At 72.2% G+C, this 55893-nt stretch carries 49 protein-coding genes and 6 pseudogenes (2 of these 55 only partly in view); 23 read left to right on the top strand and 32 right to left on the bottom strand.

The window, feature by feature from the left end; translation table 11 throughout:
• A pseudogene (locus tag NEH16_RS14210) lies at positions 1–1208 on the bottom strand (MFS transporter); it reaches 351 nt to the left of the window's first position.
• Between NEH16_RS14210 and NEH16_RS14205 the strand changes: the two are divergent.
• Positions 1207–1533 carry an ArsR/SmtB family transcription factor gene (locus NEH16_RS14205; protein WP_073964721.1) on the top strand — a complete coding sequence of 109 codons (327 nt, stop codon included), beginning with the start codon at positions 1207–1209 and terminating at the stop codon, positions 1531–1533. The pseudogene NEH16_RS14210 and the gene NEH16_RS14205 overlap by 2 nt on opposite strands.
• A 254-nt stretch (positions 1534–1787) precedes the next feature.
• Positions 1788–2153 (top strand): peptidoglycan-binding domain-containing protein, encoded by a 366-nt coding sequence (locus NEH16_RS14200; RefSeq protein WP_265542586.1) that lies wholly within the window; start codon positions 1788–1790, stop codon positions 2151–2153.
• Between the two features lie 115 nt (positions 2154–2268).
• On the opposite strand, the gene NEH16_RS14195 is transcribed toward NEH16_RS14200, so the two are convergent.
• The 5 genes from NEH16_RS14195 to NEH16_RS14175 all read right to left on the bottom strand — a co-directional run bounded on the left by NEH16_RS14195 (position 2269) and on the right by NEH16_RS14175 (position 6443).
• Positions 2269–3063: a hypothetical protein gene (locus NEH16_RS14195; protein WP_265542584.1), complete on the bottom strand. Its 795-nt coding sequence runs from the start codon at positions 3061–3063 to the stop codon at positions 2269–2271.
• Positions 3064–3378: 315 nt separating this feature from the next.
• Complete coding sequence (locus tag NEH16_RS14190) at positions 3379–4302, bottom strand: phosphotransferase family protein (protein ID WP_265542582.1); 924 nt, start codon at positions 4300–4302, stop codon at positions 3379–3381.
• A 43-nt stretch (positions 4303–4345) separates the two neighbouring features.
• Positions 4346–5260, bottom strand: coding sequence for an erythromycin esterase family protein (locus tag NEH16_RS14185; protein ID WP_265542580.1), 915 nt, complete (start codon positions 5258–5260; stop codon positions 4346–4348).
• A gap of 93 nt (positions 5261–5353) precedes the next feature.
• Positions 5354–5620: a DUF397 domain-containing protein gene (locus NEH16_RS14180; RefSeq protein WP_265542578.1), complete on the bottom strand. Its 267-nt coding sequence runs from the start codon at positions 5618–5620 to the stop codon at positions 5354–5356.
• On the bottom strand, positions 5601–6443 hold the full coding sequence (locus NEH16_RS14175) for a helix-turn-helix domain-containing protein (protein WP_265542576.1): 843 nt from the start codon (positions 6441–6443) through the stop codon (positions 5601–5603). The genes NEH16_RS14180 and NEH16_RS14175 overlap by 20 nt, the downstream gene beginning before the upstream one ends.
• 113 nt (positions 6444–6556) lie before the next feature.
• Between NEH16_RS14175 and NEH16_RS14170 the strand changes: the two genes are divergently transcribed.
• The 5 genes and pseudogenes from NEH16_RS14170 (at position 6557) to NEH16_RS14150 (ending at position 8959) form a co-directional block, all read left to right on the top strand.
• Entirely contained in the window at positions 6557–6793 is a 237-nt protein-coding gene (locus tag NEH16_RS14170; RefSeq protein ID WP_161212111.1) for a hypothetical protein, read from the top strand.
• Positions 6790–7028: pseudogene (locus tag NEH16_RS14165) on the top strand (hypothetical protein). The gene NEH16_RS14170 and the pseudogene NEH16_RS14165 overlap by 4 nt, the downstream one beginning before the upstream one ends.
• Before the next feature lie 17 nt (positions 7029–7045).
• Complete coding sequence (locus NEH16_RS14160) at positions 7046–7411, top strand: HEAT repeat domain-containing protein (protein WP_265542574.1); 366 nt, start codon at positions 7046–7048, stop codon at positions 7409–7411.
• A 9-nt stretch (positions 7412–7420) separates the two neighbouring features.
• Complete coding sequence (locus tag NEH16_RS14155) at positions 7421–8242, top strand: inositol monophosphatase family protein (protein ID WP_265542572.1); 822 nt, start codon at positions 7421–7423, stop codon at positions 8240–8242.
• Between the two features lie 111 nt (positions 8243–8353).
• Entirely contained in the window at positions 8354–8959 is a 606-nt protein-coding gene (locus NEH16_RS14150; RefSeq protein ID WP_265542571.1) for a Uma2 family endonuclease, read from the top strand.
• 62 nt (positions 8960–9021) lie between these two features.
• Here NEH16_RS14150 and NEH16_RS14145 read toward each other — a convergent pair whose 3' ends face one another.
• The 3 genes from NEH16_RS14145 to NEH16_RS14135 all read right to left on the bottom strand — a co-directional run bounded on the left by NEH16_RS14145 (position 9022) and on the right by NEH16_RS14135 (position 12551).
• Positions 9022–10551, bottom strand: a complete 1530-nt coding sequence (locus NEH16_RS14145) for a PTS transporter subunit EIIC (protein WP_265542568.1) — start codon at positions 10549–10551, stop codon at positions 9022–9024.
• The gene (murQ, locus tag NEH16_RS14140; protein WP_265542565.1) at positions 10458–11552 is read right to left on the bottom strand and encodes an N-acetylmuramic acid 6-phosphate etherase; all 1095 of its coding nucleotides are present in this window, start codon (positions 11550–11552) and stop codon (positions 10458–10460) included. Before murQ ends, NEH16_RS14145 begins: the two co-directional genes overlap by 94 nt.
• 81 nt (positions 11553–11633) lie before the next feature.
• On the bottom strand, positions 11634–12551 hold the full coding sequence (locus NEH16_RS14135; protein WP_073964707.1) for a MurR/RpiR family transcriptional regulator: 918 nt from the start codon (positions 12549–12551) through the stop codon (positions 11634–11636).
• A 114-nt stretch (positions 12552–12665) separates the two neighbouring features.
• On the opposite strand from NEH16_RS14135, the gene NEH16_RS14130 reads away from it, so the two are divergent.
• Entirely contained in the window at positions 12666–13058 is a 393-nt protein-coding gene (locus tag NEH16_RS14130) for a hypothetical protein (protein ID WP_018101549.1), read from the top strand.
• A 4-nt stretch (positions 13059–13062) separates the two neighbouring features.
• Complete coding sequence (locus NEH16_RS14125; RefSeq protein WP_073964706.1) at positions 13063–13332, top strand: DUF4031 domain-containing protein; 270 nt, start codon at positions 13063–13065, stop codon at positions 13330–13332.
• A gap of 12 nt (positions 13333–13344) precedes the next feature.
• On the opposite strand, the pseudogene NEH16_RS14120 reads toward NEH16_RS14125, so the two are convergent.
• The 4 genes and pseudogenes from NEH16_RS14120 to NEH16_RS14105 form a co-directional block, all read right to left on the bottom strand.
• Positions 13345–14570: pseudogene (locus NEH16_RS14120) on the bottom strand (Cmx/CmrA family chloramphenicol efflux MFS transporter).
• 83 nt (positions 14571–14653) lie between these two features.
• Positions 14654–15313, bottom strand: coding sequence for an HD domain-containing protein (locus NEH16_RS14115; RefSeq protein WP_265542561.1), 660 nt, complete (start codon positions 15311–15313; stop codon positions 14654–14656).
• Positions 15310–15858 (bottom strand): hypothetical protein, encoded by a 549-nt coding sequence (locus tag NEH16_RS14110; RefSeq protein ID WP_265542558.1) that lies wholly within the window; start codon positions 15856–15858, stop codon positions 15310–15312. The genes NEH16_RS14115 and NEH16_RS14110 overlap by 4 nt, the downstream gene beginning before the upstream one ends.
• A complete protein-coding gene (locus tag NEH16_RS14105) occupies positions 15855–16406 on the bottom strand; it encodes a hypothetical protein (protein ID WP_265542556.1) in 552 nt (183 codons plus the stop codon). Before NEH16_RS14105 ends, NEH16_RS14110 begins: the two co-directional genes overlap by 4 nt.
• 136 nt (positions 16407–16542) lie before the next feature.
• Between NEH16_RS14105 and NEH16_RS14100 the strand changes: the two genes are divergently transcribed.
• Positions 16543–17160 (top strand): GNAT family N-acetyltransferase, encoded by a 618-nt coding sequence (locus tag NEH16_RS14100; protein ID WP_265542554.1) that lies wholly within the window; start codon positions 16543–16545, stop codon positions 17158–17160.
• Between the two features lie 56 nt (positions 17161–17216).
• Here NEH16_RS14100 and NEH16_RS14095 read toward each other — a convergent pair whose 3' ends face one another.
• Positions 17217–19553, bottom strand: a complete 2337-nt coding sequence (locus tag NEH16_RS14095) for a heavy metal translocating P-type ATPase (RefSeq protein ID WP_265542553.1) — start codon at positions 19551–19553, stop codon at positions 17217–17219.
• Positions 19554–19804: 251 nt separating this feature from the next.
• Here NEH16_RS14095 and NEH16_RS14090 point away from each other — a divergent pair.
• Positions 19805–20493, top strand: a pseudogene (locus NEH16_RS14090) (copper homeostasis protein CutC).
• Between the two features lie 626 nt (positions 20494–21119).
• Positions 21120–23711, top strand: a complete 2592-nt coding sequence (locus NEH16_RS14085) for a glycoside hydrolase family 9 protein (RefSeq protein WP_265542551.1) — start codon at positions 21120–21122, stop codon at positions 23709–23711.
• Between the two features lie 51 nt (positions 23712–23762).
• On the opposite strand, the pseudogene NEH16_RS14080 reads toward NEH16_RS14085, so the two are convergent.
• Positions 23763–25825 (bottom strand): annotated as a pseudogene (locus tag NEH16_RS14080) (HelD family protein).
• Positions 25826–26173: 348 nt separating this feature from the next.
• Between NEH16_RS14080 and NEH16_RS14075 the strand changes: the two are divergent.
• Positions 26174–26344 carry a hypothetical protein gene (locus NEH16_RS14075; protein ID WP_265542549.1) on the top strand — a complete coding sequence of 57 codons (171 nt, stop codon included), beginning with the start codon at positions 26174–26176 and terminating at the stop codon, positions 26342–26344.
• A 22-nt stretch (positions 26345–26366) separates the two neighbouring features.
• Here the strand turns inward: NEH16_RS14075 and NEH16_RS14070 are convergent, their stop codons facing one another.
• Together NEH16_RS14070 and NEH16_RS14065 are read right to left on the bottom strand one after the other, a co-directional pair.
• A complete protein-coding gene (locus tag NEH16_RS14070; protein WP_073964686.1) occupies positions 26367–28010 on the bottom strand; it encodes a DNA repair helicase XPB in 1644 nt (547 codons plus the stop codon).
• Between the two features lie 447 nt (positions 28011–28457).
• Positions 28458–30902, bottom strand: coding sequence for a helicase C-terminal domain-containing protein (locus NEH16_RS14065; protein WP_265542547.1), 2445 nt, complete (start codon positions 30900–30902; stop codon positions 28458–28460).
• A gap of 512 nt (positions 30903–31414) precedes the next feature.
• Between NEH16_RS14065 and NEH16_RS33900 the strand changes: the two genes are divergently transcribed.
• The 3 genes from NEH16_RS33900 to NEH16_RS14055 all read left to right on the top strand — a co-directional run bounded on the left by NEH16_RS33900 (position 31415) and on the right by NEH16_RS14055 (position 32748).
• Positions 31415–31765 carry a hypothetical protein gene (locus tag NEH16_RS33900; RefSeq protein ID WP_430523752.1) on the top strand — a complete coding sequence of 117 codons (351 nt, stop codon included), beginning with the start codon at positions 31415–31417 and terminating at the stop codon, positions 31763–31765.
• Positions 31762–32040 carry a hypothetical protein gene (locus tag NEH16_RS33895; RefSeq protein ID WP_430523751.1) on the top strand — a complete coding sequence of 93 codons (279 nt, stop codon included), beginning with the start codon at positions 31762–31764 and terminating at the stop codon, positions 32038–32040. Before NEH16_RS33900 ends, NEH16_RS33895 begins: the two co-directional genes overlap by 4 nt.
• A gap of 81 nt (positions 32041–32121) precedes the next feature.
• On the top strand, positions 32122–32748 hold the full coding sequence (locus NEH16_RS14055; protein ID WP_265542545.1) for an HAD family hydrolase: 627 nt from the start codon (positions 32122–32124) through the stop codon (positions 32746–32748).
• On the opposite strand, the gene NEH16_RS14050 is transcribed toward NEH16_RS14055, so the two are convergent.
• The 7 genes and pseudogenes from NEH16_RS14050 to NEH16_RS14020 form a co-directional block, all read right to left on the bottom strand.
• Positions 32696–33484 (bottom strand): glycosyltransferase, encoded by a 789-nt coding sequence (locus NEH16_RS14050; protein WP_265542543.1) that lies wholly within the window; start codon positions 33482–33484, stop codon positions 32696–32698. The two genes, NEH16_RS14055 and NEH16_RS14050, sit on opposite strands and share 53 nt — an antisense overlap.
• A 63-nt stretch (positions 33485–33547) precedes the next feature.
• Positions 33548–34978, bottom strand: a complete 1431-nt coding sequence (locus NEH16_RS14045) for a DUF6177 family protein (protein ID WP_265542541.1) — start codon at positions 34976–34978, stop codon at positions 33548–33550.
• A gap of 35 nt (positions 34979–35013) precedes the next feature.
• Positions 35014–35841 carry a hypothetical protein gene (locus tag NEH16_RS14040; RefSeq protein ID WP_265542539.1) on the bottom strand — a complete coding sequence of 276 codons (828 nt, stop codon included), beginning with the start codon at positions 35839–35841 and terminating at the stop codon, positions 35014–35016.
• A gap of 185 nt (positions 35842–36026) precedes the next feature.
• Positions 36027–36467: a hypothetical protein gene (locus tag NEH16_RS14035; RefSeq protein WP_265542538.1), complete on the bottom strand. Its 441-nt coding sequence runs from the start codon at positions 36465–36467 to the stop codon at positions 36027–36029.
• Positions 36440–38218, bottom strand: a complete 1779-nt coding sequence (locus NEH16_RS14030; protein ID WP_265542536.1) for a hypothetical protein — start codon at positions 38216–38218, stop codon at positions 36440–36442. Before NEH16_RS14030 ends, NEH16_RS14035 begins: the two co-directional genes overlap by 28 nt.
• Before the next feature lie 5 nt (positions 38219–38223).
• Positions 38224–38622, bottom strand: coding sequence for a DUF6507 family protein (locus tag NEH16_RS14025; RefSeq protein WP_265542534.1), 399 nt, complete (start codon positions 38620–38622; stop codon positions 38224–38226).
• 95 nt (positions 38623–38717) lie between these two features.
• Positions 38718–38941, bottom strand: a pseudogene (locus NEH16_RS14020) (hypothetical protein).
• Between the two features lie 201 nt (positions 38942–39142).
• Here NEH16_RS14020 and NEH16_RS33570 point away from each other — a divergent pair.
• The gene (locus NEH16_RS33570) at positions 39143–39526 is read left to right on the top strand and encodes a cold-shock protein (protein ID WP_073964676.1); all 384 of its coding nucleotides are present in this window, start codon (positions 39143–39145) and stop codon (positions 39524–39526) included.
• Between the two features lie 11 nt (positions 39527–39537).
• Here NEH16_RS33570 and NEH16_RS14010 read toward each other — a convergent pair whose 3' ends face one another.
• Genes NEH16_RS14010 through NEH16_RS13995 form a run of 4 tightly spaced genes read right to left on the bottom strand, consistent with a single transcriptional unit; the run spans position 39538 to position 43013 of the window.
• Positions 39538–40401 carry a 1,4-dihydroxy-6-naphthoate synthase gene (locus NEH16_RS14010; protein ID WP_265542532.1) on the bottom strand — a complete coding sequence of 288 codons (864 nt, stop codon included), beginning with the start codon at positions 40399–40401 and terminating at the stop codon, positions 39538–39540.
• Positions 40376–41080, bottom strand: coding sequence for a futalosine hydrolase (locus tag NEH16_RS14005; protein WP_265542530.1), 705 nt, complete (start codon positions 41078–41080; stop codon positions 40376–40378). Before NEH16_RS14005 ends, NEH16_RS14010 begins: the two co-directional genes overlap by 26 nt.
• A gap of 1 nt (position 41081) precedes the next feature.
• Complete coding sequence (locus tag NEH16_RS14000) at positions 41082–41564, bottom strand: DUF2771 domain-containing protein (protein ID WP_265542528.1); 483 nt, start codon at positions 41562–41564, stop codon at positions 41082–41084.
• Positions 41565–41591: 27 nt separating this feature from the next.
• Positions 41592–43013: an MFS transporter gene (locus NEH16_RS13995; protein ID WP_265542526.1), complete on the bottom strand. Its 1422-nt coding sequence runs from the start codon at positions 43011–43013 to the stop codon at positions 41592–41594.
• A 410-nt stretch (positions 43014–43423) separates the two neighbouring features.
• Here NEH16_RS13995 and NEH16_RS13990 point away from each other — a divergent pair, with 410 nt between their 5' ends.
• From NEH16_RS13990 to NEH16_RS13980, 3 genes are all read left to right on the top strand, one after another.
• The gene (locus tag NEH16_RS13990) at positions 43424–44326 is read left to right on the top strand and encodes a DUF3027 domain-containing protein (protein ID WP_265542524.1); all 903 of its coding nucleotides are present in this window, start codon (positions 43424–43426) and stop codon (positions 44324–44326) included.
• A gap of 475 nt (positions 44327–44801) precedes the next feature.
• Positions 44802–47975: a sacsin N-terminal ATP-binding-like domain-containing protein gene (locus NEH16_RS13985; protein WP_265542521.1), complete on the top strand. Its 3174-nt coding sequence runs from the start codon at positions 44802–44804 to the stop codon at positions 47973–47975.
• A 160-nt stretch (positions 47976–48135) separates the two neighbouring features.
• A complete protein-coding gene (locus NEH16_RS13980) occupies positions 48136–49071 on the top strand; it encodes a hypothetical protein (RefSeq protein ID WP_265542519.1) in 936 nt (311 codons plus the stop codon).
• Positions 49072–49090: 19 nt separating this feature from the next.
• On the opposite strand, the gene NEH16_RS13975 is transcribed toward NEH16_RS13980, so the two are convergent.
• Both NEH16_RS13975 and NEH16_RS13970 read right to left on the bottom strand, forming a co-directional pair.
• On the bottom strand, positions 49091–51484 hold the full coding sequence (locus NEH16_RS13975; RefSeq protein ID WP_265542517.1) for an HAD-IC family P-type ATPase: 2394 nt from the start codon (positions 51482–51484) through the stop codon (positions 49091–49093).
• Between the two features lie 24 nt (positions 51485–51508).
• Positions 51509–51781, bottom strand: a complete 273-nt coding sequence (locus NEH16_RS13970) for a DUF2530 domain-containing protein (RefSeq protein WP_073964668.1) — start codon at positions 51779–51781, stop codon at positions 51509–51511.
• Positions 51782–51970: 189 nt separating this feature from the next.
• On the opposite strand from NEH16_RS13970, the gene NEH16_RS13965 reads away from it, so the two are divergent.
• Positions 51971–53425 (top strand): NCS2 family permease, encoded by a 1455-nt coding sequence (locus NEH16_RS13965; protein ID WP_073964667.1) that lies wholly within the window; start codon positions 51971–51973, stop codon positions 53423–53425.
• A gap of 27 nt (positions 53426–53452) precedes the next feature.
• On the opposite strand, the gene NEH16_RS13960 is transcribed toward NEH16_RS13965, so the two are convergent.
• Positions 53453–53677: a hypothetical protein gene (locus NEH16_RS13960; protein WP_265542514.1), complete on the bottom strand. Its 225-nt coding sequence runs from the start codon at positions 53675–53677 to the stop codon at positions 53453–53455.
• A gap of 165 nt (positions 53678–53842) precedes the next feature.
• Between NEH16_RS13960 and NEH16_RS13955 the strand changes: the two genes are divergently transcribed.
• Together NEH16_RS13955 and NEH16_RS13950 are read left to right on the top strand one after the other, a co-directional pair.
• On the top strand, positions 53843–54283 hold the full coding sequence (locus tag NEH16_RS13955; RefSeq protein WP_018101514.1) for a MarR family winged helix-turn-helix transcriptional regulator: 441 nt from the start codon (positions 53843–53845) through the stop codon (positions 54281–54283).
• A 53-nt stretch (positions 54284–54336) separates the two neighbouring features.
• Positions 54337–55671, top strand: coding sequence for an MFS transporter (locus tag NEH16_RS13950; protein ID WP_073964665.1), 1335 nt, complete (start codon positions 54337–54339; stop codon positions 55669–55671).
• Between the two features lie 200 nt (positions 55672–55871).
• Here the strand turns inward: NEH16_RS13950 and NEH16_RS13945 are convergent, their stop codons facing one another.
• On the bottom strand, positions 55872–55893 hold the 3' end of the coding sequence (locus NEH16_RS13945; protein WP_073964664.1) for an aldo/keto reductase. The gene runs 974 nt beyond the window's last position; only the last 22 of its 996 coding nucleotides appear in the window; the start codon falls outside the window, past its right edge; it ends in the stop codon at positions 55872–55874.

Genomic DNA, 55893 nt, shown 5'->3' with positions numbered 1-55893 from the left:
GAGGAGCAGCAGGGCGAGGTCGCCGATCACGAGGAAGCCCAGTGACGCCAGGACCACGGCGGTCGCGGGAGTGCCGCGTTGCACGAGTTGCGCGCCGGCGAGGGGCAGGGCGAGCACCGGCAGCGTCAGCAGCAGCATCGTCGCCCCCGCCGAGGAGGGGCTGTCTCCCGCGACGGTCGTCAGATACGTCGGCAGGTACGTGAGCTGCGTGACGAAGCCGAACGAGGCCGCGACGGGCACCAGGCAGTACGCGAGGAACGCCTTGTTCCGCACGGCGGACAGGTCGAGCAGCGGGGCCTCGGCCCGCCGTGAGTGCGCGGTGAACAGCGCCAGCAGGACGAGGGCGACGGCGAGCAGGCCGAGCGTGCCGGCCGCGGTCCAGCCCCACTGCGAGCCCTGCACGATGGCGTACGTGAGCGCGAGCATCGCGAGGACGAAGACGGCGGCGCCGCGCAGGTCGAGCCGGGGCGCGTCGGTGTCGCGCGGCTCTTCGACCGTACGCGCCACGGCGGGCAGGCAGAGGAGCACGAGCGCCAAGGCCAAGGCGTGCAGCCCGAAGATCCAGCGCCAGCCGAGTCCGTCCACGGCCGGTCCCGAGACGGTGGGGCCGAGCGCGACGCCGATTCCGGCGACCGTGCCGAACAGCGCGAATGCCTTGGCGCGGGCGGCGCCGTCGAAGGCCGTGGAGATGAGCGCGCTCCCGCAGGCGAAGATCGCCGCCCCCCGATTCCGGCGACCGCGCGGGCCGCGTCGAGCACGTACACGTTGGGCGTGACGGCGCAGGCGACGGACGCGGCGGTGAAGATCGCGGCGCCCGTGGTGAAGGCGCGTACGCGGCCGATGAGGTCGGCGAGCGAGCCCCAGACGAGGGTGCAGCAGGCGAAGGCCAGGTTGAAGGCGTTCACCACCCATTGAAGGGATGCCGAGCCCGCGTGGAGGTCGGCGCCGATGGCGGGCAGCGCGACGGCGGTGCCGGATATCGAGGTGGGCACCACGAAGACGGCGAGCAGGACGACCGCGAGCGTCAGCCCCTGCCGGGCGGGGGCGGTCTGTTGCACGAGAGGGCTCCGGGGGTGAGGGGGCAGACGAGGACGGCCAGGTACGAGGGATTTCGTACCTGGCGCGGGATAGACTGGCACGGCGTCAGGTACGACGCAAGTAGTACCTTGGTGGCGGGGCCCGTCACCGAAGCGGAGGAGGTGCGTCATGCCGGACGCCGAAGGGCATCCGACCCCGGAGGAGATGGAGCTCCAGGCCGTCATGAAGGCCCTGTCCGACCCCCTGCGCTACCTGGTCGTGGCGACCCTGGCCGCCCAGCCGGACGGCACGGAACGCTCCTGTACGTCGTTCGGCCTGCCCGTCTCCAAGTCGACCCGGACGCACCACTTCCGGATCCTCCGAGAGGCGGGCCTGGTCCGCCAGGTGGACCGCGGCAACAGCCGCATGGCCCAACTCCGCCGCGCGGACATCGAGTCCCGCTTCCCGGGCCTGCTGAAGCTCATCGCGGACAGTCCGGCCGATCCCGCCGAGTAGGCGTCGCGGGGCGGTCCGGCCGCGCCCGTCGGGCCGTAGGCGCGTCCCGCCCCGGGAAACGCCACCGGGACACGGGTGGGACGCGGGTGGGACGGAGTGGACGTGCCGCTCGGGCGTGTCCGGTTGGCCCGGGATGTCTCAGGGACGGGAAGTCCTGGTGGGACGGGTGGCGCGGTCCTGAGAGTGATCCCTGTCCGAGTCGCGGACTGCCCTGCCGGGCGGCCCGTGACCGCTTCTGAGATGGGGAACCTTCCATGATCAAGACCGCCCTCCGGCGCGGAGCCGTCGCCTTCGGCACGGCCGCCATCGTCGTCACCTCGCTCGCCGGCGTCGCCCAGGCCGACGTGGGCGTCCCGTACGTCAAGCCCGACCAGCGCGGCACGCCGGTGCTCTGCGTGCAGCGGGCGCTGGAGCTGGCCGGGTACAACCTGGTGCGCGACGGCGTGTACGGCCAGGCCACCTACGCGGCCCTGACCGACTTCCAGCGCCGCCACGGCCTCTCGGCGGACGGCATCGTCGGCCCGAGGACCGGCGACGTCCTCTACTACGACTACCTCAAGTACTCCGGCGGCCTGATCGAGGGCGAAGTCTGCCCCACCCTCATTCCCACCACCCACTGACACCCCGCCGCCGCCCCCGCGCCGTCACCCGGCGCGGGGGTCCCGTCATTCGGGCACGAGCAGAGGAAGACGAGCCTGCCCCGGCCGGACATGGCCGCGGGGGAGCGGTAGCGCGTCAGCGTTTGGGGCGGTTCGACTTGGGGATCAGGCCCGCGCGTACGGCGCGGGCCTGGGCGTGGACCTGCTGGGCGGGGAGGGCCGGGGTCGCACGGGTCGGTCTGCCCGCACAGGGGCGGCACTTGCCGCCCGGGAGCGCTTCGGGGGCGCCCGGGGCGCGGCACTCGCTGCATTCCAGGGTGCGCAGGACCGGGTGGGATTCGCGGGCCGGGGGAAGTTTCGTCTGGAGGCGTTTGGCGACGAAGGCCGCCGGGTGGTGGATTACGTCCGGCAGTCCGGTGGTAAGGGCTCGGAGCACTTCAGGCTCCGTGGCCCCCCTGCGCAGCCACTCCGACGCCTGCGGCTCCAGCGCGACGCACTCCCGGTGCGACAGCGACAGCACGGGGGCCTGGCGGCCCAGGGCCGCGAGCAGGATGAACGCCCGTGAACGCGTTTCCCGCTGGGCCTCCTTGGGTACGTCGCCCCGACTGAAGCTCGCCCACCAGGTGTCGTCCCGCGCGGTGCGGGAAAAGAACGTCCGCGTCACCCACAGCAGGTTCACCCCGCTCGCCACGCACTCGCTGCCCCGGCGCAGGTGCCCCGCCTCCTGGAGGCGGTTCAGCGACGTTCGGACGGCGCACTGCCCGTACGGAAGCGCTTTGGCCAGCGCCTTTACGGAGATGTCGGCGCCGTCGCAGAGCCCGTCGATGTACGCGGCGATGGCCGCGTCACGGGGATGGAGGTGCGTGAAGTCCTGACCCGTACGGGGGCGTTGATCCGGCGCGGAACGTTTGCCGTAACCGGGGTTCGCCATCGGGTGGTGGGGGAAGGGCGCGCTACTAGACTGGTCGTCAGCCATCTGATCGTCTCCGTCAGCCTTCGATCGAGGTGGTCAGGCCCCTGGCGGTGTTGCCACACCGGCGGGGGCCGTCTTAGGTCTATGTCCTCGCTGAAGCTAAAGCGTGCCTACCGTCCGTCGCAACTCGGTCGCGAAAAGTGAACCCTTGCGGGTAACGGGGGCGGGTGGGCGGGTACAGGCCCTCCCAACCATTCCACTCAAAGAGCGCTCGGAACTCGGGGCTTGAGCCCCGGGCCGTGCAGGGCGCACCAGCCGGCGGGGGCCCGCCTCTCACACCGTGCCGAACCACGCGTCTGCGAGTGCGGACAGCGATCTTTCGGCAGGTGAGGGCAGTTCTCTCATGTACCAGGGAAGGTGGCTGTATGCGTGTAGCAGCGTGTAGGCCATGAGTTCATGCGGCTCGAAGCTGTGGCCGTATGCCTCGGTGAGACGACGCAACAGGGCCGGATCGCCACAGGTGACGAACAGGCCGACACCAACGAAGTCGTACGCGCGGTCACCGATCATCGCTGGTTCGAAGTCGAACAGACCGGTCAGCCGCCATCCGTCGGGGTCGACCAGGAAATGCTGCCGCATGACCTCGGTGTGCAGCAGAGAGGGCTGTGGCGCTCGTGGCAACGGAACCGAAGCGAGGAAACCCGGGATTTGCTCCAGCCAGGCCGCCGACAGTCCATGGGCGCGCTGCTGTTCCACCGCGCCGGCTCTCTGACGGTCGAGAAAGCTGCCCCAGTCATCGGGGCCGAGGACGTCCCGCACCTGATCAGGGCTGAGGGAGTGCAACGACGCGAGGGCCTCACCGATCTCGGAGACGAGCCGGGCACGATGATTCCGGGGTACGTGCCCCCAGGAGTGCGCGAGGTTCTCGCCGCGCAGCCTGGACATCAGTACGTACTGCCAGCCGTTCTCGTATGAGCCGGAGGCCCGCACCACGGGTGTCGGCACGGGCAGCCGCCCCTGAACATGGGCGAGGACACGGCTCTCGACCACTCCGCGCCGAGCGGCAGCTCCGGGGAAGAGCTTGAGTACCTGGTCGTCCCCCACCGCGTAGACCGGCTGGGACCCGTCAGAGAAGCGAACCAGCGAGGCGCCGGAGAGCCCGAGACGTGCGCAGAGGTCTTCCACCCCCGGACGCATCACGCTCTCGTCGGGGACGACAGCGTCCCACTCGTCATCCGTCTCCACCGCAGGCAACATGGCCGGGACCGTAGGCCACTCCTGATCAGGCGGCAACGGAGTATCAGGGCAGGGGGCGGTACGGCGTCACCTCCCGGGTGTGGATGATGGCGTCGAACCATGTCGTGAGGGCGGCGCCCGACATGTGGTGGGACTCGTCGTGTCGGGGGTCGTACGTCGGGCCGATCAGGCGGGTGCGGGTCGGGGTGTCCAGGACGTGGCGCACCGGCTCGGGGCGGGGGAGGGTCAGGTCCAGGAAGTAGGCCGGCCCGGTTCCAGCGGCCTCGGTCAGGACGGTGTCCACGAAGGCCGGGTTCGGGGTGGGCATGGGCATCGTGAGGCCGATGGAGCGGAAGGCCGTACCCATGCGCTCGCGCAGGTAACCGCCCATGTTCTGGTGCGTTTGCGGGGGCTCCGTGGGGGATACGGACACGGTGCGCGGGGAGCCGATGGCGGTGTGGGCCATGCCGCCCCAGTAGACGACCTTGTCTCCCGTGTGGCGCTGCCACCAGGCAGCCCCGTCGGCGAGTGCGCGTTCCGCTTCTGCCAGGGTGCTCGCCTGTGCGGCCGGTGGCTCCGCGAAACGTACCGGGGCGTCCGGGTGGCGCTCGTTGTACGCCCGCATCCACCGTACGAGTCCGAGGATTTCCCCGGTCCGCCAGAACGCCCGCGCCTCCGCCAGCATGGCCCCCGGGTCTCCCGCGCCGGTGGCCACGTACGCCGCCAGGCCGAGCCTGCCGGGATCGTCGCCCTCCAGGACGACGCTCCGGAACCCCTCCTCCTCCACCAGCAGGCGCACGATCCGGTGCGCCGTCTCCGACAGTTCGCGTGTCTGCCGACTGGCGGCTCCCAGCGCCACGATCTTCGCGTCGCGCACCAGCGGGGCGAGCGGCCGCAGGTCGTCCAACGGCTCGTCGGGCTTCCTCGCGGTGAGCGCGTGGGAGTTCTGCCTGATCCATTCCGTAGCTGCTGTCTGCATGGATGAGATCGTGTTGCCTCAAGCGTGGTTGAGGTCAAGGTTGGCCGGTACCACTGTGTCCGTCAGTGGTACCGGCTTCCGGGTCTCGTCGCGTCAGACGTGCTTGAGGTCGGTGACGAACTGCTGCCAGGCGGTCGTCGCGAACACGACCGCCGGGCCGTCGGTGACCTTCGAGTCGCGGACGGGGACGACGTCCGGGATGCCGTCGAGGACTTCGAGGCAGTCGCCGCCGCTCGGACCGCTGTACGTGGACTTGCGCCAGGTGGCGACCTCTACGCAGTCCCCGCCGCTCGCGCCGCTGTAGCTGGACTTGTGCCAGGTGGCCGTGGACAGGTCGTAGCTAGAACTGTTGTGCTTCATGTTCGTAATCCTCCGCCACCGACTCGATCATCGCCAGGGACGCTGCCGGTGAGAGCGCGCTGGCCACGACCAGATCGTAGGTCAGTTCGTACTGCCGGACCGTCGCTGGATCGTCTTGCAACTGCCCTGTTCCCAAAGCCTGTAGATAGGCGAGTGGCGGCGCATCGGTGAAGGCCATCAGCTTGAGCGGTCCCTCCAGGGCCATGTGAGCGCCTGCGTCGAACGGCAGTACCTGCACGATGATCCGATGCTGCCGCATCAGCCCCGCGATGTGGCGGAGCGCTGCTGCCATGACGTCCGGGCTGCCTACTCGTCGACGTAATACCGCTTCGTCCAGCACGGCCCACAACAACGGCGTTGTTGGATCGGCGAGGATCTGAGTTCGTTCGAGACGGGCGGCTACCAGTTCCTCGATCGTGCTTTCGGCGGCTGTGGGAAGCCCGCTCCTGAACACCGCCTGCGCGTACGCCTCCGTCTGCAACAAGCCGGGGATGAGCTGCGGCGCGTACTCCTTGATCTCCGTCGCTCGGGCCTCCGCCTCCGCTGCCTCCGCGAAGTGATCCGGGTACTTCGACTTCTCCAAAGCCGCACAGTTGCGCTTGAAGAAGCCGTCCGCGTTCAGGATGTCGTCAAGCCTGAGCGCCTGGTCCATCTGCATGCGGCGGCTGCCGTCCTCCAGTTGGCCGATGAAGGAGCCGCTGACGAACAGCAGGGTGCCCAGATCGACCTGTGAGAGGTCCGCGTGTTCTCTTCGGTGGCGGAGTTCGGAGCCCAGGAGGGCGCGAGGAGAGGAGGCGGGGTCGAGTTTCTTGGGACCTGGCATGACAACTCCCTGTTACACACCTGCGTTTGTTGGGACTGCGGCCCTTCCAGGCTAGCGAGAGAATCACCACTCTGGGTATGCATCGTCATTACTCAGCGTGGAAGGAATGGATCATGACGACAACGGAACGGCGCAGGGCGGCAGTGGCGAAGATTCGGGAGGCGGAGGAGGTGGTGGCGTTGCTGAGGGAGGGCTTCGCGCGGGCTGGGGTGAAGCTGCCCTCGCTGCGGATCGACGCGGCTTCGTGTGCGGGTGAGGACCCGGCGGTCCTGGTGGACCTGGGGCGCTGCAATCTCGCGGCGGCGCAGCAGCTCAGCCGGGTGCTGGAGGAGAAGGCGGCGGCGTCGTGACGGGCGGGGAGGGCCTGGAGGCGTGTACGCCCGAGCCGGGGTCGTTCGCGGTGGACGTGCGGGACGGGCGGATCGGGCGGGTGCTGGGGCGCGTCGGGCCGTACGTGCGGCTGCGGCCGCCGGGGGCGGGGTGGTGTGGGACTGCCCGGCCGACTCCGTACGGCAGGCCCCGCCGGGGGCGGTGCTGCGGGCGCGGGTGACGGAGATCAACCGGGAAGGGCAGTTGCCGAGGTGAGCGCGTGGGAGGCGGGCTTGGCCGCGGCGTCGTCTCCCTCGTGGGAGGGGCGGGCGCGTGCGGGGCGGGACCTCGCGGCCTTCGCGGAGGTGCCGGAGGTCGCGGAGGCGCTGGTGCGGCTGCTGCTGGACGCCGAGGACACGGCGGTGACCCGGCGGACGGCGGAGGCCCTGGCCCGGGCGGGGTCGGTGGCGGCGGTGCGGGCGCTGGCCCGCGCGGTGGCCGGGGCGGACGACGGGCAGGCGGACTGGCTGGAGACCGGGGTGCTCGACGCGGAGGCGCCGGACCTCGCGGCGGCCTGCGCGGCGCTTGCCCGGGACCGGGAGGAGGCGGTCCGGCGGGGGGCCGCGGAGGTCATGGTGTGGGTGGGGGACCGGAGTTAGCCTGCGGGGATGGTGACCATGGAGAGCGATGCGCAGGTGGCCCTTCGGGCCGCGTCGGCGGGGGCGGCGGTCGTACGCGAGATGTACGGGGCGTCGCTGACGCGGTACGAGAAGGGCGGCGGTGACTTCGCCACGGCCGCCGACATCGCGGCGGAGGAGGCCGTCCTCGACGTACTGCGCGCGGCGCGGCCCGATGACGCGGTGACGGGCGAGGAGAGCGGGGCCGGCGGGGCGGCCGGGGCGGCGCGCCGGTGGCTGGTCGACCCGTTGTGCGGGACGCTCAACTACGCCGTGGGCAACATGCTGGTCGCGGTGAACGTGGCGCTCCGGGACGCCTCCTCCACCTCCCCCGGCATCGTGGCGGCGGCCTCCGCCGATCCGTTCAGCGGCGAGGTCTTCTGGACGGACGGGGCGGGGGCGTGGGTCCGGGGGGCGGACGGGCGGGGCGACCGCCTCATACCCTCGGCGGGGTCCCGGCTGGTGGACCTGAACCTGGACCCGCCGTTTCCGCACGCGCCGGGGTTCCGCGCGGTGGAGCTCATGGCGGCCCCGGAGTTCGTCGCCGGGTTCCGCCCGCGCGTCGTCTCCAGCACGGTGGCCGTGGCGTGGGTGGCGGCGGGGCGCCGTGCCGCGTACCTCACCGACGGTGGGCCCGGCCTCCGCCTGGACAGCGTCCACTTCGCGGCAGGCATCGCGCTCTGCGAGGCGGCGGGCTGCGTGGTGACGGGCATCGACGGGCTGCCGGTGGACGAGGGCGCGGGCGGGCTCATCGTGGCTGCGGACCGGGAGACGCATGGGGTGCTGCTGGGGTTGGTCCAGCGGCAACGGTGAGCGGCGCTCGGTGCGCCGGTCACTCGGACGTGGGACGCTGAGGAATGCGGCCCTGTGCCGTGAATCCGCCGATCTACGCTCCTCGGACAGGCTTCGGAGAAGGGACCCGCGATGACCGCCGCGATGGTCGAACCCCAGCAGGACCCTGAAGGCCGCCAGTGGGACTACCTCCTGCGCACTTGGCAGGAACTGGACGTCCCCGAGGGATGGCGCGCCGAGATCGACGAAGGGCAGATCGTCTTGGTACCGCCGCCGCATGCACATCACAACGGGATCGCAGCCAAGGTGCAGCGCTGTCTTTACGGGAATCTGCCGGACGAACTGGAGATCTACCAGACGCTGGGCGTGCACGTCGCCCCGCTCGACAAGCTCTACGACCCCGATCTCGTGGTCATGCCGTCCGAGCTGATCGACGCCGCCGACCCCGACGTCAGCGCCCCCATGGACGCCTCCGAAGCGCTCCTCGTCGTGGAGATCACCTCGAAGGGCAATGCCCGCGAGGACCGTACGAAGAAGTACCGCGCCTACGCCCGGGCCGGGGTGCCGATGTACCTGCTGATCGACCGGTTCGACACCCGGGGTGCCATGGCCGCCCTGTTCACCGAGCCGAGCGAGCACGGCACGTACAAGCACTCCGACGCGGTGCCGTTCGGCAAGCCGCTCGTGCTTCCCGCGCCGTTCGACGTCACGCTGCCCACGGACGGCTTTCCGGTCTGAGACGTACGACAAAGCGGCGGCCCTCCTCGGTTGAGGGGCCGCCGCTTTGGTACGCGTACGCGTCAGACCGACGCAGGGGCCTTCTGCGTGGTCGTTGCCGGGGCCGGGTCCTGGGTCGCCGCCGCCGTCGGGGCGGCCTCCTCCTGGCTCACGTTGAACTCCGCCAGGAGTTCCTTGCTGAAGCCGAAGAAGTACGTGGCCAGGAAGCCCGCGAGGTAGCCGACGACGAGGCCGCCCGCGTAGATCGCGATCGTCGCGCCCAGGCCGTGGTTGCCGTCGAGCAGGGGGAACAGGGCCCAGCCCGAGGGGCCGATCGCCGTCGAGCCGACCGCGTCGCCCAGCTGGTTGAAGAAGCCGACGAACGCGCCGCCGAACGCGCCGCCCACGCAGGCCGTGATGAACGGGCGGCCCAGCGGCAGAGAGACGCCGTAGATCAGGGGTTCGCCGACGCCCAGGAAGCCGGCGGGCAGGGCGGACTTGATGGTCTTGCGGATCGACTCGTTGCGCGGGAGGCGGAAGTACGTGGCGATGGCCGCGCCGACCTGGCCGGCACCGGCCATGGCGAGGATCGGGAGCAGGACCGTGTAGCCCTGCTGCTCGATCAGCGTGGTGTGGATGGGGATCAGGGCCTGGTGCAGGCCCAGCATGACCAGCGGGAGGAAGAAGCCGCCCAGGATCAGGCCCGCGCCCGCGCCGCCGTTGGAGAGCAGCCAGTCCGCGAAGTCGCCGATCGCGGTGGAGACCTCACCGGCGACGTACATCAGGCCGAAGATCGTGACCAGGCCGGAGATGAGGACCGTCAGCGTCGGGGTGACCAGCACGTCCAGCGCCTCCGGCACCCAGCGGCGGCACCACTTCTCCACGTACACCGCGAGGACCGCCGCGCCGAGGGCGCCGAGGACGCCGCCCTGGCCGGGGGAGAGCTTCTGGCCGAACGCCTCGATGTTCGCGACGCCCGGGAAGACGATGATCGCCGCGACCGCACCGCCGAGGATCGGCGTGCCGCCGAACTCCTTCGCGGTGTTGTAGCCGACGAAGACCGCGATCAGGGCCATGAAACCGGAGGCCATCGCGGCGAGCGCCGGGGTGACCGACGGCAGCCATTCGAGGTTGACCAGCAGGCCGTTGAGCCCGGCGATGATGCCGCAGCCGATCAGGGCCGGGATCAGCGGCACGAAGATGTTGGCGATCTTGCGCAGGAACAGCTTGAACGGCGTCGCGTTCTTCGCCTTGCGGGCCGCCCGCATCTCGGCGCCCTGCGCGGCCAGCTCCTCCGCCGTGAGCGGGGCGGCGTCGGCCGGGGCCGGGGCGGGAGCCGGGGCCTCCGCCTTGCCCTCCTCGACCAGCTTCTCGAACTCCGGCGTGACGCGGGCGACCGTACCGGGACCGAGGACGATCTGGTACGTGTCGTCCTCGACCACGCCCATGACCGCGGGGACGGCCTTCAGCGCGTCGTCCTGGACGAGCGAACGGTCGTGCAGCCCGAGCCGGAGCCGGGTCATGCAGTGGGCGATGGAGCTGACGTTCGCGGCGCCACCGACGAGCGGAAGGATCGCGGCGGCAGTGGCGCGGTTCTTGTCTTCTGTAGCCATGGTGCGTGGTGCCTTGCTGTGCGGGAGAGGTGGTGCGGCAGGTCAGGTGGTGCGGGGGTGGCGGCGGCGAGCGCGGCGCGGAGGTGGCCCTTCGACTCGGTCAGGAGCGTGGCGGCGGTGGGGCCGTCGACCTGGCCGAGGATCGTCAGGATGGCGTTCTTCACCTCGCCGTCCGTGGCGGCGAGCGCCGCCTCGATCTCCTCGTCGGACGCGCCCGTGGCCAGCGCGACGATGCGCCGGGAGCGGGCCCGCAGCTTCTCGTTGGAGGCACGCACGTCGACCATGAGGTTCCCGTACGTCTTGCCGAGGCGGATCATCGTGATGGTCGAGATCATGTTGAGCACGAGCTTCTGCGCCGTGCCCGCCTTGAGCCGGGTGGAGCCGGTCAGCAGCTCCGGGCCGACGACGACCTCGATCGGGTGCTCGGCGGCGGCGCCCAGCGCGGAGTCCGCGTTGCACGACAGGCCGAGGGTCAGGGCGCCCTTCGCGCGGGCGTGCTCCACAGCCCCGATCGCGTACGGCGTACGGCCGGAGGCGGAGATGCCGACCACCGTGTCGTCGGCGGTGAGCTCCAGCGCCTCCAGGTCGGCGGCGGCCAGCTCCTTGCTGTCCTCCGCGCCCTCGACGGCGGTGACCATGGCGGACGGGCCGCCCGCGATCAGGCCGACGACATCGGCCGGGTCCGTGTTGAAGGTGGGCGGGCACTCGCTGGCGTCCAGCACGCCCAGCCGGCCCGCGGTGCCCGCGCCCGCGTAGATCAGCCGGCCGCCGCGGGCCATGCGCTCGGCGGTGGCGTCGATCGCGGCGGCGATCTCGGGCAGCCGCTCGGCGACGGCGGACGGGACCGTCTGGTCCTCGCCGTTCATGATCCGGGCGATGTCCGCGGTGGCCAGCCGGTCGATCTCGGCCAGCTCCGGGCGGAACGCCTCGGTGGTGAGGGTCGCGAGTTCGGCGCGCAGCTCGCCGTAGCCGTCGGGGGTGGCGTCGGTCAGGGAGGTCATGGAGGGCGGCTCAGCTTTCTCGTACGGCGTGCGGATGCGGGGGCGGGTGCGGGGCGCTGCCGGAGGGGGTCCGGGTGACGGTCAGCGGGTGCGCGGGGTGTGGCGGTGGGCCAGCGCCTCGTAGGAGGCGGCGAGGGCCGGGGCGGCCGTCTCGTACGTACGCTGGGCGACCCCTATGAACAGGCAGTCGACCACCAGGAGCTGGCTGGTACGGCTCGACATCGCGGCCGGGCGCAGCTCGCTCTCGCGGGCCGTGGACGTGGTCAGGACGTGGTCCGCGTACTGCGTGACGGGGCCGTCGGGGCGGCCGGTGATCGCGACCGTCGTCGCGCCCCGGTCGAAGGCGACGCGCAGCGGCTCTATGACGTCGCCCGTCGAGCCGGAGTGCGTGATCGCGATGGCCATGTCGCCGGAGCGGAGCTGCACGGCGTTGGTCACCGCGAGGTGCGGGTCGGTGTGGGAGTGGGCGATGAGGCCGATCCGGGACAGCTTCTGGGCCAGGTCCTGGCCGACGAGGGAGGACGCGCCCACGCCGTAGATGTCGATCCGGCGGGCCGTGGCGGCGGCGGCGACCGCGGCGCCCAGCTGCACCGTGTCGAGCCCGGCGGCGGTGTCGGCGAGGGTCTGCTGCTCGTCGTAGGCCAGCTTCGCGACCACGTCCGCGATCGGGTCGTCCACCGCTATGTCCGCGGTGACGGCGGGGGCGCGGCCGGATTCCTGGTGCGCGGCGAGACCGGCGAGCGCGAGGCGCAGATCGCGGTAGCCCGGGTAGCCCAGGAGGCGGGCGGTGCGGACCACCGTCGCCTCGCTGGTGCCCGTCAGCTCCGCGAGACCGGTGACCGTCAGGGCGGCGCAGCCCGCCGGGTCGCCGGCGACGGCCTCGGCGACGCGCTGCATCGAGCGGGTCATGGACGGCGACAGCGTCCGCACCTTGGCGGCGAGGGCCGCCGGGGCCGGTGGCGAATCCACACTGAAACTTTCCTTCAGGTCATTGGTCACCTTTGAAAGATATTTTCAAGTCCGGGGTGCGTCAACCCTCTTTGGTGTGACCTTTGGCAGAAGCTGATGACGCCGCATCGGGGGCTCTTCGCCGTACGGGTGGACAATGGCTGCATGGAGCAGAATCCGCCGGAGTCCGACCGGCCCGACCGCCTGGAGCAGGCGCTGCACACCGCCCGCGCCCTCGTTATGGCCGACCTCGCCGCCGGGGACGTCGCGGAGGCGCAGATCGTGTCCATGGTCGAGGACGCCGTGACGCACCGCCGCTGGTGGGTGGAGCAGTGGCCGGAGGGCGCGGAGTTCGTCGTCGGTCTCGTCGCCCAGGACGTGCAGGACGCGCTCCTGGAGGCGTACGGCCGCTGGCCGCTCTGCCCGGTCTGCGACGCGGGCGACCCGCACGCGCTGGACGTCGAGCCGGAGCTAGGGCCGCACCCGCACTGGGTCTGCACCAAGGCCGCGGTGGCGGTCGCCCCGGTCGGCGCGCTCAGCGGGATACTCCGGCGGTGAGGCGATGACGCTCTACATCGACCCGCCGACCTGGCCCGGTCACGGGCGCCTCTGGTCGCACCTGGTCAGCGATGTGTCCTTCGAGGAGCTGCACGCCTTCGCGGCGTCCATCGGCGCCCCGGCGCGGGCGTTCGAGCGCGACCACTACGACATCCCGGCCGCGAGCTACGAGGACGCGGTACGGGCCGGGGCACGGGAGATCGGCTCGAAGGAGCTGGTCCGGCGGCTCACGGAAGCGGGGCTGCGGCGGCCGAAGGGGCGCCCGGCCCCCTGACCGCTCTCGGGGTCAGCCCGTCGCGCACTCCGTCGACTCCACCGGCGCCGCCTGCGGCGAACCCTGCGCCACCAGCCGGGATGCCGCCGCGCCGCGCGCCCGCTGGAGCCGCAGCGAGAACACCACGGCCACCAGCGCCGCCACGGTCATCGCCGCCCCGGCCCAGGCCGTCGCCTCGAAGCCGAAGTCCGCGTCGATCACCGTGCCGCCGAGCCACGGGCCGCCCGTGTTGCCCAGGTTGAACGCGGCGGTCGTCGTCGCCCCCGCCAGCGTCGGGGCGGCGCCCGCCACGTTGAACATCCGGGCGTTGAGCGCGGGGCGGTGTAGAACGCGGACAGGCCCAGCAGGAACGACAGCGTGATCACGGCCGCCTGGTTCGACGCGAACAGCGCCAGCGCCCCCAGGAACACCGTCGACGCCGCGATGCCGCTGAGCAGCACCCCGAAGAGGTGCGCGTCCGCGACCCGGCCGCCGATCGTCGTACCGACCAGGGCGCCCACGCCGAACAGCGCGAGCACGGTCGGCACCCAGCCCGAGTCCAGGCCGGCGACATCCGTCAGCAACGGCGCGAGATAGCTGAACGCGCAGAACACACCGCCCGCCGCGAGCGCGGTGATCACGATCGACAGCCACACCTGACGGTCGCGGTAGATGCCCATCTCCCGCTTGAGCTGCGGCTTCTCGTCGGGCAGCGGGATGCGCGGGATCAGTGTCACGACGCCGACCAGGGCCACCGCCGAGGCCGCGCCGACCGCCCAGAACGCGGACCGCCAGCCCAGGTTCTCCCCGAGGAACGCGCCCAGCGGGACGCCCAGCACGTTCGCGATCGACAGCCCGCCGATCATCACGGCCATCGCACGGGCCCGCGCGTTCACCGGCACCATTGCGATGGCGACGGCCGCCCCGACCGCCCAGAAACCGGCGCACGCGAACGCGCTCACCACGCGGGACGCGAACAGCACCTCGTACGTCGGCGCGAGCGCACCCGCGACCTGGCCGAGGCCGAAGACCGAGATCAGCGCGATGAGCGTCGTGCGGCGCGGCAGCCGCAGCGTCGCCACGGCGAGCAGCGGGGCGCCGACCACCATGCCGATCGCGAACGCGGATATGAGGAGTCCGGCGCGCGGAATCGACACGTCCATGTCGTCCGCGATCGGGGGCAGCAGCCCGGAGAGCATGAACTCGCTCGTGCCCAGGGCGAAGACCGAAAGGCCGAGGATGTATACGGCCAAGGGCATACGGGAACGGGTGCGCACAGCGGAGTCAGGCATGACAGGTGGCAACAGCGGAAACGTTCCTGACATTCCCCGGCCGGCACGGCTCAGCGCGTGAGCAGCTCCAGCTCCGTCAGCAGGTTCTGCCGCGCCTTCGGCTCCCACTCCCTCGTCCCGTACGGCGTACGGAACAACCGCGGCAGTCCCAGGAGCTGCCGCAGCACCGCCGCCCGGCCCTCCCGGAACGCCTCCTCCGGCACGAACCCGTACTCCTCGCGGACCTGCGCCGCGTACTCCCCGTACTCCTTCGGCGGCGCCGCGAGGATCGCCAGATCCGCGTCGCACACCACCTCGCCGTTGCTGTCGCCGGGGGCGGGGTCGTGCGTCACGGTGAGCCGGACGAGCCGGGCGACTTCCCGAGTGACCGCCTCGGACACCCCGGCCTCCGGGAGCGCCCGCTCGGCGAGCACCGCGCTGCGTTCCTCGTTCTCCGACCGGTCGGGCCGGTACACCGCGTCATGGAACCAGGCCGCCAGGCGTACGGCGTCCGCGTCGGCCGCGTGCCCGGCGAGCGTGTCGATCCGGTCCAGGACCGCCGCGAGGTGGGCGGTCGTGTGGTACTTGCGCTGCGGCTCGGCCCAGCGGGCGAGCAGATTCTCGGCATACGGATGCGGATCTGGTCCGTCCGCCCCGCCCCGGGCCGAGACGAGAGTCTCCTGCCAGCGGGTGCGGAGCGCTTCCTCGTACTGCGCGCGGTCGTCCGTCATGCGGACGAGGGTAGGCCGAAGTGGTCCACGATGATCCGCAGGGTCACGGCGCCGTCCTCGTTGAAGCCGGGCTCGGTCTCGTAGCGCGGGGTCTCGCGGCCGACGATGCCGGCGGCCAGCAGCTCGCGTACGAGGAGGTCCCCGGAGCGGCGGGACTCGCGGCGGGCGCCGATGTTGAAGCATGTGGTCGAGAAGCCGCGCCTGCTGTGGATGAAGTGGAACGGGTGTTCCGCGCAGTGCGGGATCATGGTGTGCTGCCCGTGGGGGCACTCGCAGCCCGGGGTGGAGGCCAGGAACACCGTCTCGACCGGGTTCGGCTTCCCGAACCGGCCCTCGTAGCGGAAACCGGTGACGAAACCCGCCTGCTGGGCGAGGTCGCCGCCGGTGTGGGTGGCCGCGTCGTGCGTCAGCCAGGCCCAGCCGTCGGACGCGCCCTCCGTACGGGCGGGGAGGCCCAGGTCGGTGTAGATCCCGCTCAAAGTGGGAAGGTCGAGGCCCTTGGCGTACGTGACGAACGTGTCCGGGGCGATGAAGGGCGCACTCACAGCGCAGCCACCTCCCGCGCGAGCGGCGGCGAGGGCAGGCCGAAGCAGGCGGCTATCGCGCGCATGATCCGCTCTTCCTTGTCCGAGTCGTGGTCGTAGCAGTCGTGGCCCGGGTCCGTCTCCCATACGCGGCACTCCGCGTCCGGGCCTATGAGGTTCGCCGCGAGCAGTTCGGCGGACATGTAGTCGGGGTTGTCGCCGACGCGCTGTTCCACGTCCTCGAAGCTGAAGTGGACGGTGTGCTTCCCGTCGCGCAGGTACGTGAAGTCCGGCCCGTGCGCCTTGGCGCTGCACGGCTCGGTCACGATGACCACGATCTCGCCCCCGGAGGCGCACAGGCGCGTGTAGTCGATGTTGTCGTAGTCCTCGGTCTCCCAGTTGGCCATGTCATGCACCGCCCATGCCCAACCGCCCGCCTCCCCCTCGGCCAGTGCCTCACGATCCTGCTCCCGCAGCCCCGTCACGAGCGCGTCCCGGGACAGCCCACGGGCGAACACGAGGTTGACCTCGTGGTCCGGGAACTCGTACGCATGGTCGATGAAAGTCATGCCGCGAGCGTAAACGGGGGCTCTGACAACGGGGTTTGGGCGGCGGGCTTATTCGGGCGACACGGGGGTGGGCTTCTGGGAATGTACGCACGGGCTCGGGCCCGCTTCCTTGCTGGTGACCGTGGAGGGGTGAGTGATGACTTTCGTGCTGGTGGGGCCGGTTCTGGAAGGTTCTCGGGTGCGGCTCGAACCGCTGGAACACCGGCACGCGGAGGGGTTGTCGCTCGCGGGGCAGGAGAACCGGAGTTCGTACGGATACACCTGGGTGCCCGGGCCCGGGGAGGTCGAGGGGTATATCGACGCCCAGTTGGGGCGGGCCGCCGCGGGGAAGCTGGCGCCCTACGCGCAGGTGGACCGGGGGTCCGGACGGGTCGTCGGGGCCACGGCCTTCTGGGAGCCGCGCTGCTGGCTGGACGACGACAGCCTCACCGCCGTCGAGGTCGGCTTCACCTGGCTCGCCGCGTCCGCGCAGGGGACCGGGGTGAACACCGAGTCCAAGTACCTGCTCTTCCGGCACGCGTTCGAGGAGTGGGGCGTTTCGAGGGTGGACCTGAAGACCGACGCCCGCAACCAGCGGTCGTGGGCCGCGATCCAGTCCGTGGGGGCCACGTTCGAGGGCGTCCTGCGGAACTGGTCGCCCTCGTGGGTGCCCGGTGAGGAGGGGCGGTTGCGGGATTCGGCGATCTTCTCCATTACGGGGGAGGAGTGGCCGGGTGTGCGGGGGCGCCTGGAGGCGCGGATGGGGGCTGCGTAGGCGGTTTTCCGGGGCGGCCCCGTGGGTTCGGGGCCACCCCCTGAACGGTTCCGTCCTCAAACGCCGGACGGGCTGGGTGTGGCGGACGGGCTGGGTGTGCTGGACGGGCTGGGTGTGGCGGACGGGGTGGGTTTGAATCCGCGTAGGCGTAGCGAGTTGCCGACCACGAAGACCGAGGAGAACGCCATCGCCGCGCCCGCGATCATCGGGTTCAGCAGGCCCGCCGCGGCCAGAGGGAGCGCCGCCACGTTGTACGCGAAGGCCCAGAACAGGTTCGTCCGGATCGTGCTCAGGGTCCGGCGCGCGAGGCGGATCGCGTCCGGGGCCGCGCGGAGGTCGCCGCGGACCAGGGTCAGGTCGCCCGCCTCGATCGCCGCGTCCGTGCCGGTGCCCATCGCGAGGCCCAGGTCGGCCTGGGCCAGCGCGGCGGCGTCGTTCACGCCGTCACCGACCATCGCGACCGAACGGCCCTCCGCCTGGAGGCGTTTGACGACGTCCACCTTGTCCTGCGGCATGACCTCCGCGTAGACCTCGTCGATCCCGACCTCGGCCGCGACCGACTCCGCCACCGCCCGGTTGTCGCCGGTCAGCAGGATGGGCGTCAGGCCCAGGCGGCGCAGGCGGGTGATCGCCTCCGCGCTGGTGTCCTTCACCGCGTCGGCCACCTCGAACACCGCGCGCGCCTCGCCGTCCCAGGCGACCGTGATCGCCGTGCGGCCGGCGGCCTCCGCCTCGGCCTTGCGGGCGGCCAGGTCCGCCGGGAGCCGTATCTCCCACTCCGCGAGGAGCTGTTCGCGGCCGACGAGGACCGCGTGGCCGTCGACCACGCCCTGCACACCCAGGCCGGGGACGTTTGCGAAGTCCTCCGGGGTGGGAAGAGCGGCGCCCGTACGTTCCGCGGCTCCGGTCGCCACCGCCTGGGCGATGGGGTGTTCGGAGGCGTGTTCCAGGGAACCGGCGAGGCGGAGGGCGTCGGACTCGGTGGTTCCGGGGGCGGTGTGGACGGCCTGGAGGGTCATCCGGCCCGTCGTCACCGTGCCCGTCTTGTCCAGGACGATCGTGTCGACCCGGCGGGTGGACTCCAGGACCTCGGGGCCCTTGATGAGGATGCCGAGCTGGGCGCCGCGCCCGGTGCCGACCATCAGCGCGGTGGGCGTGGCGAGGCCGAGGGCGCAGGGGCAGGCGATGATCAGGACGGCCACCGCCGCCGTGAACGCGGCCGTGATCCCCGCGCCGTCCGCCAGCCAGAAGCCCAGCGTGCCGAGCGCGAGCGCGATGACCACGGGGACGAAGACCGCCGAGATCCGGTCCGCGAGGCGCTGCGCCGCCGCCTTGCCGTTCTGCGCGTCCTCGACCAGCTTCGCCATCCGGGCCAGCTGCGTGTCCGCGCCGACGCGGGTCGCCTCGACCACGAGGCGGCCGCCCGCGTTGAGCGTCGCGCCGGTCACCGTGTCGCCGGCGGCGACCTCGACCGGGACGGACTCGCCGGTGAGCATGGACGCGTCCACCGCCGAGGAGCCCTCGACCACCGTGCCGTCCGTGGCGATCTTCTCGCCGGGGCGCACGAGGAAGCGGTCACCGACGTGGAGGTCCGCCGTGTCCACGGTCACCTCGCGGCCGTCGCGCAGGACGGTGACCTCCTTGGCGCCCAGTTCGAGGAGCGCCTTCAGCGCGGCGCCCGCCTTCCGCTTCGACCGGGCCTCGAAGTAGCGCCCGGCGAGGATGAACGCGGTGACGCCGGCCGCCGCCTCCAGATAGATGTTCCCCGCGCCGTCGCTGCGGCCGATGGTCAGCTCGAAGGGGTGCGTCATGCCGGTCATCCCGGCGGTGCCGAAGAACAGCGCCCACAGCGACCAGAGGAACGCGGCGGACGTGCCGAGCGAGATGAGCGTGTCCATCGTCGCCGCGCCGTGCCGCGCGTTCGTCCATGCGGCGCGGTGGAACGGCCAGCCCGCGTACGTGACGACGGGCGCGGTGAGGGTGAGGGCCAGCCACTGCCAGTTGTCGAACTGGAGCGCCGGAATCATCGACATCGCGATCACCGGCACGGCGAGGAGTACGGCCGTGATCAGTCGCTGCCGCAGGGTGTCGGCCTCCTGCGGGGCGGGTACGGCCGCGTCTTCCGTCGTACGCGCCGGGGGTGCGGGTTCGTGTGCGGTGTAGCCGGTCCTCTCGACCGTGGCGACGAGGTCCTGTACGGAGGCGGCGGCGCCGTCGTAGGTGACGTGCGCCTTCTCCGTGGCGTAGTTCACGGTGGCCGTGACGCCGTCCATCCGGTTGAGCTTCTTCTCGATACGGGCCGCGCAGGAGGCGCAGGTCATGCCGCCGATGGTCAGTTCGACCTCGGCCTCGGCCTCTGCGGATTGCGCGGTGTGCGCTGTGGGTGCTGACACGGGGCCCTCCTCGTCGTGGTCCCTGGGTACCCCCTGGGGGTATCTCTCTTCTTCCATGTATACCCCCACCCCTATGTCCGGGCAAGGGTGATCCTTTGCGGGTGTACGGGTCGCGCGCGGTCGGTCGTCCGTCGGCCGTTCGGCCTCGCGTATCTTCACGTTCACGGTCAGGGCTGCGCCGTCGGCCTACCGCCCCGTAGGCTGGGCCATTGGACTAGACCTGTAGCTGCTTCCTGGAGGATTGGGATCCCATGAGCAACCGTGCAGTCCTGGAGGTGATCGCTCTCGACGCGGAGGACGCGGTCGCCGCCCAGGCGGGTGGTGCGGACCGGCTTGAGCTGGTCACCGACATGGCGGCGGACGGCCTCACCCCGTCCTGTGCGACCTTCGCGGCGATCCGCGCCGCGGTGGACATTCCGCTTCGGGTGATGCTCAGGGTCGCGGACGGCTTCGCGGCCGGTGACGTCGAGATACTCGTACGCAAGGCGCGTGAGCTGCGGGCGGAGGGGGCGGACGAGTTCGTCCTCGGCTTCCTGGACTCCGACGGGAACCCGGACCTGGTCGCGGTCGAACGGCTCGTCGCCGTGCTGGACGGCTGCCGGTGGACGTTCCACCGGGCGATCGACCGGGCGGCGGACCGGGACGCGCTGCGGAAGGCCCTCGCGGATCTGCCGGGGCTCGACACGTATCTGACGGCCGGGGCGGCGGCGGGCGTGGACGCCGGGATACCGACGTTGGTGGCTGAGGCGGGGCGGCGGGGCGAGCCCGGGTACGAGCCGCGGATTCTTGTGGGGGGCGGGTTGCGGCTGGAGCACCTGCCGGCGCTCCTGGATGCGGGTATTGACGCCGTGCACATCGGGGGTGCGGCTCGGCCGGGGGTTGGGCGGGGCCGGTTTCCGCGGGTGCGGTACGGGAGTGGCGGGCGGTGCTCGACCGCTAGGCGCGGGACCGCGGGGCCGCCCGCTGCGCGCCGCCCTTCCGGGGGCGCTGCCCCCGTACCCCCGCTCCTCAAGCGCCGGAGGGGCTGAGATTGTTGGCGGCGCTGAGTTTCCCCCGCGCGCGGCCGGTGGTTTCGGGGGCGCTGCCCCGTGCCCCTGCTCCTCAATCGCCGGAGGGGCTGAGATTGTTGGCGGCGCCGAGTTCGCCCCGCGCGCGGCCGGTGGTTTCGGGGGCGCTGCCCCCGTACCCCCGCTCCTCAATCGCCGGAGGGGCTGAGATGGCCGGCGGCCCCGGGAAACCCAGCTAGTCCGGCGCCTGCCGAAATGGCCGGCAACCCCGGTAAACCCAGCCCGTCCGGCGTTTGAGGACGGAACCCTCGGTCCGGACCGGGGCGGCCACGCGGGACAAGGGACCCCGCGACGGAACGTCGCCCTGTCATGACCCTGGCGCAACGCGCACCCCGCGCCCCACAATGGCCTCGCGGTGATGGGAACGCTCCCATGGCGCGCCTCCCCGGCATGCCCGTCTGCTGTGGGAGCGCTCCCATCACGCCTCTTCCGTCCCCACGACGAAAGGTCCCTGGTGAACGCCTCCCCACCCCCCGCATTCCTCCGGCGCAGACGCCGTGTGCTCGGTGTGCTGGCCGCTGCCGCGCTCTGTGGCGGCATTCTCAGCGCGCCCGGTGCCGTCGCCGCCGACGGCGACCCCGCTCCGGAGCAGATCACCAATGGTGACTTCTCCGCGGGGGTCGCGCCCTGGTGGTCGACGGCCAACGCGCCGGTCGCCGTGGTGGACGGGCGGCTGTGTGCCGACGTGCCGGCGGGGACCGCCAACCCGTGGGACGCGATCATCGGGCAGAACGACCTCCCGCTCGTCGCGGGGGAGGCGTACACCCTGACGTACACGGCGAGTTCGACCGTACCGCTGTCCATTCACACGAACGTGCAGATGGCGACCGACCCGTACACCGCCGACCTGTCCGCGACCGATCAGATCGGGGTCGAGGCGGCCGTCCACACGCACGTCTTCACCGCGTCCGCCGACCAGGACGCCGCGCAGGTGGCCTTCCAGGTCGGCGGGGGCGCGAACGCGGCCACCTTCTGCGTGGACGACGTGTCGCTGCGCGGGGGCGCCGAGCCGCCCGTCTACGAGCCGGACACCGGGTCGCCCGTGCGCGTCAACCAGGTCGGCTATCTCCCCAAGGGGCCGAAGACCGGCACCCTGGTCACCGACGCCTCCGACCCGCTCCCGTGGGCGCTGAAGGCGGCCGACGGGACGACCGTCGCGAGCGGGGCGACCACGCCCGGCGGCGAGGACCCGACCTCGCGGCAGAACGTGCACACCTTCGACTTCAGCTCCGCCACCGCCACCGGCGACGGTTTCACGATCGAGGCGGACGGGCAGGTCAGCGAGCCCTTCTCGATCCGGGCGGACCTCTACGACAGCCTCCGGTCCGACTCGCTCGCGTACTTCTACCAGAACCGCAGCGGCATCGCGATCGACGCGGACCTGGTCGGCGAGGAGTACGCGCGCCCGGCCGGGCACCTCGGGGTGGCCCCGAACAAGGGCGACACGGACGTGCCCTGCCAGGCGGGCGTCTGCGACTACCGGCTCGACGTGCGCGGCGGCTGGTACGACGCCGGGGACCACGGCAAGTACGTGGTGAACGGCGGCATCGCGGTCGCCGAGCTGATGGACACCTACGAGCGCACGCTGACCGCCGACGGCGCCGAGTCCGCCGAGCTGGGCGACGGCGCGCTGCGGGTGCCCGAGCACGGCAACGACGTGCCGGACATCCTGGACGAGGCGCGCTGGGAGCTGGAGTTCCTGATGCGCATGCAGGTCCCGGCGGGCGAGCCGCTGGCCGGCATGGTCCACCACAAGGTGCACGACGCCAACTGGACCGGCATCCCGATGCGCCCCGAACTCGACCCCGAGCAGCGCGAACTGCACCCGCCGACGACCGCCGCGACCCTGAACCTCGCCGCGACGGCCGCCCAGTGCGCCCGGCTGTACGCCCCGTTCGACGCGGAGTTCGCCGCCCGGTGCCGTACCGCCGCCGAGACGGCGTGGGCCGCCGCGAAGGCGCACCCGGACGTGCTCGCCAGCCCGGCGGACGGCGTCGGGGGCGGGACGTACGAGGACAACGATGTGAGCGACGAGTTCTACTGGGCCGCAGCCGAGCTGTTCACCACGACCGGTAAGGACGCCTACCGCCAGGCGCTGCTCGGATCGCCGGTCCACGGTGACGTGGACGTCGCCTTCCCCGCCGACGGCGGGATGTGGTGGGGCGGCACCGCCGGGCTCGGCGTGCTGACCCTGGCCACGGTCCCGAACGACCTGACGGCCGCCCAGCTCGCGGACGTACGGAACGTCGTGACGACCGCCGCCGACCGGTACGAGGCGCAGACCGAGGACCAGCTGTACGGCGTGCCGTACGCGCCCAAGGACCTGAACTACGCCTGGGGTTCGAACAGCCAGGTCCTGAACAACATGATCGTGCTGGCGACCGCCGCCGACCTCACCGGTAGGACCGGTTACCGGGACGCGGTCCTGCGCGGCGCGGACTACCTCTTCGGGCGCAACCCGCTCAACCAGTCGTACGTCACCGGCTACGGCGAGCGGTACTCGCAGAACCAGCACCACCGGTTCTGGGCGCACGAGTCCGACCCGTCCCTGCCGCACCCGCCGGCCGGGTCCCTCGCGGGCGGGCCCAACCTCACCGCCCCGGCCTCGGGCGACCCGGAGGCCGCGTCGAAGCTCAAGGGGTGCGCCGCCGCGATGTGCTACCTGGACGACAACGGCTCGTACGCCACCAACGAGGTCGCGATCAACTGGAACGCCCCGCTGGCCTACATCGCCTCCTACCTGGACGACGCGGGCGACGCCACGGGCCCGGAGCGGGCCTGCGCGGTGACGTACTCCTCGCACCCGTGGAACACCGGCTCGACCACCACGGTCACGGTGAAGAACACGGGTAGCAAGGCCGTCACCCCGTGGTCGCTGACCTGGCTGCTGCCCGGTGACCAGAAGCTCAGCCACACCTGGAGCGCCGAAATCGACCAGTACGGAAGGACGGTGACGGCCGCGCCGCTGTCCTGGAACCGGACGCTCGCCCCCGGGGCCTCGATCGACTTCGGGTTCAACAGCAGCCGCACGGGCCCGGCAGCCGACCCGGGCACCGTGAAGCTGAACGGGCGGGCCTGCACGGCCGGTTGATGACCGGGCGGGGGCGGGGGTGGACGAGGGCCCCCGCCCCCGTTCACTTCGTCACGCCAACTCCTCCGGCAGCGGCGTTGCGTGAAGCACCGTCAGGCCGGAGACCGCACGGGTCAGCGCCACGTACAGGCGGCGCAGGCCCGTGCGTTCGTCCGGTTCGCCGTCGACCACGGCGGCCGGTTCGTCCAGCACCACGTAGTCGTACTCCAGGCCCTTCGCCAGCGACGCCGGGACCAGGGTCAGCCGGGACTCGGCGGTCGTCTCCTGGCCGGGGAGAGGTACGTGTGACCGGCCGCCGTCAGCGCCTCGGCCAGGGCCGGAATGCGGGCATCGGCGGCGATCAGGCCGATCGAGCCCTCGTGCGTCAGGGACTCCTCGCAGGCCGCGACGACCGCCGCGTCCAGCTCCGTGACTTCGCGTACGGACAGCGAACCGGGCGACTCACGCACCGACTCCACCGGCGTCAGCCCCGGCGAGATCACCGGGAGCAGCCGGGAGGCGTACGCGATCACATCGCGCGGCACGCGGAAACCGGCCGTCAACTCCTCCACCAGCGCGTCCGCCTTGCCCAGGTGGTGCAGCGCCTGCTCCCAACTCTGCGTCGACCAGGGCGTCGTGCCCTGCGCCAGGTCGCCGAGGACGGTCGCCGAACCGGTCGAGCAGCGGCGGCCGACCGCGCGGTACTGCATGGGGGAGAGGTCCTGCGCCTCATCGATCACGACATGGCCGAGCGAGTGCGTACGGGACACCAGGTCCGCCGCCTCGTCGATCAACACCGCGTCCGCCGCCGACCACTTGGCGGTCTTCACGCTGCGCGCCGGCCTGGTCCAGAGGATCGCCTTCTGCTCGTCCTCGGTCAGCAGCCCCTCCGCGTGCTCCGCCAGGAACTCCGCGTCGGACAGCAGCCGCAGGACCAGCTTCGCCGGGTCCACGGCCGGCCAGATCGCCTTGACGGCCGCCTTCACCGCCGGATTGCGGGCCACCGAATTCTGCACCCGGTCGTCGGGCGCCTCGCCGGACTGCTCCATCCGCACCAGGACCGCGTGCGCGATGCGCTGGGGCAGCGCCTCGTGCGCGGCGCCGTAGCGCATGTCCCGGGCCAGCAGCTCCTGGACCATCTCCTCGATCTCGTACGCCGGTACGCGCCAGCGCCGCGAGCCGCGCACCACCATGACCGGCTCGGTCGGCGGCGTGACGTGCGAGCGCAGCGCGCGCCGCAGCACCTCCGCCATGCGGGCGTCGCCCTTCACGACGGCGGCCGGGGCCTCGTCCGCGCCCCGGACCTCGATCTGCGCGGTGACCAGGTCCTCGACGGTCGCCTGCTTGACCTCCAGCTCGCCGAGGGCCGGGAGCACCTGCTCGATGTAGTGCAGGAAGGACCGGTTCGGGCCGACGACCAGGGTGCCGGTGCGGGCCAGGCGCTCGCGGTGCGCGTACAGCAGATACGCGACCCGGTGCAGGCCGACGGCGGTCTTCCCGGTGCCGGGGCCGCCCTGCACGCAGACCGTGCCGCCCAGCTCGCTGCGGACGATCTCGTCCTGCTCGGGCTGGATCGTCGCGACGATGTCCCGCATGGGGCCGACGCGCGGGCGCTCGATCTCCGCCTGGAGCAGCTTGCTGGTCTGCTCGGCCTCCGCCGGGTCGGTCAGGTGCTCGTCCTCGTACGCGGTGAGGTCGCCGCCGGTGTAGCCGAAGCGGCGCCTGCGGCCGACGTCCAGCGGGGCCTTGCGGGATGCCCGGTAGAACGGCTGGGAGACCGGGGCGCGCCAGTCGATGACCATCGGGTCGCCCTGCGCGTCGTGCACATGGCGGCGCCCGATGTAGAACTGCTCGCCCTCCGCGCCTTCCGCCTCCTCCGCCCCGACGACGTGCAGATAGTCCAGGCGCCCGAAGAACAGCGGGGTGTGGGCCAGGTCCGCGAGCGACTTGATCCGCTCGTCGATCTGCGCCTGGAGCACGGCAGCGTTCACCCAGTTCGCGGTGACGTCGCGGATGTCCAGGGCCTGGGCGTCCTCCCGCATGGCGCGCAACGCGGCGCGGGACGCCGCGAGATGGGCGCGCTCATGGGCGAGGGGGTCGGTGGTGGTGTCGCTCTCGAATTCGTGCGCGGGCACGGTGTTGCCTCCGGCATTCAACGCAGGACGACGGACCGCGTCCCACCCTTGGGGGGTGTGCGGTCCGCTCGGGGATCGATCGTGCGTACGGTTGTCGGCCGGTTTCCGTCCGGTCGGCGGCGCTCCCCCGGCTGCCGGCACGGCCCCTCGGGGGCCGCCGGTACCACGGTGCGGGAGGCGGGCAGACCGGGGAGTGTACCGGGGGCGGGGGGTGGGCGCGAATGGTTTACGGGGGTGGGTCATCCCTCCCGTAGGGGATGCCGTGCGACCGGAGGCGTACGCGCGGGGCGGTGCGCTTCCGTCTGCGGGGCGACGCCACGGCGTACCCGTCCGGAGCACCATGGATACATGAGCACCGTCACCCTTGACCCGCGAAGGACCGGGGCCACCGCGGCCCCCGGTCAGCCCCACAACCGCGCCTCCGGCGCCCTGCGTGCCGTGAAGGTCTTCGCGCAGGCGGCCTTCGGCGTCGTCGTCCTCGGCGAGTACGCGGAGGAGGCGGGGGTGCGGCGGCGCTGACCGCCGCACCCGTGCCCCTTCCTCAGCTCTCCGACAGCAGTTCGTCCGCGTCGACGATGCGGTACGCGTAGCCCTGCTCGGCCAGGAAGCGCTGGCGGTGCGCCGCGAAGTCCTGGTCGATCGTGTCGCGCGCGACGACCGAGTAGAACCGCGCCTCGTGCCCGTCGGCCTTCGGGCGGAGCACCCGGCCCAGGCGCTGCGCCTCCTCCTGGCGCGAACCGAAGGTCCCCGACACCTGGATGGCGACCGTCGCCTCGGGCAGGTCGATGGAGAAGTTGGCCACCTTCGACACCACGAGCACGTTGATCTCGCCCTGCCGGAACGCGTCGAACAGCTTCTCGCGCTGCGCGTTGCTCGTCTCGCCCTTGATGACCGGGGCGTCCAGATGCTCGCCCAGCTCGTCCAGCTGGTCGATGTACTGCCCGATGACCAGGGTCTGCTCGCCCTTGTGCCGGCGCACCAGCGCCTCGGTGACCTTCCGCTTCGTCGCGGTGGTCGCGCAGAACCGGTACTTCTCCTCGGCCTCGGCGGTCGCGTACGCCAGGCGCTCGGAGTCCGTGAGGTTGACCCGGACCTCGACGCAGTCCGCCGGGGCGATGTAGCCCTGCGCCTCGATCTCCTTCCACGGCGCGTCGAACCGCTTGGGGCCGATGAGCGAGAACACGTCCGACTCGCGGCCGTCCTCGCGGACCAGGGTCGCGGTCAGGCCGAGGCGGCGGCGGGCCTGGAGGTCGGCGGTGAACTTGAAGACGGGCGCGGGGAGCAGGTGCACCTCGTCGTAGATCACGAGGCCCCAGTCGCGGGAGTCGAACAGCTCCAGGTGCGGGTAGACGCCCTTCCGGCGGGTCGTGAGCACCTGGTAGGTGGCGATCGTGACCGGCCGGATCTCCTTGCGGGTCCCGCTGTACTCGCCGATCTCGTCCTCGGTCAGCGAGGTCCGCTTCACCAGCTCGTGCTTCCACTGGCGGGCGGAGACGGTGTTCGTGACGAGGATCAGCGTCGTCGCCTTGGCCTGCGCCATCGCGCCCGCGCCGACGAGCGTCTTGCCGGCGCCGCAGGGGAGCACGACGACGCCGGACCCGCCGTGCCAGAAGCCGTCCACGGCCTGCTGCTGGTACGGGCGCAGCGCCCAGCCGCTCTCGTCCAGCTCGATGGCGTGCGCCTCGCCGTCCACGTAACCGGCGAGGTCCTCGGCGGGCCAGCCGAGCTTGAGCAGCGTCTGCTTGACCTGGCCGCGCTCGGAGGGGTGCACGGCGACGGTGTCCGGGTCGATCCTCGCCCCGACCAGGGGCTGGACCTTCTTCGACCGCAGGATTTCCTCCAGGACCGGCCGGTCCGTCGTCGTCAGGACGAGCCCGTGCACGGGGTGCTTGGAGAGGGTGAGGCGGCCGTAGCGGTCCATCGTCTCGGCGATGTCGACGAGCAGCGCGTGCGGTACGGGGTACCGGGAGTACGTCACGAGCGCGTCCACGACCTGCTCGGCGTCGTGCCCGGCCGCGCGGGCGTTCCACAGCCCGAGCGGGGTCAGCCGGTACGTGTGGATGTGCTCGGGCGCCCGCTCCAGCTCGGCGAACGGCGCGATGGCCCGACGGCAGGCGTCGGCCTGCTCGTGGTCGACTTCGAGGAGGAGCGTTTTGTCGCTCTGGACGATGAGGGGTCCGCTCACGCGCGTTGGCCCTTCCGGCTCGGGGGAAACGTCCAGTGTGCCGCATGTGGGGGCGGTGTGTCGTGGGCCCGTCGCGCGCAGTCCCCCGGACCGGGGCCGAGGGTTCCGTCCTCAAGCGCCGGACGGGCTTGATTTTGTGCGGGCGGCCCGTGGGGCGCGGGGCATGGCCGGGGAAACCCAGCCCGTCCGGCGTTTGAGGACGGAAGCCCTGGCCCCGGACCGGGCGCACCGGTTCCGTCCTCAAGCGCCGGACAGGCTTGAGACTGCGGGGGCGGCCCGTGGGGCGCGGGGCATGGCCGGAGAAACCCAGCCCGTCCGGCGTTTGAGGACGGAAGCCCGCGCCCCGGACCGGGCGCACCGGTTCCGTCCTCAAGCGCCGGACGGGCTTGATTGTGCGCGGGCGGCCCGCAGGGCGCGGGCTTACGGGGTCGGGGGCGGACGGTGGGCCTACTCCGCGAGTTCTGCCACGCCCGTGATGCGGTGCAAGGGGTATGTGCGGATCTCGTCCGCCGTGTGGTCGTACGCCGTGACGTAACCGCCCTCCACGCGGACCGGGGCGATCACGCGTTGGCTCGCGGCGCCCTCCGCGTTCACGTAGCCGATCCACACCGCGGAGCCGGTCATCGCGGCGGCCTGGACGGTGACCAGGGTCTCGGCCGGGGTGGTGCGCGGGAGGGCGCCGGGCGGGGCGGCGGGGCCGGTGTCCGGCTGGGCCTTGACCACCGTCGCCGCGTTGTCCCCGGCCCGGATCGCCCGGACCGCCGCGCCGAGCAGCGTGGTGTCCGGCACGGGCGGACCCTCGGGGACGGGGGCCGGGGCGGACCGGGGCGGGGTGCGGTGGGCGCCCGCCCGGGTGATCAGGACGTCGCCGTCGGCGGACTCCGCGGCGGGCGCGTACCCCATCTCGCGCAGCCCGTCGAGCAGGGACGCCGGGTCGGCCCGCGCCGCCAGCACCGTCGGGGCGATCCGGCGCAGCCGCAGCGCGGCGGACCGCTTGTCGGCCAGGATCTCGCCGAGGACCGCCTCGTCGTCGCAGCGTACGTACGAGGACGCCGCGCCGATCCGGAGGTGCCCGTGGCGGCGGGCCACGTCGTCGATGAGGTAGCTCAGCGGCTGCGGCACCGGCGTACGGCTGTGCGTGGCGAGGAAGGCGTGCAGGTCGGCGGCGGTCTGCCCGGCGTCGAGGGCCCGGCGCACGGACCCGGGCGTGAAGCGGTACACCGTCGCCCCGCCCTTGGACTCGACGTCCGCGAGCGTGCCGAGCATGTCGGCCAGCGGGCGTTCCAGCGGACCGGGCGCGACGGCCGTCAGGTCGGCCTGGAGCAGGACGTGGTCCAGGGGCTCCGGCAGCAGCGGGGCGAGCATCCCGGCGGCCTTCGCGGGCCCCTCGGTGAGCAGGGCGCGGGTCTGGCCGGCGAGCGCGCCGCGCCCGGTGATGCCCAGCAGCTCCGACTCGTTCAGCGTCCACAGGGCGATCCGGGACCGCAGATCCGTGGTCCCCTCGGTGGCGGCGGCCCCGCGCAGCGGCCGCTCCCAGCGGAGCCGGGCGAGCACGGACTCGGGGTCGGGCGCGGTGCCGGCCGGCAACGCGTCGAGCAGGGCGAGGACCCGGTGGCGTACCTCGGGCGCGGCGGACCGGTCCAGGTCGGGGCCGAGCGCGGACAGCGCCCGCCCCTTCGCGTCCTGGCCGCCGACAAGACCGGAGGTCCGGGTGGCGGTGAGCCAGGCCGTCGCGAGGGAGACCCAGCGCTCCTGCGCGGGCAGCTCCAGCCACTCGTCGGACGCCGGCGTCGGCGCGTACCGCTCGTCCGCCTCGCCGTCGGAGGCCAGCAGCCCGGCCGCGTAGGCGAGCTCCACCCAGAACGCGGCGACTGGCTCCTGGACGTCCAGCGCGGTGGCCGTCTTCCGCAGCTCCCGCACGCTCAGCCCGCCCGCGCGCAGGACGGCCGGGCCGCCGCCGTTCCAGTGCTTCAGCAGCTCCTCGACGGTCGACACCGCCAGGAACGCCTGGCCGGCCGCCGCGCTGTCCACAGCCTGTGGATCGCGTTCGGCGACGGCCGTCACGACGGGCGGCCGGGGCTCCGGCGTCCGGTGGGCGCGCCCGGCCCGCAGATGCAGCGCCGCCTCGCGGGGCAGTACGACGGTCCGGGTCGAGACGGGCAGCAGCAGCCCCCGGTCGCGCAGCCACTTCACGGGCGGCGCGGGGTTCGGCGTGACCTCCCCGTACGGCGGCCCCCACACGAGCCGGTCGAGCACGGCCAGGGCCTCCATGGGCGCGGTGTCCAGCAGCTCGCCCATCCGGGCCCGGTCGGTGAACAGCCCGGTCAGGGCCGCCACCGCGGACACCGGGTCGTGCGTGGCGGGCAGCCCGGCGGCGGCCAGGATCTCCTGGAGCCGGCCGGGGGACATGCCCGCGGTGGCCTCGGCGACGGTCGGCCCGAGGCCGGTGGGGGAGGGGTGCTGCGGCGACGGCGACAGCAGCTCCCGTGCCGTGCGTACGAGCCGGAGCCGGTCGTCGTCGCCCCACACGAGCGCCTGCTCGCGCAGGGTCCCGAGCGCGCCGGGCAGCGCCTCGGTGATCGCGGCGCCCTCGTCGTCGCGCTGCTCGCCGTCGTCCTGCCCGTCGCCGGTCAGCAGCCCGAGCAGCGTTTCGTACGGGGCCGGGTCGGGCGCGACCGCGAGCGCCTCGGCGGCCTGGAGGGCGAACCGGTCCAGGCGTTCCAGGGCCCGTACGACGGAGGCGCGGGTGCCCGCGCGCGTGGCGAGCTGCGTGATGTCGCCCGGCACGGGGGAGAGGAGATCGGGCCGCGCCCGCAGCAGCCCGGCCAGTGACTCGTCGTCCCGGGCGCGCAGCGCCTCGGCGAGCGTCCGCGGTGGTGTGGTCGTCCCCATCCGTCCCACGGTAGCCGCTCCGGACAGCCCTGAGGGCGCTACCGTCGGTGCAGGCCGTGGCGGGGAACCGAGGGGGAGCGACGCGTGGGGATCGAGAGCGACCAGCTCGTCTACGACTACCTGAGCCGGGTCGGCGACCTGGCCCAGCAGCAACAGTTGCCGTCGGGCGCCCGAATGCGCCTCGTCGCGGAGCTCCGTACGGAGATCGACCGCCGCCGCGAGGCGCAACGCGCCCACACCCCCGGCCAGGTCCGCCGCATCATCGGCACGCTCGGCACCCCGGACGAACTGGTGGCGGCAGCGGCGCTGACGGGGGCACCGGAGCCCCCGGACCCCCCGGAAATCCCGGAACCGCGCCGCGCGAGTCTTCCTGACGGTGAGCGGCCTTCGGCCCCGCGCCGGGCGGGCAAGGGGCCTTCTCCCGGCGCCGGGCGGACCGGGACGCGGATTCCCCGGAGGCCCCCGTCCCGCCCCAGGCGGACCCGGACGCCTCGGCCCCGCACCGGTTGGGCATGGGCGAGCTCGGCGCGGACGCCGCCGCCGACGACTGGTGGCAGGACGAACCCGGGCCGTTCGCTGAGACGGGACCCGGAGCGTTCGGGGAGTTCGGGCCGGGGACGGAGGTGCCGGGGTTCCGGGGCGGCGTCGAGATTCCGGCGCTGCTGCGGCCGCCGGAGGCGGAGGAGGAGCCGGAGGCGGAGGTCCCCGAGGAGGAGCCGGAGGCACCGGCACCTCCTCCGGAGAAGACGCGCCGCCTCCGCCGCGCCCGCCCGGCCCCGGCGGCCCCCGAGGCGACCCCCGCCGGGGCTTCGGCCACCCCGTACTGCTGCTGGCGGCGGCGCTCCTGGTGGTGGGCGCGGTGATGGGCTCCCTGCTGGCCCTGGCAGGCGGCTGGCTGCTCGCGTACAGCTCCCGCAAACTGTCCCGCGCCGAAGCGAAGTGGGCCGCGATGGGCCTCCCCGGCGCGGTCGCGGCGGCCGCCCTGGTCTGGCTCTGGGGCCGCATGGACGGCCGCTGGGGCACCCCGATCCCGGAACACGGCATGAAGGACGCGCTGGGCGACGTATGGCCGATAACGGTACGCACGGCGGCGGTGGCGTCGGCCCTGTTCCTGCTGTGGAGGGCAAGGCGAAGGTAGAAGAGAGGGCGCGCCCCGGGGATGCCCCGCACCCCCGAAACCCACCCCCCGGCCGAAGGCCGGCCCGGCACAATGGATCGCATGACCCCCTCACCCCTCACGGTCGGCTTCGACCTGGACATGACGCTCATCGACTCCCGCCCCGGCATCAAGGCCGTCTACGACGCCCTCGTCGCCGAGACGGGCACCCCGATCGACACCGACCTCGTGGTGAGCCGCCTCGGCCCCCCGCTGGAGGACGAGCTCGCGAACTGGTTCCCCGCCGCCGACGTCCCCGCCGTGGCGAACCGGTACCGCGCGATGTACCCCGCGTACGCCATCGAGCCGACCCTCGCCATGCCCGGCGCCCGGGAGGCGATCGAGGCGATACGGGAGCGCGGCGGCCGCACGATGGTCGTCACCGCCAAGTACGAGCCGAACGCCAAGCTGCACCTGGCCCACCTGGGCATCGAGCCCGACGTCATCGCGGGCAACCTCTGGGCGGAGCAGAAGGGGGTCGCGCTCAAGGAGCACGGCGCCACGGTCTACGTCGGCGACCACATCGGCGACATCCGAGGCGCGAAGGCCGCGAACGCCGTCCCGGTGGGCGTCGCGACAGGCCCCTGCGACGCGGAGGAACTCCGTACGGCCGGAGCCCACACCGTCCTCGCCTCGCTCACCGAACTCCCCGCCTGGCTCGACGCGTACACGGAGCGCACCGCGCGCTAACGCGCCACGAACAGCTCCCGGAACGCCCTGGCCCGCTCCCCGATGATCCGCATGCGCGCGTCCCACTCGGGCCCCGCGCATGGGCCGGGTCGGTGGTGATCTGGCCGTCGTGCTTCCGGTAGAGGAGCCCCACCTCGGCGATGAACCAGCCCGGGCTGAAGGCGTCGAGCCCGAGCAGCAGCCCGGTGTCGCCCGAGGCCGGCAGCGCGGTCCACCCGCCGAGGGCGACGACGAGCTGCCGGCGTACGCACAGGGTGGCCGGATGGACCTGCGGCCGGTGGTGCCGCTCCCAGTGGGCGAGAACGGCGCCGGGCTCGACCCGCCCCTCCGCCGGGTTCGGGAAGCCGACGCGGCTGCCGTCGGGCATCAGGTCGAGCACCGCCGAGGTGACCCACCCGACCTCGGGCCGCTCCGTCAGCACCCGGATGTCCCGGGCCAGCGCCCCGTCGGTCAGCAGATCATCGCCGTCCAGCGTCTTGACCAGCTCCCCGTACGACCGCCCGAGCGCCACGGTCCGAGAGACATGCGGCCCGCCCCGCCGCGAGCAGGCGACCTTGATCCGGGGATCGTCCGGCAGCACCCCCGCCGCCCCGACCCCCTCCCCGTCCTCCTGTATCAGCCACTCCCACTCCCACCCGTCGGGCAGAACCTGCCCGACGAGGGAGTCGTACGTCTCCCGCAGATACGCGAGCCCGGCCCGGTGGACGGGGGTGATGACGGACAAGAGATTGGTCATGAGCGGCCTTCCGGGCAGCGGAACAACATGCCCACCGCAGCGAAGCACAGCCCCGACACCCCGTCAAAAGCCCGTGTCTGCAATCGAATCAGTCGTCCGGGAGAGGCGTCCCATCCGCGCCTGGATCTTCCGCAGCCGTTCCCAGCCGGACGGGCCGCCGCCGTCACCCAGCACGTAGTGCAGAACCGGCCCGGCGGCCGGTCCGAGGTGCATCGGCACGGTGTCGGCGAGGGCCGTGCCGGTGAGGCCGAGGCCGGTGACGGCATCGGGCCCCAGCGTGAAGGAGAGGGGAGCCGAAGGCGGTTGGTGACGGGCCGGAGTGCTCAGGTCGGCCCGGGCGGACCGCAGTTGGACGAGCATGGTCGCGAGACCGTGATCCGTGGCCAGGGACGCCGCGAGTTCCGGTACCAGATCCAGCGGCACGTCGTGGCCGGACCCGTAGCCGAGGGCGATCGTCGTGCGTTCCTCGACGCCGACAGCGGTGTGCGACACCCGCACGGTGGCGATCGAGGGGCGGTCGGAACCACCGACGACGACCACCCAGGTGGGCAGGGACCGCTGGGCGCGCCCGCGAGCCAGTTCGGTCAACTGGCGGCGGGACCATGGCACGTTGACGGGCTCGGCGGTGGACCATCCGGCGGGCGGCGCACCCGTGAGTACGCGCCAGGCCAGCTCCGGGGCACCGCCGAGGGTGAGGCGGTCGTCGGCCGGATGAATCGTGCGGAGGGAGAGGATCAGCTGCCGCTCCCCCTCGGCCCCGGCAGGCTGCCGGAACGCCTCCGCGATCCGGGGCGCCCCGTCGTCCGTGGTGGCGGGGGCGAAGCGCCCGTCGTGCCAGTCGAGTACGGCCCCGGAGAGGCCGTCGTAGTAGCCGCACTCGAGGTTCCGGACAACCCAGCGCGAAGGCAGTCCGTCGAGCAGGGTGTGGAAGGGGAACGTGAGCCGGGTGTCCGGCGGCGTGACGAGTTGCAGCTCACGCCCGGTGCGTGCGGCGTTACGGGCGACGTCGGCCAGCCATGTGGTCGCCGCCACGACGGGGCGTCCCTGGATGACGACGGCCGCCCTCGCGGTGAGCACGTCGACGCCGGGGGGAGCCGTATCGCCGCGGAGTCCCGCGAGGTCGGGCACCACCTCGGTGTGCCCGGCCCCGGGCGGCCAGACGGCGCCCCCGAGCACCGCTGCCAGCCGACCCGCGACGGACCCCGCGAGCCGGGCGGCCTCCGCTGCCGCACTGGACGCCCGCGCCTCCGTCCACCAGACGGGCGACTCGTTCCAGACGCCCTTGCCGAGCAACCTCTCGACCTCGCGGGGCACTTGGAGGTACCGGGGCGCTTCGAGCGAGAGCAGCGTCTGCCCGGAGTCCGCGCACAGGCGCACGACGGCCCCGTCCCCGGCCCGGTCCACCCGCAGATCGGGGCCGCCCGCGTGCAGCCCGGCCAGCAGCGCTTTCGGGTCGGGCATCCGAGGGGTGAGGGCGATGACGTCCTGGGTCATGCTGCTCCGTCTTGTGAGGATGGCGTGCGAAGCGGTCAGTACCGGCCGGACAGTTCCTCCAGGGCGTCCAGGGACGGTGCTTCCAGGTGGCTCCCCCGGGCGATGACGCCGGCTTCCGGAGGTGCGGGGCGCCGGACCGCGTCCTGTAGTGCCGCGAGCGGGGTGAGCCCGCTCCGGTGGGCTTCCCTGAGGGCTGTGATCCAGGCCGCCCCGGCGTCGAACGCCTCGTCACCGGCTGCGGTACGGGGCACGTACCCGGCGGCGGAGTCGTCGACGGCCGCCCAGACGAACCCCAGCGTCCGGTCGTCCCGCCGAACCGCGAGGTACCGGACGGGGCCGTCGGCGATCTGCTCGTAGTCGTCCTCGGACCCCGGCAGACGGGAGTCGAGCAGCCGTGCGCGGTCGAGCGTCTCGAAGGTCCCCCAGGCGTCGTCGTAGGCGGGGCCTTCGGCCCGTAGGTCCCTGAAACCGGTCGTGCTCGGTGCCGCGTACCGATTCTCGTCACCCGGTTCGGGCGGGGCGCCCAGCAGCGCCGAGATGCCGTCGAGCGCGGCGGCGAGGCGGGGCGCGTTCAGCGCGTGCACCTCGGGCTGTTCCCTGCCGCGGGTGTCCATCGTCAGCCAGGCATCGGAGTACGTCTCCAGCGTCGCGACCAGCAGGGTGCCGCCCCACACCTCCACCTGAACGACGAAGAGCTTCTCGGCGCGGTAAGTGCCCCCGGGCTCCAGCCATGTGCCGGGGCAGTCGATGCGGATGACGACGACGAGGTCCCCTGCCAGCGTGTCCGCCTCCCGCACCGCTCGGGCGAAGGGCGAATCCGGCGCCCACGGTGGCGCTCCGAGGTCCAGTCCGCTCAGTTCCACCCGGACATCCCGCGGATCGCTCCGGTCGGAGACCCGCAAGGCAGCCCTCCCGCCCGATGCGGAGAGGCCCCGGTCCGCCAGTCGGCCCCACAGTCCCGCTGCCGTCCGTGCGGCATCGCTGGGACGCAATTCGTCATTGTGCGTGGAGAGTTCCCACACCCACTCGCCGACGGGAGTCGAGGTGATCACAACATGTCCTTGGGGTCGGTGCGACTGCCCGGCGGAATGACAAGATTGCCGTCCTCCAGTCGGATGACGAACGTGATACCTGTGCCCTTTCGTCCCCGTGCGCCGCTGTGGATGGCGAGGAGTTCATCGTAGGAGCCGTTGGTCATCCAGTCCCGCACGGTTCCCCGTCCTCCGTCCACGAGCATCACGGAGTGGTCGGCGTCGGCGATGGCCAACTGCAACAAGTACTTGCCTCGCGTGATCTCGCTGACCGGGTCCTGCGGGTCGTTGAGGTGCTTCATCTGGTACGCGTACACGTCCCCGGACTCGTCCCGGATGCGGATATCCACGTCGGCGCCTACCGGGACCTTCTGTTCGAAGTCGATGGCGTGCGCCGGGACACCGCTTTCCACCAGCTTGTCCGCGAAGATCAACTGGTCGGCGGACGGCTGGAACATATACGCCTTGTTCGCTCCCAGAGCAGAGACGACCTGGCCGTACTCATCGGCCTGATTGAAGCGACCCGAGGCGATGATGTCGGCGACGCGCTGCCCGTCCGGTTCCGAGGCGAGCCGCTCCAGAACCCGTTCCAGCACATTCGGCTTGGGGCGTTTCCTTCCCGGCACGCTCTGCACGGCGTCGCGGATGCGTTGCTCCGTTTCGCTGCCGCGGATGAGGGGACCGCCGCTCTCGGGCACGGGGCTGTGGGGCGCGGGGAGGCTTCCGCCGGAACCTCCCGAACCGCCGTCGGTGGCACGGCCGGTGTCACCGTTTCCGCTCGCCCCCTCACCATCAGGCGCGTCCCCCGCCCGTGCGCCGCGTCATCGCGGTGCACGGCATGAGTTCCCTCACCGGCGGGGTGCGGCGCCGCGTTCTCGTGCATGTGTGCCGCGGACGTCTCGGCTTGTGCCCCGACGCCGACCGGCTGCCGTTCGGCGTCGCCCCGCCGGTCGGCCGTCGGTTCATGCCGTGCCGGTTCCAGGTGGGGGTTGCCCTCGTGGTCGAGGGGGACGAAGTTGCCGTCCTTGTCGATGCGGTAGCGGTGGTCCAGGTCCAGGGCGCCGTCGGGGAAGCGTGAGGCCGGGATGCGGAGGTGGTCGCTGACGTTGGCGAGTACCTGGGAGACCTTGGGCAGGTCCGACAGGGCCTTGGCCGCCTTGAACGCGCCGCCGAGCGGGTCCAGGGCATCGCCGATGCGGGCCACGGTGCCGGCCGCCTTCGCGAACGTCCCGCCCTTGCCGAGCTTGGCGGCGACCCCCAGCGGGCCCGCGAAGAGGGTGAGCAGGTTGAACGAGACGATCGCGTGGCCGCGGGCCGGGTCCTCCGGCGTGACGTCGTACGCGACGAGCTGCTTGGCGAACTCCTTCGCGTACGCCTCGCTCTCCCGTTGCCAGTCCGACAGGTGCTCGCCCTGACCGAGGGCATCCATCCCGTACGCGTATCCGCCGACGGCTGTCCGGCGTAAGCCGTCCCATGCCTCGTCGCGGGAGTCCTCGCCGTGGAGGCCCACCAGCGTGCCCAGGCCGTCGATGCCGCCCCAGATGCTGTCCTTGGCGAGGCCGTCCCAGGCCCAGCTCTTGGCGCCGTGGCCCCACCAGCCGAGACTCCAGCGCTCGTACGTGCGCTCCTCGGGGCTGCCCCACGGCAGGTTCTTCATCCCGGCGAGCAGGTCCTCGGACGGGCCGTACGTGCGGGGTCCGTGGGAGCCGTCGTCGGCGGTCCAACGGGGTCTGGACATGGCGGGGCTGATCGCCTCGATCACGTTCGCCGCTTTGCGTTCCGCCTCGTGGAAGCCGTCCTGAGCCGTGGCCACGTCGTCCATCAGGGCCTGGTACTCGTCGAGCTTCTTCGGGTCCTCGGTCCAGTCGTCGTCGCCCTCGACACCGTGGACGAAGTCGATCGCGTCCAGCTTCAGCTGCTTCAGCCGGTCCGCGTGCGGCTTCGCCTCGTGGATGAAGGTGTCCAGGGCGTCCGCCAGCGACTCGATGTCCGTGGCGAACTCCTCCGCCGTGTCCATCACCGGCTGGGTGGAGGAGAACAGGCGGTCGGCCTCGGGCGCCTTGTAGTAACCGGCCGTCGCCTGGAAGCGGGAATGGACGTCCTTCCCGCTGGTGCGGATGCCGAGGGCGTGCGTACGGAGACCGGACGCGGCCTTCTCCAACTGGGCTAAGTCGCCGGTGTACTGCGGGATGCCGCCGGGCTGGATCACGGCGGCTACTTCCCGTCCCGCTCGCCGGACGGCTTCCCGGCGGCTCTGAGCTCGGCGGGAGTGGGGGCCTTGGCCGCCTCGCGCTGGGCCCGGGCCGCCATGGCGAGGTCGCCCTCGATGTACTCGGTGGTGGCCTTGACCGTGCCGTCCATCGACTTCTTGGCCCGGGCCGCCATGAACGTGATCTTGTGCTGTGTGTCGGTCACGAAGTTGACGACGGCGGCCCCCACCGGACCCGCCGGCGCCTCACCGCAGTAGGGCCCGCTGATCGTCCCCGCGGACACCGCCGCGTCCTGCACGTTCCTGCCGTAGCCCCTGACATCTTTGCTCAAGTCCTTGGCGGCGAGCCCGACCAGGGAAAGGATCGACTCCACCCCGCCCGGATCGATGTCCCATTCCGTCATGGCGTCCCCCGGTACGGCGCTGCTGGGAGCTCCATCTCTACCAAGGGGTGCGTTGCAAGTGCAACGCATTTCTGGCCAAAGGCGGCAGGGCGCGGCTACCGCTCCCGCGACCCCGCGCGTGCCGAGCGGATGACGCCCGCGGCGGCGATCAGGAAGCCGACGCCCATCAGCATGCAGAGGGACCAGGCGATGGACGGCAGGGGGTGGGTGCCGAGGAAGAGGGGGCCATGGTGGCGAGGGTGGAGAGGGCGCCGATGAAGAAGACGATCGCGCCGATCCGGACCAGCCGGTCGCCCGCGCCGGAAGATGAGGTACTCACCCCCTCAGGGTAGTTCCCGGACGCCGCGGAACCGTGTGCGGGTGAAGCAGGTGCCGTTTCCGGACACAGTCCGGATGACCAGGCTTGACGAGGGGTACTTCCCCTGTGGAGGCTTCAGCCAGCAGGGGAGCACGACCACAGGACGGCCTGACCTGCTGAGGGCATTCGTTCCGGCATACGGGTTGAGATGGGGTGCGTGCTTTGCCGACTGGCAAGGTGAAGTGGTTCAACAGCGAGAAGGGCTTCGGCTTCCTCTCCCGCGACGACGGCAGCGACGTCTTCGTGCACTCGTCCGTGCTCCCGGCCGGGGTCGACGCTCTCAAGCCCGGTCAGCGCGTCGAATTCGGCGTGGTCGCCGGTCAGCGCGGTGACCAGGCGCTCTCCGTGACGGTCCTCGACCCGACCCCGTCCGTCGCGGCCGCCCAGCGCCGCAAGCCGGACGAGCTGGCGTCGATCGTCCAGGACCTGACGACCGTCCTGGAGAACATCACCCCGATGCTGGAGCGCGGCCGCTACCCCGACAAGGCCGCGGGCGCCAAGATCGCCGGCCTCCTGAGAGCGGTCGCGGACCAGCTGGACGTGTAGGCGCCCGGCGCTCAGACGAACGACAGCGCGTCCGGGGCGAGCGCCGGGACCAGGCCCTCCGCCGCCGCGCGGGTCAGCAGGCCGCGGACCGCCGCGTAGCCGTCCTCGCCCAGGTCCGCGGTGAACTCGTTCACGTACAGGCCGATGTGCTGGTCCGCGACGGACGGGTCCATCTCCTGGGCGTGGGCCTGGACATACGGGCGCGACGCTTCCGGGTCGTCCCACGCCATGCGGACCGAGGTGCGGGCCGACTCGGCGAGGAGCTTCAGCGTGTCCGCGCCCAGCGAGCGCTTGGCGATGATCGCGCCGAGCGGGATCGGCAGGCCGGTGGTGTCCTCCCAGTGCCTGCCCATGTCGGCCAGGTTGTGCAGGCCGTAGTTCTGGTACGTGAAGCGCGCCTCGTGGATGACCAGTCCGGCGTCCACCTTGCCGTCCCGGACGGCCGGCATGATCTCGTCGAACGGCATGACGACGATCTCGCCCACCCCGCCCGGCACCACGTCGGCCGCCCAGAGGCGGAACAGCAGGTACGCCGTCGAGCGCTCGCTCGGTACGGCGACCGTCTTCCCGGTCAGGTCGGTGCCCGCCTCGCGGGTGAGGACGAGCGGGCCGCAGCCCCGGCCCAGCGCGCCGCCGCACGGCAGCAGCGCGTACTCCTCCAGGACCCAGGGCAGCACCGCGTACGACACCTTGAGCACGTCCAGTTCGCCGCGCTCGGCCATGCCGTTGGTGAGGTCGATGTCCGCGAACGTGACGTCCAGCGCCGGTGCGCCGGGGACCCTGCCGTGCGCCCAGGCGTCGAAGACGAACGTGTCGTTCGGGCAGGGCGAGAAGGCGATGCGCAGCGCGTCAGTCTGCGGTGTCGTCTCGGTCATGGCGGGTCCAGCCTTCCAGTACGGGTATGAGCTTCCCGAACGCCTCGGTCAGCGCGGTCAGTGCGTCGCCGATGCGCCAGGCGTCGCGGTCGCGCGGGCCGACGGTGTTCGACACGGCCCTGATCTCCAGGACCGGTACGCCGGCCAGCTCCGCCGCCTCCGCGACCCCGAAGCCCTCCATGGCCTCGGCGACCGCGTGCGGGTGGGCGGCCAGCAGGGCGGCGGTGGTCTCCGCCGTGCCGGTGGCGGTGGAGACGGTGAGGATGTCGCCGGGTGTCGCCCCGGTCGCCTCGGCGGCAGCGCGTACGAGGGCGGGGGGCGGGGTGTGCCAGGTCCGGCCGAAGCCGAGGCCGGTCACCGGAACGAAGCCGTCCGGCGTTTCGGCGCCCAGGTCCGCCGCGCCGATGCGGCGGGACACGGCCAGCGAGCCGACCGGGGCGACCGGCGCGAAGCCGCCGCCGATGCCCGCCGAGACCACCAGGCCGTAGGGGTGCGCCGCCAGCGCGAACGCCGTCGAAGCCGCGGCGGCGGCCGGGCCCGCGCCGCCCGCGAGCACGTCCAGCGGGCCGGTGCGGTGGATCTCCGCGCCGCGGATCCGGTGGACCGCCGGCTCGTCCCCGTACGCACGCGTGACCGCGTCCCGTTCCACCGGGACCGCGGTCACGACGAGTACGTGCACGTCAGTCGGTCTTCTTCAGCTTGAAGTGCCAGATGCCGATGACCTTCGCGCCCTTGGTCTCCACGATGCTGACCTGGGAGTTCTTCGGCGCGGCCCCCTCGGTCTGGGTGGAGAAGAAGGCGCTGCCGTTGATGGACCGGTAGGTCTTCTTGGAGGGCTCCGGCTCGCCGCGCTGGCCGTCGAGGAAGAGGGTCCAGCCGTTGTCCGCGATCTCCGGGTCGACACCGAAGTGGACCGTGTCGGTCATCGAGACGTCGATGCTCTTCCCGGCCTCCTTGTTGAGGCACTTCTGGGCCTCGGAGTTCTTGAGGGCCTTGCCGTCGTTGTAGCAGGCGGCCTCGGAGCTCACCGAGTTGTCGCCGACCGTCACGGTGGCGAGCGGCGTCGGCTTGTCGCAGGCGGAGAGGACGAGGAGTCCCGCGGACACGGCACCAAGAGCGACGCCGATTCGACGGCCCTTACCGGAGAAGAACGCAACGGTCATGGGCCGAAGGCTATCGGTCGCTCCCGCTCACGCCACGCGGGGGTGCGGCGAGCCGCGCCGCGCGGCGCCCAGCAGCCCCCGTACGGAGGCGGAGGCTCCGAGCGCCAGCAGCCCGGCGGCGACGGACATGCCCAGTACGCCGTTGAGGGGGAGGGCGATGCCGATCGCGCCGCCCACCACCCAGGCCATCTGAAGCAGCGTCTCGGAGCGGGCGAACGCGGAGGTCCGCACCTCCTCCGGCACATCGCGCTGGATCATCGCGTCCAGCGACAGCTTCGACAGCGCCTGCGTGAGCCCCGCCGTCGCGGCGAGCGCGGCGACCATGACCGTGGAGAAGAAGACGGCCGCCAGGATCGCCACGCCCAGCGCGAGGCCCAGCACCGAGGCGACGATGATCTCCGGGCCGCGCGCCCGCAGCCAGGAGCCGACCGCGGTGCCCAGCGCGTTGCCGACGCCCGCCGCCGCGCCGACGATGCCCAGCGAGATCGCGGCGCTCTGGCCGGCGAGCGGGTGCTCGCGCAGCAGGAACGCCAGGAAGAAGATCAGGAAGCCGGAGAGCGCGCGGTGCGCGGCGTTGGCCTGGAGGCCGTGCAGTACGGACGGGCCGACGGACCGCAGCCCCGGCCGCCGCTCGCGGCTCTTGCCGCCGGTCTTGGTTCCGCCCTTGTTCCCGGGTTTCGTGGGGGACGGCCGCGGCTCGCTCCCGCCGTGCGGCGGTACGAGCTGCGCACGGCTCTCGCCCTTCGCCGAGTCCACCTTCGGCGGCAGCGTGAACGCCAGGATCCCGCCGCCGACGAAGATCGCGCAGGCCCCGTACAGCGGCCACTGCGGCCCGATCGTCTGGAGCCCCGCCCCGACGGGCGCGGCGGCCCCGGTGGCCAGCAGCCCGGCGAGCGTCACCCGTGAGTTGGCCTTCACCAGCGAGAACTTCGGTGGCAGCAGGCGCGGTACGACGGCGCTGCGCACCACTCCGTACGCCTTCGAGCAGACCAGTACGCCGAGCGCCGCCGGGTACAGCTCCAGGTCGCCGGTCGCGACCGCGCCGGACATGGTCAGCGCCAGCGCCGCCCGCGCCAGCATGGAACCGGCCATCGCGGCCCGGCGGCCGTGCGGCAGGCGGTCCAGGAGCGGGCCGATGACCGGCGCCAGGAGGATGAACGGCGCCATCGTCACCGCGAGGTACAGCGCGACCCGCCCGCGCGCCTGGTCGGTCGGTACGGAGAAGAACACGGTGGACGCGAGCGCGACGGTGATCATCACATCGCCCGCGCCGTTCACCGCGTGCAGCTCGATCAGCTTGCCGAGGCCGCTCTCGCCGGCGCCGTGCGCGTGGGTCGCCTTGCGGATGCCCCGGGCGGTGCCGGTGAAGGGGACGCGCAGGGCATGACCGATCGACCGGCCCGCACTGCGGAGCGGGCCGGGACCGTCGTGCGACCTGGCTGAAGCCACTTGGTCATAGTGCCCCAGGAGTGTGTGATGCGAACCGGCATCCTGGCGGGGCGCGGTCGGGACCGCCCCGTCGGGTCAGTGAGCGCGGCGCGCCGGAGGCGCGAAACGGTGGGGTCGGGGGCGGTACGGGGTCGGCGCGGGGTGGCGGAAACGGCGGCGTTTCGGACGGCAGGTGGGCGGGGAGCGGCGGAGAGGGTAGCGTGCGTAGCGCGCCACCGGCGGTTGTTCTCGGCCGCGCGCCTCTCGGCGATCCCGCAGAATGGATTGCGGAAGGCGTGCCCGAGGTTGGCTCAACGGGTGTGGACGTCGACGCGGCCCCCAGGTCCGCTCCGTCCGCGACCGTATGGCCGAAATCGATGGTCGATGTGCTGGCGCGCTCGTGAGACTGGCGTAGGAGAGAAGCGAGACCTGTGAGTGCTGCGACGACGCGAGGCCGTACGGCCCGTACCGCCCGTACCCCCGCTCCCGACCGTCTGTGCGCCGAGGCGGTAGACCTCGCCCGCGCGGCGGCGGAGGAGGCGGCCGCGCCGGGGATCGTGGGTGAGCATGTGGCGGTGGTCTCCGAGGGGGACCGGGTCGTCACGCATTACTTCGAGTGCGAGGACCCCGGCTACCGGGGCTGGCGCTGGGCCGTGACGGTGGCCCGGGCCTCCCGCGCGAAGAACGTCACCCTGGACGAGACCGTGCTGCTGCCGGGCTCCGACGCGCTGCTCGCGCCGGAGTGGGTGCCGTGGAGCGAGCGGCTGCGGCCGGGGGACATGGGCCCCGGCGACCTGCTGCCGACCGAGGCGGACGACCTGCGGCTGGAGCCGGGGTACACGGGGGCGGACGAGCCGCTGCCGAACGCGCCGGCCACGGATGAGCTGGCCGACCTGGTGGACGTCGAGGACGCGGAGCTGACGACGCGCCCGGATCCGGCCGCGCGCGGATCGATCGCGGCGGTGGCGGAAGAGCTGGGCATGCGGCGGGCGCGGGTGCTGTCGCGTTACGGGCTGCACTCGGCGGCGGACCGCTGGGACGAGGAGTTCGGCCCGAAGACCCCGATGGCGCAGGCCGCGCCGGCGTCGTGCGTGTCCTGCGCGTTCCTGGTGCCGCTGGCGGGCTCGCTGCGGCAGGCGTTCGGGGTGTGCGCGAACGAGTTCGGTCCGGCGGACGGGCATGTGGTGTCGCTGTCGTACGGGTGCGGGGGGCACTCGGAGGCGGCGGTGATGCCGAAGCCGCCTGCGGCGGTGCCGCATCGGTTGGACACGGTGCGGGTGGATGAGTATCCGTTGCACGATTCGGCTTCGCCGGGGGACCTGGGCCACGCGTAGCCGGGCGGCGCCCGGGGCCCACGCGGGCTCGGGCTTCCCCGGCGAACCGGTTCCGTCCTCAATCGCCGGACGGGCTTGGTTCGGGCGGCCCGGAAGGCTCGGGGGCTCCGTAGCACCGGTTCCGTCCTCAATCGCCGGACGGGCTTGGGGGGTGCCGGTGTGGGCTTTTGGGTGCGGGTCTGTTGAGGCTCGCTGCCGACTCGCGAGCGTCTTCCGACCCGCACCGGCCAGATCCAGCCCGTCCGGCGTTTGAGGACGGAAGCCTGCGCTCGGTGGGCCCGGGGCCGCGGACTTCCAGCCTGTCCGGCGTTTGAGGACGGAACCCTGTATGTGGTGGGCCCGGGCCCGCGGACATCCAGCCTGTCCGGCGTTTGAGGACGGAAGCCTTGGGGTGGGGGCGGGGAGTCGGGGGCCGGGTTGTACCCGGTAGCTTCGCGGGGTACGCGAATATCGCAGCGGCAGAGGGAGCACGCGCATGGGCATCAACGCGACGGAGGGCGATCCGTTCGGTACCGCGCGGTTGCGGCGCGGCGTGCTCGCCGCCTGGGGTGCCGGGCCCGCCCGGTTCCGGGAGGACGCCAACGCCGAGGAGGACCTCGCGCTCGGCGGCTACCGCGACCGCCTCGTGGTCGAGCTGGCCCAGAACGCCGCCGACGCCGCCGCCCGCGCCGGGACCCCGGGCCGACTGAGGCTCACGCTGCACCCCGCAACCGACGGCACACCGGCCGTCCTCGCCGCCGCGAACACCGGCGCCCCCCTGGACGCCACCGGCGTCGAATCCCTGTCCACCCTGCGCGCCTCCGCGAAGCGGGAAGGGCACGAGGGCGCCGTCGGCCGGTTCGGCGTCGGGTTCGCCGCCGTGCTCGCGGTGAGCGACGAGCCGGCGATCACCGGCCTGCACGGCGGCGTCCGCTGGTCCCTCGCCGAGGCCCGCGAGCTCGCCCGGGAGGCCGCCGTCGGCAGCCCCGGACTCGGCGACGAGCTGCGCCGCCGCGACGGCCACGTACCGCTGCTGCGCCTCCCGCTGCCCGCCGAGGGCACCGCGCCCGACGGCTACGACACCGTCGTCGTGCTGCCGCTGCGCGACGGCGTCGCCGAGGACCTGGTCGAACGGCTGCTGGCCGCCGTGGACGACGCCCTGCTCCTCACGCTGGCCGGGCTGGAAGAGGTCGTCGTCGAGACCCCGGAGGGCGTACGCACCCTCCGCCGCTCCCAGCACGGCCCGTACACGCACATCGAGGACTCCGCGCACGGTACGAACCGCTGGCGCACCGCCGTCCACCACGGGCCGATCGAGCCCGGACTCCTCGCCGACCGCCCGCTGGAGGAACGCCTCCGCCCGCACTGGTCGGTGACCTGGGCCGTCCCGGTGGACGCGGACGGCGCCCCGGTCCACCCGCGTACCGCACCCGTCGTGCACGCGCCGACGCCCACCGACGAACCGCTCGGCCTGCCCGCGCTGCTCATCGCCTCGCTGCCGCTGGACACCACCCGCCGGCACCCCGCCCCCGGACCGCTCACCGACTTCCTGGTGCGGCGCGCCGCCGACGCGTACGCGGAGCTGCTCGGCGACTGGGAGCCGGTGTCCGTCGCGACGATCGGCCTGGTGCCGGGCCCCCTCGGCCAGGGCGCGCTGGACGGCGCGCTGCGCGGGGCGATCCTGGAGCGGCTGCCGCGCGTCGCGTTCCTGGAGCCGGCCGCCCCGCGGGAACCGGAGCGCTGGGAGGACTGGGACGGGGGCCTCCGGCAGGACAAGGACACCGTCGGGCTGCGCCCGGTCGAGGCCGAGGTGGTGGAGGGCGTCGGAGCGCAGACCGTCGCCGTGCTGGCCGAGGTGCTGCCGTGCCTGCTGCCGGCGGGGCTCGAGCGGCGCGTCGAGCTGCGCACACTCGGCGTCGCCCGCGTCCCGCTGACCGAGGCGATCGACCGCCTGGCCGGTCTGGAACGCGAACCCGCCTGGTGGCGGCGGCTCTACGACAGCCTGGCCGGGGTCGACCCGGACCGGCTGTCGGGGCTCCCGGTACCGCTGGCGGGCGCCGCCCCGGACGCACCTCCGCGTACGACCATCGGCCCCCGGCAGGTCCTCCTCCCGCTCCCCGACGCCCTCTCCGGCCCCGTCCTCGACCGGCTCGGCCGGCTCGGGCTCAAGGTCGCGCACCCGGACGCCGCGCATCCGCTCCTGGAGAAGCTGGGGGCCCTGCCCGCCACGCCGCGCGCCGTGCTGACGACCCCGCAGGTGCGGGCCGCCGTGGCCGGGTCGCTGGACGCGGGCGAGGTCTGGGACGAGGACGCGCTCGACGGCGACGAGCTGGTGGAGACCGTGCTCACCCTGGTCCGCGACGCCGCCCTGGAGCCGGGCGAGGAGCCCTGGCTCGGCGCGCTCGCGCTGCCCGACGAGGACGGCGAACTCGCCCCCGCCGGGGAACTCGTGCTGCCGGACAGCCCGTTCGCCCAGGTCATGCGCGAGGGCGAACTCGCCCTGTGCGACGCGGAGCTGGCCGGGCGCTGGGGCGAACAGCCGCTCACCGCCTGCGGGGTGCTCGCCACTTTCGCGCTCGTCCGGGCCACCGACGTCGTCCTGGACCCGGACGAACTGGATCCGCGCGACGGCGACTTCGCGGAGCCGGACGACGCCGGGCTGCTCGACGCGGTGGACGTGTGGTGCGAGGACATCCTCGACCAGTTCCCGGACAGCCCGGTGCCGCCGGTCGCCACGGAACTCGTCGCCGTACGCGACCTGGACCTGGTGGACGACGACGCCTGGCCGCAGGCGCTCGCCATGCTGGCGCAGCCGCCGTTGCGGGACGCGCTCACGCAGCCGGTCAGGGTGCTGCTTCCGGACGGCACCACGGAGTCCGTCCGCCCGTACACCGCCTGGTGGCTGCGCGGCCACCCGGTGCTGGGCGGCCGCCGCCCGGCGGGTCTGCGCACCCACGGCGGGGACCCCCTGCTCGCGGGGCTCTACGACTCCGCCGACGCGACCGGCTTCGAGGACGCCGAGGTGCTGCGCGCCCTGGGCGTACGGACGTCGGTCGCCGCGCTCCTGGACGAGCCGGGCGGGGCCGCCGAACTGCTCGGCCGGCTCGCCGACGAGGACCGCCCGGTCACCGGCGTACACCTGCACGCGCTGTACACCGCGCTGTCCGCGCTCGACCCGGAACAGGTCACGCTGCCGGACGAGCTGCGGGCGGTCGTGGACGGCGAGGTGCGCGTGGTCGACGCGGCGGACGCGGTGATCGCGGACGCGCCGGACCTGCTGCCGCTCACCGAGGGGCTGCCGCTGCTGCCCGTCGCCCCGGCGCACGCGGCGGAGCTGGCCGAGCTGTTCCAGGTGCGGCGGCTCGGCGAGACCGTGGCGGCCGAGGTCACGAGCGACGGCGAGGAGCACGAGGTGCCCGAGTCCGTCCGCGTGCTGCTGGGTCCGGCGACCCCGGACACGTACATCGAACACGGCGAACTCCGCGCGGGCGGCGTCGAACTCGACTGGCGGCGCACCCCGGACGGAGTCGTGCACGCCTCGACGCTGGAGGGCGTCGCGGCGGGCCTGGCATGGGCGGCCGGGCAGTGGCCCCGCCGCTTCGAGGTCGCGGCGCTGCTGGAGGACCCGTCCCGCACGACCGAGCTGGCCCGGGACCGCTGGTTCGACTGAGCGAACCGGAAGCGCGCCTTCACAAAAAAGTCTCAGGACACACACAACCGTTCACAGGTGGGAGCCGTCTCGTCTGTCGAGCCATCAGGCTCCACAGACACCCTTGGGCCCGCGCGGCGACCGTCGCGGCGGGCCCCCTTCTCCACCTTGGGGAACGAACATGCGCATACGTGCCACCGTGGCCGCTGTCAGCGGCGCCCTGGCCCTTTCCGCTCTCGCCCTTCCGTCGGCCGCCCAGGCCGACGGCGCGCACGGTTCGACCGGCAGCACCGCCGAGCTGGCGCGCGCGGCGCAGTCCGCCGCCGCGCCCTCGGCCGCCAAGGCCGGCGCCCGCTCCGCCGCACCCGCGGCCGAGCCGGGTCCGCTCGACCTCACCTTCTCGAAGTTCACGATCAACGGCGGCAAGCCGCTGGTGGTGGGGACCACGTACACCAAGCGCGTCCCGACCACCTTCACGGTGACGCACGCCGCGAACGTGGACATCTTCGCCGAGGACTTCATGCTGGAGGTCGGGCTCTACCGCGGTTCGTTCGACAACCCGGCCAACGAGTTCTACGGCGACGACACGCCCGTCTGCAAGAAGGTGTCCGCCACGGTCGCCACCTGCAAGGGGAACATCGCGGTCTACCCCGAGTTCGACCTGTTCGGCAACGCCGACGCCACGAAGTGGAAGGCCGTGGGCTACGCGGTCGCGCTCAACGGCCAGGACCCGGAGGACGTCGACCCGGGCGACATCGGCTTCGTCGTCCAGGACAACCTGGGCACGACCCTCGTGCAGCGCGCGTCGAAGCAGACCGTCAACGCCTCGCCCGAGCCGGTCAAGAAGGGCAAGACCATCACCGTCACCGGCTGGCTCTCGCGGGCCAACTGGGACGACTTCAAGTACCACGGCTACACCAGCCAGTCCGTGAAGCTCCAGTTCCGCAAGAAGGGCAGCAGCACCTACACCACGGTGAAGACCGTCAAGACGAACAACAAGGGTGACGCGAAGACGACCGTGAAGGCCACGGTCGACGGCTACTGGCGCTACAGCTTCGCCGGTACGTCCACCACCCCGGCCGCCACCGCCACGGGCGACTACGTCGACGTGAAGTAGCCCGGCCAGGGCCGCCGCCTCATCCCCCGAAGCGGCGGCCCACCAGCCGCCACGCGTACTCCAGCGCCACCGACGCCACCACCGCGATGCCCACCGCCGTCCACGGCATCTGCGTGCCCACCAGCTTCAGCGCGAAGAAGTCCTGGAGCCACGGCACCGCGAGCACCACCAGGAACGCCAGGCCCATCGCGGCCACCAGGCAGATCCGCCACCAGGTGTACGGGCGGGCGATGATCGCCAGGACCCACATCGAGACCAGGAACAGCGTGAGCGTCGCCGCGCTCGTCTCCGCGTCCAGCGCGCCCGTACCGGCGTAGTGGTGCCGGGCGACCAGGTACATCACGAAGGTCGCGGCGGCGCAGATGACGCCCGAGGGGATCGCGTACCGCATGACGCGGCGCACGAAGTGCGGATGCGCGCGCTCCTTGTTCGGGGCGAGGGCCAGGAAGAACGCCGGGACGCCGATCGTCAGCGTGGACAGCAGCGTCAGATGGCGCGGCAGGAACGGGTACTCGACCTGGAAGCAGACCACCAGGACGGCCAGCAGCACCGAGTACACGGTCTTCGTCAGGAACAGGGTGGCGACCCGGGTGATGTTGCCGATCACGCGGCGGCCCTCGGCGACCACCGACGGCAGGGTCGCGAAGCTGTTGTTCAGCAGCACGATCTGGGCGACCGCGCGCGTCGCCTCGGAGCCCGAGCCCATGGAGACGCCGATGTCGGCGTCCTTCAGCGCGAGGACGTCGTTGACGCCGTCGCCGGTCATCGCGACCGTGTGCCCGCGCGACTGGAGCGCGGCGACCATCTCCCGCTTCTGCTGCGGGGTGACCCGGCCGAACACCGCGTTCCGCTCCATCGCGGACGCCATCTCGTCCGTGTCCTCGGGCATCCGGCGCGCGTCCAGCGGATGGTCCGCGCCCTCCATCCCGAGCTTCGCGGCCACCGCGCCGACCGAGACCGCGTTGTCGCCCGAGATCACCTTCGTGGCGACCCGCTGCTCGCCGAAGTACGCGAGGGTGCGCCCCGCGTCGGGCCGCAGCCGCTGTTCCAGTACGACGAGGGCTGCCGGCTCCGCCCCTTCGGCCGCGTCCGGCGCGTCCAGCTCGCCCCGCGCCCGGGCCAGCAGCAGCACCCGCAGGCCCTGTTCGTTGAGCTGCCCGATCTCCGCGAGCGCCGGGTCGTCCTCGGACAGCAGCACGTCGGGCGCGCCGAGCAGCCAGGCGGAGGAGGCGCCGCCGTCCTCGGTGAACGCGGCGCCGCTGTACTTGCGGGCGGAGGAGAAGGGCAGGGTGCCGGTGGTCGTCCAGGCGCCTTCCTCCGCCGCCGGGTAGGCGTCGATGATGGCCTGGAGGCTGGCGTTGGGGCGGGGCTCGGACGCGCCGAAGGCCGCCAGGACGCGGCGCAGATACGGTTCCTCGGCGTCCCCCAGCGGGCGCAGCTCCGTGACGTCCATGCCGCCCTCGGTGAGCGTGCCGGTCTTGTCCAGGCAGACCACGTCGACCCGGGCCAGGCCCTCGATGGCGGGCAGCTCCTGCACCAGGCACTGCTTGCGGCCCAGGCGTACGACCCCGATCGCGAAGGCCACCGAGGTCAGCAGGACCAGGCCCTCGGGGATCATCGGGACGATCCCGCCGACCGTGCGGGCGACGGAGTCCTTGAAGTTGTGCTCCTTGACCACCAGCTGGCTGATCACCAGGGCGGTCGCGGTCGGCACCATCATCCAGGTGATGTACTTCAGGATGGTCGAGATGCCGCTGCGCAGCTCGGACCGGACGAGCGTGAAGCGGGACGCCTCCTCGGCGAGCTGCGCCGCGTACGCCTCGCGCCCGACCTTCGTCGCGGTGAACGCGCCGCCGCCGGCGACGACGAAGCTGCCGGACATGACCGGGTCGCCGGTCTTCTTGAGGACCGGGTCCGCCTCGCCGGTGAGCAGGGACTCGTCCACCTCCAGGCCGTCCGCCTCGGCGACCGTGCCGTCCACGACGACCTTGTCCCCGGGGCCCAGCTCGACCAGGTCGCCGAGGACGATCTCGGAGGTGTGGATCTCGGCGGCCTGCCCGTCGCGCCGGACGACGGGTTTCGACTCACCGATGACCGCGAGGCTGTCCAGGGTCTTCTTGGCCCGCCACTCCTGCACGATGCCGATGCCGGTGTTGGCGATGATCACGAAGCCGAACAGGCTGTCCTGGATCGGCGCGACGGCCAGCATGATCACCCAGAGCACGCCGATGATCAGGTTGAACCGGGTGAAGACGTTGGCCCGGACGATCTCGGTCAGCGACCGCGAGGACCGCACCGGTACGTCGTTGACCTCGCCCCGCGATATCCGCTCGGCGACCTCGGCCGCCGTCAGCCCGCGCCCGGGGGCACCGGCGCGCTGCTCCCCGGAAAGTTCGGATGCCCGCTGCGTCATGGTTCGACGGTACGGGGCTCCGCCTCAGTCGGCCTGCGGATCCGCCGCCGATGCCGCCGCCGCGCGCTTGAGGGCCGCGTCCCGCCCCCGTACGTACCAGATGCCGATCAGGCCGAGGCCCGCGCCGGCCAGGCAGGTCCACACCCACCACAGGTGGCCGTGGTCGTCGTACCAGTTGTAGAACGGGATCTGGACGAGGAAGAGGACGAACCAGAGGATCGTGCCGCCGGTGATGGTCGCGACGACCGGGCCCTCCAGGGGCTCCGGCGCCTCGTGCTTGGGTGTCCACTTCGCCATGCGGCCAGTGTATGCGTCGCGTATATAAGCCCTGTCGGGCCAGTCGGCCCAAGGGTCTACGCGCGGAGATAGCGATCTTCGCCTTATGTATTCATACTGAATCTGCTTATGACTGGCTCGAATTATTCGTGTGAAAGTCCAAAGCTGACCACTTTTGAACCCCTCTACGCACCCTGACTGAGGTCATACATGTCCCCCTCGGCCACCGCTAAGGTCGACGCCACGCCGCCTCCGCCCTCCCCGTCCTCCGGCGGCCTGGACGGCTTCTTCAAGATCTCCGAGCGGGGGTCGTCGGTTGCCCGCGAGATCCGTGGCGGATTCGCGACCTTCTTCGCGATGGCCTACATCATCGTGCTGAACCCGATCATCCTGGGCAGCGCGAAGGACATGTACGGCCACCAGCTCGACGGCGGCCAGCTGGTCACCGCGACCGTGCTCACCGCCGCGTTCTCCACGCTGCTCATGGGCGTCATCGGCAACGTGCCGATCGCGCTGGCCGCGGGCCTCGGTGTCAACACCGTCGTCGCCCTCCAGCTCGCCCCCCGGATGAGCTGGCCCGACGCCATGGGCATGGTGGTCCTCGCGGGCATCGTGGTCATGCTGCTGGTCGCGACCGGGCTGCGGGAACGCGTGATGAACGCCGTACCGGGCTCGCTCCGCAAGGGCATCGCGATCGGTATCGGCCTGTTCATCCTGCTCATCGGCCTGGTCGACTCGGGCTTCGTCTCCCGCATGCCGGACGCCGCGCACACCACCGTGCCGCTCCAGCTCGGCTCCGACGGCCACCTCAACGGCTGGCCCGTCCTGGTCTTCGTGCTGGGCGCGCTGCTGACCCTGATCCTGATCGTCCGCAAGGTGCCGGGCGCGATCCTGATCTCCATCGTGGCGATGACCGTGGTCGCGCTGATCATCGACGCGGCCGCCGACCTGCCGGGCGAGGCGTGGGGGCTGACCGTGCCGGAGTGGCCGGGCAATCCCGTGGCCACGCCGGACTTCGGGCTGCTGGGTCACTTCAGCCTGTTCGGCGGCTTCCACAAGGTGGGCGTGCTGACCGGCATCCTGTTCGTCTTCACCGTGCTGCTGTCCTGCTTCTTCGACGCGATGGGCACCATCCTCGGTGTCGGCGACGAGGCGAAGCTGACGGACGCCAACGGCAACTTCCCGGGCATCAACCGGGTGCTCCTCGTGGACGGTGTCGCGGTCGCCGCGGGCGGCGCCACCTCCTCCTCCGCCTCGACCTGCTTCGTGGAGTCCACGGCGGGCGTCGGCGAGGGTGCCCGCACGGGTCTGGCCAGCATCGTCACGGGCCTGCTGTTCACGGTGGCGCTGTTCCTCACGCCGCTGGCGACCATGGTCCCCTCGCAGGCGGCGACCCCCGCCCTGCTGGCGGTGGGCTTCCTGATCATCGCGGGCTCGGTGCGGGACATCGACTGGAGCGACTTCACGCTGGCGATCCCGGCGTTCCTCGCGATGGTCATGATGCCGTTCACGTACTCGATCACCAACGGCATCGGCATCGGCTTCATCGCCTTCACCGTGCTGCGCCTGGCCTCCGGCCGGGGGCGCGAGGTGCCCGCCGCGATGTACGCCGTGTCGGCGGTCTTCGTCTTCTACTACATGATGCCGGCGCTCGGCCTCACGTAAGGGCGGTGCGCGGACCGGCCCCGGGGGTCAGTTGACCTCCTCGGCCGGCACGCCCTCCGCCGGGCAGAGCTTCTCCTGCCCGTAGAACTTCTCCGTCTCCTCGACGGCCGACTGGAAGCGCTCGTCGAAGTCGTCGCGAATGAGCGTCCGGACCACATAGTCCTGGACGCTCATTCCGCGTTTTGCGGCATGCTGCTTGAGCCGGTCGAGCAGCTCACCGTCTATGCGCAGGCTGAGCACTGTCGATCCCATGCCAAGCAGGGTTACGCCCCACGGGCCCGCCGCGCGAGATTTTCCGCCGGTGGCTCACTCGTTTGGGTGATCGATTGGTGATCCGGCTCTGGGCCGGGGTGATCCCGCTTACGCGCGTGTAACACAAGTGGTCTTTAGAGTAGGTAATGAGTTACGCTAACAAACATGCCTGACCTGATCCACGACAGCGACAGTGCCGCCGCCGTGAGCTCCCTCCGTTCCGCCGTCATGCTGCTCGGCCGGCGCCTGAAGCACCAGCGCGTCGACGAGTCGCTGAGCCCGACCGAGATGTCGGTGCTCGGGACGCTCGCCCGTTGTGGTTCCGCCACCCCGGGTGAGCTGGCCCGCAAGGAGCATGTCCAGCCGCCGTCGATGACCCGCATCGTCGCCTTGCTGGAATCGAAGGGTCTGGTCAGGCTGGAACCGCACCCCGATGACCGTCGTCAGAAGATGGTCAGCCAGACCGAGCAGGCCGAGGCCATGCTCGCCGAGAGCCGCAAGAAGCGGAACGCCTGGCTGACCACGCTCGCCGAGGGCCTGGACGAGGACGAGTGGGAGACGCTGCGCAACGCGGCGCCCGTGCTGGAGAAGCTCGCCCACCTGTAAGAGGTACGTCCCCGTCGACCAGCAAGATGTCCACGCCGAGGAGGCGAACCCTTTTGAGTACGGGATCCGGAGCAGACTCCGCCCCCGCACCGACTTCCACCCACGAGAGCAAGACCGGCGGGACCTTCTCGTCGCTGAAGATCCGCAACTACCGCCTGTTCGCCACGGGCGCCGTGATCTCCAACACCGGTACCTGGATGTCCCGCATCACGCAGGACTGGCTCGTTCTGAGCCTCACCGGGTCCGCCGCCGCCGTAGGCATCACCACGGCGCTCCAGTTCCTCCCCATGCTGCTGTTCGGCCTGTACGGCGGCGTCATCGCCGACCGGCTGCCGAAGCGCAAGCTCCTGCTCGTCAGCCAGGCCGCCCTGGGCGCCTGCGGTGTCGTGCTCGCCGTGCTCACGCTCTCCGGCGTGGTCCAGGTCTGGCACGTCTATCTGATCGCGTTCCTGCTCGGCATGGTCACCGTGGTCGACAATCCGGCCCGGCAGGCGTTCGTGTCCGAGATGGTCGGCCCCGCGCAGCTGCGCAACGCGGTCAGCCTGAACTCGGCGAACTTCCAGTCGGCCCGGCTCATCGGTCCCGCCGTCGCGGGTGTGCTGATCACCACGGTCGGCAGCGGCTGGGCCTTCATGTTCAACGGCCTGTCGTTCCTCGCCCCGCTCGTCGGCCTGATGATGATGCGGCCGAGCGAGCTGCACAAGGCGGTCATCGTGCCGCGCGGCAAGGGGCAGCTCCGTGAGGGGCTGCGGTACGTCTCCGGGCGCCCCGAGCTGATCTGGCCGATCGTCCTGGTCGGCTTCGTCGGCACCTTCGGCTTCAACTTCCCGATCTGGCTGACGGCCTTCGCGGACGAGATCTTCCACGGCGGCGCCGGGATGTACTCGTTCTTCAACATCCTCATGGCCGCCGGCTCCCTCGCCGGTGCCCTGCTCGCCGCCCGCCGCCGCTCCTCGCGGCTGCGGATGCTGGTCGCCGCCGGTACGGCCTTCGGCCTGCTGGAGATCGTCGCGGCGCTCGCGCCGAACGTCTGGATCTTCGCGGTCCTGCTGGTCCCGATCGGCATGATCGGCCTGACGACCAACATCAGCGCCAACACCAGCGTCCAGATGGCGTCGGACCCGGCCATGCGCGGCCGTGTGATGAGCCTCTACATGATGGTCTTCGCCGGGGGTACGCCAGTGGGCGCCCCGATCGTCGGCTGGATCAGCGACGCGTACGGCGCCCGCACCGGCATGGTGGTCGGCGGTGCGCTGTCCCTCGCGGCGGCGGTCGGCATCGGTGTGATCCTGGCCCGCCTCGGCGGTCTGCGACTCAAGGTGGACCTGCGCCCGGGCCGCCCGCACGTCCGCTTCGTCCAGCGCGAGCAGCTGGCCACGGCGGCGTAAGGGCTACGCCCGTACGCGACCACGCGACTACGCGGCCCCGCTCCCGGTTCTCCGGGGCGGGGCCGCGTCGCGTTCGCACAGGCCGGTCCGGTTACGCTCGTCGGGTGGACCCGAAGACCAGAAACCGCATCATGGCGGCCGTGCTCGTACTGATGTTCGCCGTCGTCGCCGTGGCGGCCGCCGTCGGCTGACAGGCGCCTCTACCAGGCGAAGTTCTCCGGC

This window comes from Streptomyces drozdowiczii (genome assembly GCF_026167665.1).
Taxonomy (GTDB): Bacteria; Actinomycetota; Actinomycetes; order Streptomycetales; family Streptomycetaceae; genus Streptomyces; species Streptomyces drozdowiczii_A.
Note: the sequence above shows the minus strand (reverse complement) of the source record. Positions and strands in the feature narration are given on the sequence as shown.

What these genes read in the sequence shown, in the direction of transcription:
- NEH16_RS14205 (WP_073964721.1), top strand. Translation starts at nt 1,207, where the DNA reads ATGCCGGACGCCGAAGGGCATCCGACCCCGGAGGAGATGGAGCTCCAG.
- NEH16_RS14200 (WP_265542586.1), top strand. Translation starts at nt 1,788, where the DNA reads ATGATCAAGACCGCCCTCCGGCGCGGAGCCGTCGCCTTCGGCACGGCC.
- NEH16_RS14195 (WP_265542584.1), bottom strand. Translation starts at nt 3,063, where the DNA reads ATGGCGAACCCCGGTTACGGCAAACGTTCCGCGCCGGATCAACGCCCC.
- NEH16_RS14190 (WP_265542582.1), bottom strand. Translation starts at nt 4,302, where the DNA reads ATGTTGCCTGCGGTGGAGACGGATGACGAGTGGGACGCTGTCGTCCCC.
- NEH16_RS14185 (WP_265542580.1), bottom strand. Translation starts at nt 5,260, where the DNA reads ATGCAGACAGCAGCTACGGAATGGATCAGGCAGAACTCCCACGCGCTC.
- NEH16_RS14180 (WP_265542578.1), bottom strand. Translation starts at nt 5,620, where the DNA reads ATGAAGCACAACAGTTCTAGCTACGACCTGTCCACGGCCACCTGGCAC.
- NEH16_RS14175 (WP_265542576.1), bottom strand. Translation starts at nt 6,443, where the DNA reads ATGCCAGGTCCCAAGAAACTCGACCCCGCCTCCTCTCCTCGCGCCCTC.
- NEH16_RS14170 (WP_161212111.1), top strand. Translation starts at nt 6,557, where the DNA reads ATGACGACAACGGAACGGCGCAGGGCGGCAGTGGCGAAGATTCGGGAG.
- NEH16_RS14155 (WP_265542572.1), top strand. Translation starts at nt 7,421, where the DNA reads ATGGTGACCATGGAGAGCGATGCGCAGGTGGCCCTTCGGGCCGCGTCG.
- NEH16_RS14150 (WP_265542571.1), top strand. Translation starts at nt 8,354, where the DNA reads ATGACCGCCGCGATGGTCGAACCCCAGCAGGACCCTGAAGGCCGCCAG.
- NEH16_RS14145 (WP_265542568.1), bottom strand. Translation starts at nt 10,551, where the DNA reads ATGGCTACAGAAGACAAGAACCGCGCCACTGCCGCCGCGATCCTTCCG.
- murQ (WP_265542565.1), bottom strand. Translation starts at nt 11,552, where the DNA reads ATGACCTCCCTGACCGACGCCACCCCCGACGGCTACGGCGAGCTGCGC.
- NEH16_RS14130 (WP_018101549.1), top strand. Translation starts at nt 12,666, where the DNA reads ATGGAGCAGAATCCGCCGGAGTCCGACCGGCCCGACCGCCTGGAGCAG.
- NEH16_RS14125 (WP_073964706.1), top strand. Translation starts at nt 13,063, where the DNA reads ATGACGCTCTACATCGACCCGCCGACCTGGCCCGGTCACGGGCGCCTC.
- NEH16_RS14115 (WP_265542561.1), bottom strand. Translation starts at nt 15,313, where the DNA reads ATGACGGACGACCGCGCGCAGTACGAGGAAGCGCTCCGCACCCGCTGG.
- NEH16_RS14105 (WP_265542556.1), bottom strand. Translation starts at nt 16,406, where the DNA reads ATGACTTTCATCGACCATGCGTACGAGTTCCCGGACCACGAGGTCAAC.
- NEH16_RS14100 (WP_265542554.1), top strand. Translation starts at nt 16,543, where the DNA reads ATGACTTTCGTGCTGGTGGGGCCGGTTCTGGAAGGTTCTCGGGTGCGG.
- NEH16_RS14075 (WP_265542549.1), top strand. Translation starts at nt 26,174, where the DNA reads ATGAGCACCGTCACCCTTGACCCGCGAAGGACCGGGGCCACCGCGGCC.
- NEH16_RS14065 (WP_265542547.1), bottom strand. Translation starts at nt 30,902, where the DNA reads ATGGGGACGACCACACCACCGCGGACGCTCGCCGAGGCGCTGCGCGCC.
- NEH16_RS33900 (WP_430523752.1), top strand. Translation starts at nt 31,415, where the DNA reads ATGGGCGAGCTCGGCGCGGACGCCGCCGCCGACGACTGGTGGCAGGAC.
- NEH16_RS14055 (WP_265542545.1), top strand. Translation starts at nt 32,122, where the DNA reads ATGACCCCCTCACCCCTCACGGTCGGCTTCGACCTGGACATGACGCTC.
- NEH16_RS14050 (WP_265542543.1), bottom strand. Translation starts at nt 33,484, where the DNA reads ATGACCAATCTCTTGTCCGTCATCACCCCCGTCCACCGGGCCGGGCTC.
- NEH16_RS14045 (WP_265542541.1), bottom strand. Translation starts at nt 34,978, where the DNA reads ATGACCCAGGACGTCATCGCCCTCACCCCTCGGATGCCCGACCCGAAA.
- NEH16_RS14035 (WP_265542538.1), bottom strand. Translation starts at nt 36,467, where the DNA reads ATGTTCCAGCCGTCCGCCGACCAGTTGATCTTCGCGGACAAGCTGGTG.
- NEH16_RS14025 (WP_265542534.1), bottom strand. Translation starts at nt 38,622, where the DNA reads ATGACGGAATGGGACATCGATCCGGGCGGGGTGGAGTCGATCCTTTCC.
- NEH16_RS14010 (WP_265542532.1), bottom strand. Translation starts at nt 40,401, where the DNA reads ATGACCGAGACGACACCGCAGACTGACGCGCTGCGCATCGCCTTCTCG.
- NEH16_RS14000 (WP_265542528.1), bottom strand. Translation starts at nt 41,564, where the DNA reads ATGACCGTTGCGTTCTTCTCCGGTAAGGGCCGTCGAATCGGCGTCGCT.
- NEH16_RS13985 (WP_265542521.1), top strand. Translation starts at nt 44,802, where the DNA reads ATGGGCATCAACGCGACGGAGGGCGATCCGTTCGGTACCGCGCGGTTG.
- NEH16_RS13980 (WP_265542519.1), top strand. Translation starts at nt 48,136, where the DNA reads ATGCGCATACGTGCCACCGTGGCCGCTGTCAGCGGCGCCCTGGCCCTT.
- NEH16_RS13975 (WP_265542517.1), bottom strand. Translation starts at nt 51,484, where the DNA reads ATGACGCAGCGGGCATCCGAACTTTCCGGGGAGCAGCGCGCCGGTGCC.
- NEH16_RS13970 (WP_073964668.1), bottom strand. Translation starts at nt 51,781, where the DNA reads ATGGCGAAGTGGACACCCAAGCACGAGGCGCCGGAGCCCCTGGAGGGC.
- NEH16_RS13965 (WP_073964667.1), top strand. Translation starts at nt 51,971, where the DNA reads ATGTCCCCCTCGGCCACCGCTAAGGTCGACGCCACGCCGCCTCCGCCC.
- NEH16_RS13960 (WP_265542514.1), bottom strand. Translation starts at nt 53,677, where the DNA reads ATGGGATCGACAGTGCTCAGCCTGCGCATAGACGGTGAGCTGCTCGAC.
- NEH16_RS13955 (WP_018101514.1), top strand. Translation starts at nt 53,843, where the DNA reads ATGCCTGACCTGATCCACGACAGCGACAGTGCCGCCGCCGTGAGCTCC.